A 56,741-nucleotide genomic window follows, 5' to 3' on the forward strand; every position below is an offset into this window, starting at 1 on the left:
AAAAAAAGGACGTGAATATGAATTGACCATTTATTTTTCCGGACACCCCAGAGAAGCACGCAATGCACCGTGGGACGGTGGTTTTTCATGGAGAAAGGACAGCAACGGAAAACACTTTATCGCTACATCAAATCAAGGGATCGGGGCCAGTATTTGGTGGCCTAATAAAGACCACGCTTACGATGAACCTGAGAATGGAACCCACCTTGCCATAACTGCTCCAAAAGACCTGATAGCTGTTGGTAACGGAAGGCTAAAAAGTAAAGAAGACCATGGTACTACCAGAACCTGGCATTGGGAAGTAGTAAACCCCATTAATAATTATGGAATAAATATAAATATTGGTGATTACGTACATTTTGGAGAAAAATATGAAGGACTGAAGGGTGAATTGGATATGGACTATTGGGTGCTTAGAGAAAATGAAAAAAAAGCAAAAAAACAATTTACTCAGGTGCCTATGATGATGCGCGCTTTTGAACATTGGTTTGGCCCGTACCCATTTTATGAAGATAGTTTTAAGCTTGTTGAAGTTCCTTATTTAGGAATGGAACACCAAAGTAGTGTTACCTACGGTAATGCATACGAAAATGGATATTTAGGAAGAGATTTATCTGGTTCGGGCTGGGGTTTAAAATTTGATTTTATTATAATTCATGAAGCCGGACATGAGTGGTTTGCCAATAACATTACATATATAGATGTGGCAGATATGTGGATTCATGAAGGTTTTACAGCCTATTCGGAAAATTTGTATTTGGATTATCATTTTGGCAGCGAGGCTTCGTCAGATTATGTATTGGGTACTCGCAGGTTGATACAAAATGACCGCCCTTTAATTGGCGTCTACAATGTTCATAATGAAGGTAGTAGTGATATGTATTACAAAGGAGCAAATATTTTGCACACCTTGCGACAGTTGGTAGAAGATGATGAAAAATGGAGAGCAATGCTTCAGGGGTTAAACAAAGAATTTTACCATAAAACTGTTTCAAGTAAACAAGTTGAAGACTATTTGAGTGAACAGAAAGGTATAGATCTAAGTCAGTTCTGGGATCAATATTTACGTACTACAATGGTTCCTTTAGTAGAATATAAAGTAGAGGGTAATCAATTACAGTTTCGGTATAAAAATATCATCGAAAACTTTGATATGCCAGTAATAGCTATTGTAAATGGAAAAGAGGAATGGATTTTTCCTTCTTCAGAATGGAAAACAAAAGAATTTCCTTCTACCATTGAAAGTGTAGACGTTAAAAAAGATTTCTATGTAGAGTCGAAAGAAATACGTAGTTAAATGAACACGGAAAAGCCGGAACTTTTTTTTCCTCGCGATATAGAATGGCGTGAATGGCTGCATATAAATCACCAAAGTCATCCACAGGGTGTTTATCTCATTTTTTACAAACTCGAATTAAAAACCCCCACGATGCGTTGGGAAGAGGCGGTAAAAGTGGCACTTTGTTATGGTTGGATCGATAGTACCGTGAAAAGTTTAGGTAACGGTAAACGAAAACAATACTTTTGCCCCCGTAGTCCTAAAAGTACCTGGAGTGCGCTCAACAAATCTTATATCAAGGAGTTAGAACCAGAAGGGTTTATTCATGAAAGTGGATGGAAAATCATTGAGCTTGCTAAAGAAACAGGGACATGGTCTGCTATGGATGATGTGGAAAATTTGGTTATTCCACCTGAATTGAAAAAAGCATTTAAAGCAAATCCTAAGGCGTATAAAAACTATCAAAGTTTTGCGCCCGGGTATCGTAAAGGGTTCTTGAGTTGGCTATATCAAGCAAAACGGAAGGAAACCCGTGAAAAAAGAATTATAGAGATTATCAGACTTTGTAAGGCAAATATAAAAATGCGTCAATAATATCTTTTCTAAAAGTGCTATATTTAAACCTCTAAAAAAACCGATCAAAATGCGAATCCTCTTATCATTGCTAGTAATAGCCTGTACGTTATCGTTACAAGCACAAAAAAAGAAGAATAAAAAAGATAAAAAAGAAGACACCAAATGGAGCGTTGCTGCTCCCGGGGATGATTTTAACTACAAGACCCACAGTTTTACCACTAATGAAGGTACATGGATGAATCTTGATGTGAGTCCGGACGGACAAACAATTGTATTTGATATGTTAGGGGATATTTATACAGTACCCGTATCCGGTGGAAAAGCAAAAGCCATTCGTACCGGGATTCCGTTTGAGATCCAACCGCGTTTTAGTCCGGATGGTACAAAAATATCCTTTACAAGTGATGCAGGAGGAGGTGATAATATTTGGGTGATGAATGCAGATGGAAGTGATGTAAAACAAATTACCAAAGAGGATTTCAGATTACTCAACAATGCTGTTTGGATGCCGGATGGAAATTACCTAGTGGCCCGAAAACACTTTTCTTCCAGAAGAAGTTTAGGTGCCGGAGAAATGTGGCAATACCATATAACTGGTGGTAGTGGTTTGCAACTAACAAAGCGTAAAAACGATCAACAGGATGTAAATGAACCTTTCGTTTCGCGAGATGGGAAATATTTGTATTACAGCGAAGACATGTATCCCGGTGGATTTTTTCAATACAATAAGGATCCCAACAAACAAATTTATGCAATCAAAAGATATGATTTGGAAACCGGTGAAACCAAAACCATAACCGGTGGCCCGGGAGGTGCTGCACGACCTGTAGTTTCTCCTGACGGTAAAAAATTAGCTTTTGTAAAACGTGTCCGCACCAAAACCGTATTGTATATCCACGATCTGGAAACAGGAGAAGAACGCCCAATATTTGATCAATTGAATAAAGACCAACAGGAAGCCTGGGCAATTTTTGGGGTATATCCAAATTTTAACTGGATGCCCAATAGCACAGAACTTATTTTTTGGAGCGGTGGGAAAATCAATAAAATAAATACAAATTCTCTGGAAGTGAGTGACATACCATTTACTGCTGATGTAAAAATTGATCTTGCAAAAACCGTACATTTTAATACCCCGATCGAAACCGATAGTTTTTCTCCAAAAATGATCAGGCAAACAGTTACATCTCCTAACGGAAAAATTATTATCTTTCAGGCGCTTGGGTATCTTTGGAAAAAAGAGTTACCAAACGGAAAGCCAACAAGACTAACTAACGGCACCGATTTTGAGTTTGAACCGGAATTCTCCCCGAATGGAAACGATATTGTTTTCGTTACCTGGAACGATCTTGAGAAAGGTGCCATCTTTAAAGTACCTGTTTCAGGCGGAACTCCTGTAAAACTTACTTCAGCAAAAGGAATTTATCGTACTCCTTCTTTTTCTCCAAATGGAAATGCTATTGTTTTCAGAAAAGAAGACGGAAATACTGATCAGGGTTTTACACATACCAAAAATGCAGGAATATATACTATGAATGCATCCGGAGGTAATGAAGAAAAAGTTACCGATGATGGTCAATACCCTATCTTCAGTAATGATGGAAAAAGAATTTTCCTACAAACCGGAGGAGTTTATTTTGGAGACCTGACAAAAAAATTGATCAGCGTCAATTTAAAAGGAAATGATGAAAAGGAACACGTCTCTTCAAAATATGCAAATCGCTTAGTCCCCAGTCCTGACAATAAATGGATCGCTTTCTCCAACTTACACAAAGCGTTTGTAGCGCCGTTGGTGATGAGTGGTAAAGCTATCGATCTGGATAATAAATCTAACTACGTTCCGGTTTCACAGATCGCAAAGGATGCAGGAATAAGCCTACATTGGTCTCCGGACAGTAAAAAGGTGATGTGGACCTTGGGTGATGAATATTTTAGCAATGAGCTTAAAAATCGCTTCACCTTTTTGCCAGGTTCTCCTACTGAAGTCCCTGATATGACTACCGAAGGAATAAAAATAGGGCTTACAGCAACTGTCGATAAGCCTTCAGGAAGAATTGCCTTTACCAATGCCAGAATCATCACCATGGATGGGAATACTGTTTTTGAAGATGGGAACATTGTTATTAACGGCAACAAAATTGAAAGTATTGGGGAAGCTTCAAAAACACCCGTTCCGTCTGATGCTAAAGTATATCCAGCTAATGGAAAAACGATCATTCCCGGCTTAGTAGATGCACATGCTCATATAGGTGCATTTAGAAGCGGCCTGACTGTTCAGCAGAACTGGCAATTTCTTGCAAATCTGGCATTTGGAGTAACTACGGCGCACGATCCATCTGCAAATACAGAAACAGTGTTTTCACTTTCAGAATTACAAAAAAGTGGTGGTTTAACAGGGCCACGCCTCTACTCTACCGGGTTCATACTGTATGGAGCCGATGGTGATTTTAAAGCATTGATTAATAGTCTTGATGATGCAAGAAGTAATATTAGGCGTACCAAGGCCTTTGGTGCTCTAAGTGTAAAAAGTTACAATCAACCACGTCGTGAACAGCGGCAACAAGTATTACAGGCAGCACGTGAGTTAGGTATCAATGTTGTGCCGGAAGGTGGCTCAACATTCTATCACAATATCACTATGGTGATCGATGGACATACCGGGATAGAACATAACATTCCTGTCGCTCCGGTCTACAAAGATATACTGGAGATTTGGGGAAAAAGCGGAACCGGTTACACCCCTACTTTAGTTGTAAATTATGGAGGTTTAAGTGGAGAGTACTATTACTACCAACGGGACAATGTCTGGGAAAATGAAAAGCTACTGAGGTTCACTCCCCGGTCAATTATCGACAGTCGTTCACGTCACCGTACCATGGTTCCGGTAGAAGAATATGATAATGGTCACGTAAAGGTTTCCCGTGCTGTAAAAAGTCTGGCTGATGCAGGTGTAAAAGTGAATATGGGAGCGCATGGACAGCTACAAGGTTTAGGTGCACATTGGGAAACTTGGATGCTGGCTGCGGGTGGAATGACAAATATGGAAGCTTTAAAAGCAGCTACTATCAATGCAGCTAACTATATAGGTGCCGGAAATGATATAGGTTCCCTAAAAAAAGGAAAGCTGGCAGATCTGGTGGTTCTTTCTGAAAATCCTTTGGAGAGTATTGAAAACACACAAGCTATAGATATGGTAATGGCAAACGGACGCTTATATGATGCTGCCACCATGAATGAAATAGGAAATTATTCCGAAGAACGCAAACCATTTTACTGGGAGCAAAATAATTACAATCAGGCATTTCCATGGCATGAAGAAACACAGAGCTTCATGTACGGTGGTTGTGGTTGTCACATAGGACATAATTAATGTGATATGCATCTTGCACAGTTTAACATTGCAGAAGCTATTGCCCCCATTGACAGCCCTGTCATGGCAGATTTCGTTAACAATACGGAACGTATTAATGCTTTAGCAGATAAGAGCCCGGGGTTTGTTTGGCGTTTTACGGCTAATGAAAGTGATAATCCCTATTCGGTACAGGCCTTCGATTCAGAATTCATTTTAGTGAATATGAGTATTTGGAAAAGCTGGGAAAGCTTGTTCGATTTTGTTTACAAGTCGGACCACGCAGAGATCTTTAAACGGAAAAAGGAATGGTTCCACAAAATGCCAAAAATGTATATGGTTTTGTGGTATGTGGAAGAAGGTCACATTCCAACACTGGAAGAAGCTAAAGAACGCTTGGAATACCTTCAGAAAAAAGGAGAAAGTGCGTATGCCTTTACTTTCAAGAGTAAATACCAATGGAATGGCGTTTTATGACCTACCGAAAGAAGAACGTGTAAAAAAAGTTGCAGAGATACAGTTTCAACTTCAGGAAGCTGTTAAAAATACTGATGAAGATACATTCCTTGATCATTTTTCAGATGAAGATCTCTACATCCGGAAAGCTGCATATTTAGGGGTTGGAAGGGTTTACAATAGTGAAGTAACCCTACGAGAACCTATACTTTTACTACTTCAGAAATTAGTATCGGAAAAGGATGAACACGTTCGTCAGACGGTTGTGAATACTGCCGGTGAAATAGGCATGTTCCAATTTCAAAAAGTTTCAAAGATATTTGATAAGGCATTATTTGATGTGCATCACAAAGTGAGGAATGCCGTTATTGGATCACTCAAAAAAATGAGTCAAAAAAACCCGGGACCTTCCCTTGAATGGGCAAAGCAATTCTTAACACATCCCGATAAAGAGATCCGCAGACAGGTATGCCACGGAATTGAGCTAAGAGGGCGCACGCATCCGGAAGAGATCCTGCCTCTGCTAAAAGTGCTTCAGTATGAAGAAACCAAACGGGTTCGAAATACCCTTATCCACGTTTTGGGGCAAATAAGCTATAAAAAAGGATGCCTTCCTAAAGTGGTCGCTGCATTAAAGACCTGGGAAAATAAGATGCTGGTAAATGATGCAATTGATGAAATAGTAGATGTTCACAGTGAAAAAAGATATGTGAATTTCTCTGCCTTATCCCAACAGCAGGTAATTAATTATATTTCAGAACATTTGAATTCTAGTAAATGAAATCCATCTATTTATTTTTCTCATCAACTATTTCATTTAATTTCTGCAATACTGTTTAACTAAAAATACATGTCACATAACGAAAAACAATATTTATTGACATTAAAAACCCTTTTAATTTAGTGGCAAAATCACAAAATTTGTATCTTTAAGATTATAAACATAAAATTTACAAAAATGGTTAGAGCAAAATATCAAAGTGTTTTGGATTTAGGAGAAAAATTGAACATCCAAAATGGTGATGTTAAAGAAGAAAACGGACAATTAAAAGTGTGGGGGGTTGCTGCCACGCCTTACGATAAAAATATTCTTTGGGATGAGATCAAACGTGTAGGTGGTGATAATCCTAGTGATATCATGGCAGATATTACAGTTGCAGATGAATCTATTTATGCACGTCATACAGTTGCAAGTGGTGAATCTTTAAGTAAAATTGCCAAGCATTATTACAAAGATCCTATGAAATACAATTCAATTTTTGAAGCGAATAGAAATATCCTGAACAATCCGGATATGATCCATCCCGGACAGGAATTGGTTATTCCTAATCTATAGTTCAAAATAAAATAGTAATTTAAAACTGCCTTTCAAGGCAGTTTTTTTATGGCTGAAATTTTTTCTGAAATATCGATCTGGTTATTACTAACACTCTTTGTTCTGGGAGCTGCAGCATTTACTCTTTCTACAATTAGTGGTGGTGGTGGCGCTTTAATACAAATTCCTGTATTGAATTTTTTAATTGGAACCTCACAAACTGCTCCGGTAATTAACTTAGGAACAATGATTAGCCGTCCATCACGTATCATTTTGTTTTGGAAACATATTGTCTGGAAAGTCTTTTGGTATTATGTTCCTGCTGCTATATTGGGCGCAGTTCTGGCTGGCTGGCTCTTTACTGAAGTTAAGATACTGTGGATACAAATTCTGGTAGGACTCTTCTTAATAAGTACATTCTTTCAATATCGCTTTGGAAAAAAAGAGCGTTCTTTTCCGGTGAAGTTCTGGTATTTTATTCCTTTAGGATTTATTATTTCAGTCATTGGAACCTTTACCGGTGGAATGGGACCTATCCTAAATCCATTTTTATTAAATGCCGGAATTGAAAAAGAAGAGCTCATAGGGACCAAAGCAGCACAAGCATTCTTTCTTGGAATTGCTCAAGTAGGCAGCTATACATTCTTTGGATTACTTACCAAAGAACTCTGGGTATATGGAATTGCTATTGGCCTGGGTGCCACTTTGGGAAACATTATTGGCAGACAACTGCTTAAACTAATGAGCAAACGCTCTTTCAGGCAGTGGGTAATTGCAATAATGGTAATAAGCGGATTCGTTCTGTTAGTTAAAGCGCTTCTTTCTTAACATTTTATAAGTATATCTTCTACTAACATTTTAGTAACTTTAAAAATTCAAATGATTTTTTTCAAAAAACCAATCAATCAATAAAACGATGAAAAAAACAATACTCTTTGCATTGCTATGCATTGCAACAACACTTTCCGCACAACAATTTTCAATGGACATGCTTAAAGATATGAAGCCCCGGAATATAGGCCCCGGAGGAATGTCCGGACGGGTTACAGCCATTGATGTTGTGATCAACAACCCAGATATAATGTATGTGGGGACTGCTTCCGGTGGGCTCTGGAAATCAACCAGTGGTGGAGTTAAATGGAAGCCTATTTTCGATAACGAAGCAACTGCTTCAATTGGTGCAGTTGCTGTTCAGCAATCAAATCCATCCGTACTATGGGTAGGCACCGGAGAAGGTAATCCAAGAAATAGCTTAAATGGAGGCTATGGAATCTATAGATCCTTAGATGCCGGGAAAACCTGGACTTTAATGGGTCTGGAGAAAACTCGCCATATTCACCGCGTAATTATTGATCCTACTGACCCAAATACCATATATGTAGGTGCTATTGGTTCACCTTGGGGTGAACATCCTGAGCGTGGTGTTTATAAAACTACTGACGGCGGTAAAACCTGGAATAAGATTCTGTTCGCAAATAATAAGACCGGCGCTGCAGATATCGTAATGGACCCAAGCAATCCAAATAAGTTGATCGTTGCATTATGGGAACATAAAAGGGATCCATGGTTCTTTACCTCTGGAGGAGAAGGTTCAGGAATTTTCATCACACATGACGGAGGAGTAACTTGGGAAGAAAGGACCGATAAAGATGGCCTGCCTAAAGGCGAACTAGGAAGGATAGGAATTGCCATTGCAAGAAACAAACCAAATATTGTGTATGCATTGGTAGAAGCTAAAAAGAATGCTTTGTATAAAAGTGAAGACGGTGGGTTTACATGGAAAAAGATCAACGATAAGAATGATATTGGCAATCGCCCATTTTACTATTCTGAAATTTACGTAGACCCCGAAAATGAGAACAGAGTGTATTCAATTTATACATATGTAAATGTTTCTGAAGATGGTGGAAAGAATTTCCATCTATTAATGCCTGCTTATGGTGTTACCAATGGAGTACATCCGGACCATCATGCCTGGTGGATGCACCCAACGGACGGTAGCTTTATGATCGATGGAAACGACGGCGGCTTGAATATTACTCATGACGGTGGTAAAAGCTGGCGTTTTGTTGGTAATCTCCCGGTGGCTCAATTCTATCATATTAACGTAGACAATGAATTTCCATACAATGTGTATGGCGGGATGCAGGACAATGGTAGCTGGAGGGGGCCTGCCTATGTTTGGAAAGCACAGGGTATTCGTAATGATTACTGGCAGGAAATTTCTTTTGGAGATGGCTTTGATGTTGTCCCGGATAAAGACGACAGCCGTTATGGATGGAGTATGAGCCAGCAAGGCTATGTAAGCCGATACGATTGGATAACCGGAAATAATTATACCGTAAGACCTACGCACCCTGACCCAGAAGTAAGGCTTCGTTTTAACTGGAATTCTGCCATCAATATTGACCCATTCAATAACAATATTATTTACTTTGGAAGTCAGTTTGTACATAAGAGTACAGACAAAGGGCTGACATGGAATGTGATCTCTCCGGACCTTACTTCTAACGACCCTGAAAAGCAAAAGCAAAGTGAAAGTGGTGGTTTGACAATGGATGCTACAGGTGCTGAAAATTACACTACTATACTTGTGATCGAACCTTCTCCTTTAGAGCAAAATATGTTGTGGGTAGCCACAGATGACGGAAGAGTACATTATACTCAAAATGGTGGGCAAAACTGGAATGATGTTACAAAGAATCTTGTTGGATTACCCTCGGGTAGCTGGATCACTCAGGTAAAAGCTTCCAATAAAAATAAAGGTGAGGCTTTACTGGTTGCCAACGATTACCGAAGATTTAATTATACTCCTTACGCCTATAGGACCATCGACTATGGAAAAACCTGGAAACGTATTGTAGACAGCAATGATGCTATTAGTTATGCCTTAAGTATTGTAGAGGACCCTATAGAAAAGAATCTACTGTTTTTAGGTACGGATGACGGGCTGTATATTTCTATTGATGCCGGAAATTCATGGACGAAATGGACCAATGGTTTTCCTACCGTTTCGGTAAAAGACCTGGTGATCCAGCCACGTGAACATGATCTGGTGATTGGCACCTTTGGACGGGCTGCATGGGTATTGGATGATATTCGTCCACTACGGGAAATAGCAAAGAACCGGTCCGTTTTAGCTTCAGAATTAGCAGTTTTCAACCCTCCAACGGTTTATCAGGCTGCTTACCAGCAACCAACCGGAAGCCGTTTTGGAGGAGATGCCCTGTATAACGGTGAGAATAGAGACTACGGTGCGCATATTACCTATTATTTTCAGAAAAAGGAAACTGAAGAAGAAAGTGATACTGATGAAGAAAAAGAAGATACGGATACTTCCGAAGAAAAAGGAAAACCCAGTAAAGATTCCATTTATATGAAAGTCTATAATGGTAATCAATTGATACGTACACTTAAAGAAAAGCTTCCGGACAGTACCGGGATCTACAGATGGACCTGGTCTCTGGACGAAGCCGGAGTGGACAGACCTTCACGTGAAATCCGTAAACGTGAAGAGGAACCGGGCGGTACAGATGTAAAGCCGGGAACCTATAAAGTTGAACTACAGTATATGGATAAAACAGCTACTACCAGTGTTACGGTAGAAAGTGACCCAAGGTTGCAAATTTCACAAAAGGCCATTGATGAAAGTTATACTACTTCCAAAAAGCTGGAAACACTTACCCAACTTGCTGCCGATGCAGTAAAACAACTGGTAGAGAGTAAAAATACCGCTGAAGATTTCAGTAAGAAAATGAAAAAGAAAGATGATGAAAAATACAAAGAGGAGATAAAAATAAGCAAAGAAATTGTAAAGAAAGTAGATTCGCTTGTTGCTTTATATCTGGGTAAAGAAGACAAACGGCAAGGTATTACACGCAACCCTGAAGTGAATGTCATGCAACGCATAGGTACAGCAAACTGGTATAGTGGCAGCCGTCCTAACGGAATGACAAAGACCGAAGAAACTTTGGTACAACATGCTCAAGACCAACTGGATGATGCCTTAGAGCAAACCAATGAATTCTTTACTACCCAATGGAGTGAATATCGGTCTAATATGGAAGAAGTGGACCTCTCTCCTTTTAAAGAAATAAAGACGTTTAAGACAAATTAAAGTAGCAGGATCAATTGGTGCAAGTTTTTAAACTTTTGGCGACTTAACCAAAGCTAATGATACAATAGCTCTTATGAATATTCAAAAAATCTCTTTTAAGAACAATGACGGGCAAAATCTCTCCGGAAGGTTAGAATTGCCTGTAAACCGCCATCCTCATAATTTTGCGCTCTTCGCCCATTGCTTTACATGTAATAAAAATCTGTCGGCAGTCAGAAACATCAGCAGGGCATTAACCTCAGCCGGGATAGGTGTTTTACGTTTTGATTTTACCGGCCTTGGTGAAAGTGAAGGTGATTTTGAAGACACTAATTTTTCGGGAAATGTTGAAGACCTTATTGCTGCTTCCAATTACCTGAAAGAAAACTATGAATCCCCTTCCCTGCTCATTGGGCATTCTTTAGGAGGTGCCGCAGTGATCTTTGCTGCTTCAGAAATTGCTTCGGTCAAAGCAATTGCAACCATAGGTGCTCCCAGTAATCCGGAGCACGTACAGCATTTGTTAAAGAGCAATCTATCTGAAATTCAGGAAAAGGGATTAGCGGAAGTCAATCTGGGCGGAAGAAATTTCACGATCAAAAAACAGTTCTTAGAGGACCTGGAAAAGAAATCCCTGCCTGAGGTTGCTAAAAATCTTCGGAAATCATTACTGATCCTACATTCGCCTCAAGATGCTACCGTAGGAATTAAAAATGCCGAAGAGATCTACATTGCAGCACACCATCCCAAAAGTTTTGTATCATTGGATGGTGCAGACCATTTACTTAGTCAAAAAAAGGATTCGCTCTATACCGGAAAAGTAATTGCCGAATGGGCCTCCCGCTACCTGGATATTCCTGAAAGCTCTAAAATTCGAAGTAATCACGAGGTGGCAGCGAGCCTGGATGAAGAGAACGGATTTACAACCCAGATGAAATTGGGAAATCACTATATGATGGCTGATGAGCCGGAACATGTTGGTGGTAATGACTTTGGCCCCAATCCGTATGAGTTTGTTTCGGCGGGTCTGGCAGCCTGTACTGCCATGACCATTCAAATGTATGTAAGGAGAAAGCAATGGGACCTTAAAAATGTGGAAGTACATATCGATTATGGTAAGGATTATGCTCAGGATTGTGAAAATTGTGAGCAGGATTCGGCTAAGATCGACACGTTTACTCGGGAAATAAAACTGGAAGGTGACCTGGACGAAAAACAGATCGCACGTATCCTGCAAATAGCTGACAAGTGCCCGGTACACAAAACACTGCATACGGAGACACAGGTGATCACAAAGCTTGTTTAAAAAAGCCGGATTCTTTTTTTGGATTACGACGGAATCGCATTACCTTTAATAACCTCTAATATCTAATCACTAAAAAGAGTACTATGAAAAAATTAGCAGTATGTATTGCAACAATAGCGCTTGTAGCTTTTGTAAGTTGTAAAGACACTAAAAAAGAGACACAAACAGAAAAAATAACCGAAGTAGAAACCACTGAAGAAACGACCGAAAAGGTTACCCCAACCGTAAAAGAGGTCCATTTCGAGCTGGAATCTAAAAGTGAAAGTACTGCTGTTGGTAAAGTCACTTTTAAAGAAGTTGATGGAATGGTCACTTTAGAAGCCCACATGACTGGCCTGACCCCGGGTATACACGCAATCCACATCCATGAAAAAGCAGATTGTTCTTCACCGGATGGTAAATCTACCGGAGGGCACTGGAATCCTACCTTTACACAACATGGCAAATGGGGCGCTGCTGAAGGTTACCACAAGGGAGATATTGGAAATTTTGAAGCTGATGAAGCAGGTAACGGGACCATCACTATGCAAACAGATGAATGGTGTATAGGTTGTGGCGATCCCAATAAAGACATTTTGGAGAAAGCCATTATTGTACATGAAGGTGCGGACGATTTTGTAACCCAACCTACTGGTGCTGCCGGTGGAAGAGTAAGCTGTGGTGGGATTATAGAATAAGAGTTCTAAGAATTAGTAATTATTGCTAATGTACATAGACAGCAAATAAAAATTGTAATCATGAATATGGGTTTAGAAAAAAATAAAAAAATTGCTGTCGCATTTTACAAAATGGCATACGAAGGAAACCCTGCCAAGGCAGTAGCGCTATATGTTGGAAATGAATACATTCAACACAACCCTTTGGTGGGTGATGGAAAACAACCATTTATTGATTATTTTGAAAGAATGGCAAGGGAATATACTGATAAAAGTATTGAGTTTGTAAGAGCGGTGGCAGAAGGCAATCTGGTTGCTCTTCATACCCATCAAAAATGGCCTGGAAATGAGGAATATGTTACTATGGATTTCTTCAGGTTTGATGAAAATGGAAAAATCGTAGAACACTGGGATGCCATGCAACAAATTCCTGAAGAATCTGCAAATGGCAATACAATGTACTAATGCCAAAGTATCTGTTCCTTTTTATTACATTCGTTCAGTCTTAAAATAATTCTTCATATAGGTTAACGGCACTAAAAATATCTAAGCAAAATGAAAGAACAGATCAGAATGTATTTCAGTAGATATGTAGATTTTAGTGATACTGAAATAGATGAGATCTACTCTAAGCTAGCAGTAAGAACTTTTCTGAAAAAGGAATTTCTCTTAAAAGAAAACGCCATTTGTAAATGCAATTATTTCATTTTAAAGGGGGTAATCCGTTCTTTTTATATCGATGACAAAGGGAATGAGAAGATTACACAGTTTGCAATTGATAATTGGTGGGTAACAAATATGGAAAGTTTTGTCAAAGAAACACCTTCTACTCAGTATTTACAGGCTATTGAAGAAACAACTGTTCTTTACATATCCAAAGAAGCACTAGAAAGACTTTATGCAGAACATCCAAAACTCGAACGATCATTCAGGATTATTACCGAGAATATGTTAATTGCCAATCTTCGTAAGAGTGATGTTTTTCTTCAAATGAAAAGTAAAGAACGATACACACATTTTGTTGAAAATCAGCCGGATTTCGTTCAAAGAGTGCCACAATATATGATCGCTTCTTACCTCGAGATCACTCCGGAATATCTAAGTGAATTGAGGAAAGGCATCAGATAATCTGCTTTCTTAAGATATCTTAATTTTTGATTTGTTCACAGGCTATACATTTGTTACATATTTAAAAACTAAACTATGGAGCGAATTACAAATAAAGATATTCCCGGAGGAATGTTTGAAAATTTAAGGGTCATTGAAGATACTATAGTCAATTCTTCTTTAGAACGAAAATTGGTAGAAATGATTAGGTTGAGAACTGCTCAAAAAAATGGTTGCGCCTATTGTGTAGATATGCACTATAAAGAATTAAAGCATATAGGAGAGACTGAATTACGTTTATCTTCTTTATGTGTATGGGAAGAAACGCCATATTTTTCTGAAAAAGAAAGAACTGTACTCTATTTTACCGATACACTTACCAGATTGGATCGTGGACCAGTTCCTAATCAGATGTATACGTCTTTATTAGAATTCTTTTCTAAAGAAGAAATTTGTTATTTAACATTGACCATCTCTCAAAGCAACACCTGGAATAGGTTGATGAAAGTTTTTGGATTCACTCCGGGAAATTATGAAGTACAACATTAACACTATTACTCATCATGTATAAAAAAATAATAAAACTCTTTTTAAGGCTTGCAATTTCTGTCGGTTTTTTGTCAGCAGTCGCTGATAGGTTTGGAATGTGGAGTCCGGAAGTTTCTGTTTGGGGAAACTGGGCCCGTTTTCTGGAATCTACCAAACTAATAAACCCCTGGTTTCCAGATTCTATAATAGTTCCAATCGGAGTAATTGTAACAGCCGCTGAAATAATTTTCGCATTGTGTTTGATTGTTGGATTTAAAACAGAATTCTTTGCAAAGTTAAGCGGATATCTTGTGTTAGTTTTTGCTTTGTCTATGACGTTTTCAACAGGAATAAAGGGTGTTTTTGATTTTTCGGTATTAAGTGTAGCTGCCGGAGCATTCGCATTAAGTTTAATGAAAGAAAAGTATTGGGAACTGGATAGTTTGTTTTCTACTAAAGAGAGTTAGAAGAGTCACCAAGCGTTAATTCTATATTTCTGTTCTTTTCTACTATATTTGTTTTTCATTGAAAATAAATCTGTATATCTACTACTTTATTATCTACAAGATCGTGAGAGGTAATTAAAAAAGGTTACGAACATCTTATATATGGAAAATTCATATCAAATTGCAAATCGTTTCAGAGAAGTGCTTTTAAATGGTACATGGATAGCCAATACTAATTATAAACATCAATTATCCGGTGTTAGTTGGAAACAGGCAATACATAAAGTTGGGGAGTTGAACACTATTGCTGCCCTTACCTATCATATTAATTATTACTTAGCCGGTATTTTGAATGTTTTTGATGGAGGCCCTCTTGAAATTAGGGATGCATATAGTTTTAATGCCCCGGAGATTCGGTCAAAAGAAGATTGGGAAAGTTTACTGAACGAGATGTGGGCCAATGCTAAAAAATTCGCGGACCATGTTGAACATATGCCGGATCAAAAATTGGATGATTTTTTTGTAGATGAGAAATACGGGAATTACCGGAGAAACATCGAAGGAGTTATTGAACACAGCTATTATCATTTGGGGCAGATATCCTTAATCAAAAAAATGATAGGAAAATAGGGAAAAGACAATGCAAGATTATATTGATCTAGCCAAAAGGAATGGAGTTACTCTTTTAGATAAGGGTAAATGTCAATTCTGTGGCGCAGATACGAAAAGAGGTATTCACGAATGCTTAGAAATTTTTAATATTGGGTTTCAGAATATTAACTTTTCTGATAGTGCAAATCATATATATAGATTTCTGATTGTTGACGCTCATACATTACAACACCCTGAAATACATGGTAGATGGAGTAATCATTTTCATCTATCCAGACTGCATTTAGTTTTTAATTACGATGTTAACTGGACCTATGAACTATCTCCAAAACTAAGTAATCACCTAAATAAGTATAAAACTAATAAACAAGAAGAGTATCTAACTCCTCCAAAAGTTCTTGAAAGAGGTGAAATTACAACAACAGACATTATAGAACTATCCGGTAGTGAAACAGAATGTAAGAAATTGATTGAAGATTGGGCACTGGAAGTTTATAAAACATGGAACCATCATCATTCTGTAGTAGATAAAATAGCTAAGGGTTTTTAAATATTTAATCCTTCGAAGCCTTCCGTTGCGAGATTTTACAAAAGGTCTTTTACTGTAATGCTATTTGTTTAAATTTCAAACTAAATGAACAACGGGTTCCCCTCTTTTTGCTAACTTCGTGTCAGCGTAATGAAGTAATACACAAGTTCGTCATTGATAAGCTAAAAAGCATCTCAGTATCATAAAATCTTCAAAAATGAATGTACACCCATGGCATAATGTGAGTATTGGAAAAAATGCTCCGGAAACAGTAACAGGAATCATAGAGATCCCAAAAAACTGCAGGGCAAAATATGAGTTGGATAAGGATTCGGGAATGTTGATCCTGGACAGAGTTTTATACTCTTCCATAAATTATCCTGCGAACTACGGCTTCATTCCTCAAACATTCTGTGATGACGGAGACCCACTCGATATTTTAGTGGTGTCACAAATAGATATTGTACCTATGTGTTTGGTAGAAGCTAAGGTCATTGGCGTGATGCGAATGCTTGACGGTGGGGAGATGGACGATAAGATCATAGCAGTTGCCGCTAATGATATGAGTGTAAATCATATTAGTGATATTTCTGAATTACCTCCTCATTCCGTAAAAGAGTTACGGAGTTTTTTTGAGGATTATAAGAAATTGGAAAACAAATCTGTTGTCGTTGAAGAATTTCAAGGAAAGCAGGTTGCTATGGAAGTGATTCAACAAAGTATCATTGACTATACTAATAAATTCAGAAATGAATAAAAAAATAGGCCTAAAGGAAGCAATGTCCATTGGGATCGGAGGAATGGTTGGAGGTGGTATCTTTGCCGTTCTGGGTCTGGCAGTGTCATTAGCTCAGGGAGGTACTCCTATTGCCTTTTTATTTGCCGGAATTGTAGCATTGATCACCTCATACAGCTATGTAAAATTATCTCTTGCTTATCCGGACAGAGGAGGCACCGTGAAGTTTATCAATCAAGGCTTTGGAAAGGGTGTATTTAGTGGCAGTATGAATAATCTCCTATGGATAAGCTATATTATCATGCTGGCATTATACGCTTCGGCTTTTGGGTCATATGCTCCCAACCTTTATGAAGTTACAGGAAATAGAACAATAGATTTTCATATATATGCCAGTGCTATTATTGTTTTGGCAACTGCTATTAATTATTACAGTATTAAAGTGGTTGGCGCAATAGAATCCTATGCGGTCATCATTAAACTACTGATATTACTGTCCTTTATCGTCCTTGGTCTGTATGGACTTTCCGGAAATGAAAACTTAAGCCAGTTAGCCATTGAAAATTGGGAGTCTCCTTTAAGTTTATTAACCGGTGGGATGGTCATTTTTGTAGCCTATGAAGGTTTTGAGTTAATTGCAAATGCTACTCCGGATATTGAACAACCAAAAAAGAATATACCAAAGGCATACTATTATTCGGTACTGTTCGTAATCTTTTTGTATGTTATTATTGCTATTATAACTGTAGGCTCTTTACCTTTCAAAGTGATTGCGACAGCACAAGACTACGTCTTGGCAGAAGCTGCTAAACCGTTATTAGGAAAAATTGGTTTTTCAATTATTACCGTTGCTGCTTTAATTTCTACCTTTTCAGCGATCAATGCTTCTTTGTATGGAGGCAGTAAGGTGAGTTATGAGATATCTGAAGATGATGAACTTCCACACGAATTAACAAGCAAGCTTTGGAATCAGCCGATAGGTTTATTGATTACAGCAATTGCAACATTGGTATTGGCAAATACACTTAATCTTGAAAGTATATCGACTTCAGGGAGTGTAGGTTTTCTACTCCTATTTGCTGTCGTGAATTTTACAGGGTATCGATTATCAAAAACTATCAATGGAAACAGATTAATTCCATTAGCCGGGTTTATTTTATGTTCGATAGCTTTGGTAGCACTATTGGTTCAGCAATATTCTTCCAACAAAATGGGGGTTGTTATTGCTGTTTCAATTGTACTGGGCTGTTTTATAATGGAAGCTGTATACAAGCGTACCCGAAAAACATAATGATTTAGTTAAAAGAAACTATTGAAAGCTATAGTAGTTACAAAATATGGGACTCTAAAAGGTCTTCAACTAAAAGAGATAACAAAGCCCAAGATCTTATTCAAGATAATTACTTTTTACTAACTTAGTACCCAACACTACAATCAAAATGATAGTTGATGTCTACAAAATGCTTACAAAGGACCCGAAGTTCAATAAGGTCATTGGGAACGACTGTGTATTTCTGGAGTTTAACTGTCCGTTGGATGTTGAGAACTTTCAACTTTTTACAGAATCTCACTTGATCACCTATGTGATTAGTGGGAAGAAAGATTGGATCGCCCCTGATAAAAAATGTCAACTGACTGCCGGCGATGCCATATTTGCCCGAAAAGGGGTATACACCACAAAACAATACTTTGAAGTAGACTATTGTGTTCTGCTGTTCTTTTTAAACGATGCCTTTATTCAGAATTTTGTTCAGGAGAACCAATTCTCTGGAAGTTTAAAAACGTCCACAGGTGATTTTGAAAGCCTGTATGAGATCCATACAGACGAATCCTTTGTAACATTAACGCAAAGTATTTTCCATTATCTGAGCCAGTCTCAGAAGATTCCTCAAAACCTGGTAGAAATAAAGTTCAAGGAATTGCTCTATACTATTGTACTGAACCCAAGAAATCGGCAGTTACTTGAATTCTTTCAATCCATACACCTATCTGCCAAAAGTGATATTGAAGATACTATGCTGAAAAATTTTCAATTCGACCTGAAACTTGAAGAATTTGCCAAATTATGTGGTAGAAGCTTGTCCAGCTTTAAGAGGGATTTCAAAAATCATTTTAGCAGTACTCCTTCCAAGTGGCTTTTAAAAAAAAGGCTGGAGTATGCAAAAACCCTTCTTTTAGGTTCCGACCTGTCTATAAACGAGGTATGTTATGAAAGTGGCTTTAAGAATCCGTCACATTTTATAAGGGCATTCAAAAGTGAATATACGCTTCCTCCTAACCGGTTTAAGGCTTCCCAACTTAATGCTTAGCTTTTCTTATTCTGAAATGTAATACTCATGGACTGCTGAGTCTATTTTTTGGACTTTTAAGTAAACTCCTACCCTTCTCTTTATCAGATATTTGCATCGTATAATCATAAAACCAATAGCAATGATACTCAATAAAGTAACTACTGCCAATAGAAAAATTGTTTCTGAAAATCTATTCTCCGGAAAACAAATTTGGACGCATAAGTCCTTTTTTAGTGCAACTAAGCAATTCTTCTTGCAAAATTTATTCTTTTCAAAAGAAGATTTTTCACTCACCAATAATGACATTAAAATTGATGCTTTCGAATTAGACGAATTTCTTTATACCAACGGGAACTGCCTGGATTAAAAACAACTAAAAAATGGAAACTACAACTATAAAACAAGATCACAAGGTGATCATAGAATCCCTGAAGCGATCATTTAAAGAACGTGCCGTACAAAGTGACGAGCAAGGAACTTTTGTAAAGGAAAACTACAATGACCTGAAAGAGCACCGACTTTTCTCAGCTCTGATCCCTGAAGAACTGGGAGGATCAGGGATGGACTATAAGGAGATGTGCCAACTATTAAAGACCATTGCACAATACTGTGGTTCAACCGCTCTGGCCTTTTCCATGCATCAGCATTTGGTTGCAGCAGCTGTCTGGAAGTACAAACACAAGAAGATTGGTGAGGCCACACTACGGAAAATAGCCGAAAAGCAACTGGTCCTTGTAAGCACAGGCGCAAGGGACTGGCTGGGTTCTAATGGAGAGATGACACGTACGGAAAGTGGTTATCTGCTTTCGGCCAGAAAACATTTTGCAAGCCAATCAATAGCAGGAGATATTGCTATTACAAGTGCTCCCTTTTTAAATGAAAATAACGAATGGAAAGTGCTGCACTTCCCTGTACCATTAAACGCAGAGGGAGTCTCTATTATGGATGATTGGAATGTTATGGGAATGCGGGGAACCGGTTCTCACGGAATTGCCTTTGACAATGTCTTTGTACCGGAAAGTACCATTGCACTGGAACGAGACAGAGATGAGTTCCATCCTGTCTGGAATGTGGTCTTAACAGTTGCTATGCCCCTTATCATGTCTGTTTATGTAGGTATTGCCGAACGTGCTATGGAGATCGCAATAGCCAAAGGGAAAAATTACGGGCGCAATCAGGAACACATGAAATATAGTATTGGTAAGCTGAATAATAAATTGGTTGCTGCCCAATCACAATGGAAAGCTATGTATACATTGACCAACAACTTTAATTTTTCAATAGATAAAGACAATACAATACTTATGCTAAGCCTTAAGACTAACGTGGCTGAAGCTTGTAAGCAAACGGTTAGTGATGCAATGGAAACTATAGGCGGGCAGAGTTTCTATAAAAAGAACGAGCTTGAACGATTATTCAGAGACGTGCAGGCTGCTTCCTTCCACCCACTCCCCAGATGGAATCAATATGCATTTACCGGAGAGCGGTTGTTGAGTGAGTAACTCTATATACAAAATATAAATACTTACGGTTCAAGTTTTTTACTTGAACCGTAGTCTTTGTATACTATTGTTAAAGTAAATATGAAAACATTGTTTTGTCATTTTTTACAAATAATTAAGATTCCTTTTTACTACCTTAGTTCCTATACTGCTAACCATCTACAATAACCTTACTAAAGATAAAAACTATATATGAAATTAATCACATTAGGAATATTAGCTCTCTTTTTGGTTAGTTGTGGTAAAGAAAAACCACTTAATGGGGAAGAAGTTCTCAATCTGTCTATACAAAAACACGATCCTGCCAGTTCCTGGGATAAGGCTATACTTAGGATACACATTCAGGAACCAAGGCTCTCTAACCCCTATCGGTATTCAATTTTAAATTTAGACAACTCAAATAATTCTTTTGAGCTATCCAGAAATCGGGACCAATACATTTCTAAACATATTGTTGAAAGCAATGGGAATAGTTTTGTACTCTTAAACAAAGAAAAAGATATTGATACAGCTCTAATCAGAAAATACAGATTGGACCCCAAAAGAAACAGTGACTATAAAAAGTTCTATCAACAAATGTATGGCTTGCCCATGTCCCTGGCCAATTCTGTAGAAAAGATAAGCAATCCGGTTCACACAGTCTTCAATGAAGAAGAATGTTATAAAGTTGAAGTTGAACTAAAAGAAGATGTCATTTCAAAATATTGGAACATATTTATCTCAAGATCAAACAATACATTAAAAGGTATTGAAATAGTCTTTCCTGATGATCCGGATAAAGGTGAAAGGTTGTACTTTGAAGGAAGCATACTAATTAACGAAATAGAAATTCCAAGAATCAGACATTGGCATGAATTTAAAGATGATAGTTATTCCGGGACAGATATCATTGTAAAAGAATTAACCCAATAAATATCAAAGTAAGTAATATGAATACCACGAACACAATTGCCAAAATATCCCTTTTCTTTTTATTCCTTTTTTCATTTGCATCTTGTGATAATACTCAAGAGGTGGAAATTTCCAAAGCAGAAGAGAAAGCTAAAATCCTTGAGCTACATAATCTTCAAAGAGAGTATCATTTCAATAAAATGGCTGAAGAATTTGTTTCTATGCTCTCTTCAGAACATATCTCCGTTAACAGAGGAGAAATAAAGAACCTCACAAAAGAAAGTAATATCAAACGATTAAACGGGTATTTCAACGCTGTAGAGTTTGAAAAGTGGGATGATATCGACCCTCCTGTCATTAGATTTTCAGATGACCTCACAATGGCATATACCATTGTTCACAAAGATGTGACAGTAACCTATTTAAATGAAAATGAAGAAATGGTAAGGGAAAAAACAGATTTTTCATGGGTAGCCATTTATAGAAAGCATGAAGCCGAATGGAAAATTGACTGTGTAGCTTCGACAAACAAACCCAGTATTGCAACTGTCATTGATAAATAAGTCGAATCATAAAGTGAACATTCAAGAGTTAAAAAAGAATGATGTTGGCCAATTGACCGATCTGCAACCGGAAGGCTGGCGTGATATAGTACCTATATTTGACTTCTACACTAAAGCTACTTTCTGTTTTCCTTTAAAGGCGATCATAGACCATAAGATCGTAGGGATTGGAGCAGCAATTGTGCATAATGATGTTGGTTGGCTGGCACACATCATTGTACATACCAATTATAGAAATCTGGGTGTTGGGAGATTGATCACGCAAACGTTAGTGGATATTCTAAAAAATAAAACAGATACTATTCACCTAATAACAACTGAACTGGGAGAACCGGTCTATAAGAAAATTGGTTTTCAAACAGAAGCAGAGTATTTGTTCTTTAAGGAAATAAAAATAGGTTCTACAGAAGCAGTATCCAATGCTATTTATTTATACACCAGTAGTTTAAAAGAACAAATAACAGAATTGGATAAACTGGTTTCAAAAGAAGACAGATTTTTTCGTATAGAAGAGTATCTGGAAAGAAGTTATGTGTATCTGAAAGGCAATAAGGTTAAAGGCCTTTACGTACCCCTATTTGGAGAAGGTTTGATTATTGCAACTACAGATTCAGCAGGAATAGAACTTATGAAATTAAGACTGATGACACATGAAAATGCCGCTTTTCCTTCAGATAATTTAACAGCCATAGCCTTTATGCAAAAGCATCATTACAAAGCATTCAAAACTGCTAAACGAATGCGATTAGGAAAGAAAAGAGTTGTATTGACTTCAAATATCTATAACCGAATTGGTGGGGATATAGGTTAACTATCTCATTGATGAAAAATTGCAATTGAATCTATAAAAAAAGTATGTTTTATTTTTTTAGTTAGGATTCCTTACTATATTTGTATTGCAATAATGCATTAACTTAAATTTTATCAAATGAGTAAATCAGTTTTTTATCACGCCGGGTGCCCTGTATGTGTAAGTGCAGAGCACGACATCGTAAATTTAGCAGGAGCAGAAAATGTCGAAATTGTAAATATTGGAGAAGACAGATCTCGTATATCAGAAGCAGAGCATGCAGGTGTAAAATCCGTGCCTGCTATGGTAACTCCTAATGGCAATGTACTTCATATCAATTTTGGAGCTTCTATGGAAGATGTAAAAGGTTAAATTTTTAATTTATTTAATTAGGATTACTAACTTTGCCTGTCGGGTAAATTTCGGCAGGCATTTTTAATTATGAGTAAAAGTATTTTTGATCCAGGTCACCAAGAAGATGATATTTCAAGTAAGATCATTGTAGGCCTTGAGCGTATTTCGGAAGCTTTTAAAGCTTTACTTTGGGAAAAAGCTACATCATTAGGGCTAAGCCCTATTCAAATTCAAATACTAATTTTCATTGCGTATCACAAGAATGAATATTGTAATGTCAGTCATCTGGCCAAAGAATTCAATATAACAAAACCAACCATAAGTGATGCCGTTCGGGCACTGGATAAAAAAGGACACATAAAAAAAGACTTCTCTTCTACCGATAGCCGTAGTTACTCTATTCTTTTATCTAATTCAGGTAAAAAGATCGTTGCCGAAACCGAGAATTTTGCCGATCCTTTAAAAAACCAGATCGAGAATATTGAGCAAACAGATCTGGAAAGTATGTTTGGCACGTTGAGTAAATTGATCTATCAATTAAACCGCAATGGTATTTTAACGATCCAACGAACCTGCTACGGTTGTAAGTTTTACGATCAAAACGAGAACACAGACTATTGCAACCTGCTTAAAAAAGAACTGTTGAATTCTGATATACGGTTGGATTGTCCAGAATTTGAAGAGAAACCGGCTGTAAACAATTTATGATCTTAGTAAAAAGTGAAAAGACTTGAAAGACTTACTGCACTCCTAACCTTTTTGCAATCAAAAAGATTTACTGGCATTAAAGAGATCAAAGAGAAGTTTCAAATTAGTGAGCGTACCATCTATAGAGATATTAAATCGTTAGATGAAGCAGGAGTTCCTGTTTCTTTTGAAAAAGACAAAGGGTATTTTATATTGGACAGGCACTACCTACCTCCTATGGCTTTTACACTGGAAGAAGCGAAATCATTCATTTTTGTTGAGCAATTGGCCAGGAAATATATTGACGAAGAAATATTTCAGGATTTTTCGAGTGCCTTAGAAAAAATAAGAAACAAATTAAAGAACTATCAATTGGAAGGTTTGGAAACCATAGAACCTAATGTTAAAGCATATATTGATCCCCGTTATACTCCAAAATACTTAAAACTGATTGAACAGGCTTGTAGTGCCGGAAGAGTATTGGTTATAAAGTATAAAGACATAAGGGGCAACCTAACCAAAAGAACCATTGAACCCATTGGAATAACATTTTACAGTCAGGTATGGCACATTATTGCTTTTTGCAGGTTGAGAAATGATTACAGGGACTTTTCCCTTTCCAGGATCATTGAAGCTGAAATCACTTCTGAATGTATTCAGGAAAAAAGATTGAGTTTGTCCGAGTATATTCAAAAATTGCAAAAAGAAGAAATTGACTGACATAGGGCTGTCAGTAGCTCCCATTAATTTTGTATCTACAAAACCGGTACAAAATGAAAAAGTATAAAAATTGTCAAAGCTGCGGAATGCCCTTAAAAAAAGACCCTAAAGGAGGAGCAACCAATAGCGATGGAACTATTAGTACGATGTATTGCAGCCATTGTTATGAAGATGGAAAATTCAAACAACCCAATATAGCTGTTAAACAGATGCAGGATTTTGTAAAATGGAAAATGAAAGAATTAGGGTTTCCCGGGTTTCTTAGTGGTTTTTTCACAAAACGAATTCCGAAACTAGAAAGATGGAAAAATCAATGAGTATACTAGAGAGGTTAGCATCTGCTCTGGAAAGGAAAGATGAAATTCCCAATCTGGAACTGGCAAGAGAAATTGTCGAATCCTCCAACAAAAAAGCAGCTAAAGAATTGGTAAACAATTTGAGTGCTAAAAATAGAGCTATCCAAAATGATTGTATAAAAGTATTGTATGAGGTTGGACATCTTAAACCTAATCTTATAGCCGGATATTCATCTGTTTTTTTGACACTGTTAACTCATAAGAACAATCGGCTACAATGGGGTGCTATGACAGCCCTTAACTATATATCAACCGCAAAACCAAACGAAATTTATAATGCACTACCACAAATTCTGGATGCAGTTGACAAAGGCTCTGTTATTACTAGAGATAATGCTGTAAACATTTTAATAAACCTTGCTGCCATACCTCAATTTTCAAAAGATGTTTTCAATTTATTGATCGAGTTGTTATTAAAGAGCCCAGTTAATCAATTACCCATGTACGCAGAGAGAATAGCACCAACTGTAACTACTCAAAATGAAAAACTCTTTATATCTACACTGCAATTAAAGCTTAATGATATTGAAAAAGAAAGCTCACGAAAGCGCATTGAAAAAGTGATCAAAAAGCTGGTAACTAAAAGCAAGTCCAAATAATGGCCGAATTATTAAAAAACATTTACAGTAAAGAATTCTTTGCAAAATTCATTCGATCCCTTCAAAAAATTGAACCTAACTTCAATGATCTATCATTTTTAGAGCACATATATGATGCTGAGTGGGAAGACAAAGAACTAAAACAAAGAATGAGGCACATATCAATTACGCTGAAAGCCCACTTGTCTGAAGATTTTGAGAAAAATACCGAAACAATCTTACGCCTCATTCCTCAATTATTAAAAGAAGGCTTTAAGCCAGACAATCTTGAATTTATTTTTTTACCTGATTTCATAGAGCTATTTGGCATTGCACACTACAAAACTGCTATCAAAGCTTTCGAAGAAATCACAAAATTTGTGAGTTGCGAGTTTGCTGTTCGTCCTTTCATTATCGCATATGAAAAAGAAATGATCGCACAAATGCTACTGTGGTCAAAACACGAACATTCGGGAGTCAGGAGGCTTTCAACAGAAGGCTGCAGACCAAGACTGCCCTGGGCAATGGCTTTACCGGCTTTAAAGAAAGACCCTTCTCCAATAATACCTATTCTTGAAAATTTAAAAAAAGATCCTTCAGAATCTGTTCGAAGAAGTGTTGCAAATAACTTAAATGACATTTCTAAAGACAATCCGGCTATTGTTATTGGTTTGGTAAAAAAATGGAAAGGTGTAACTCAGGAAACCGACTGGCTCATAAAACACGGAGGTAGAACTCTTTTAAAAGAAGGAAATCCGGAAGTAATGCAATTGTTTGGCTTTGGCTCCGTTGATAAAATTAAAATTGATGGATTTAAGATCCTTACGCCTTCTGTTAAAATAGGTGATCCGCTAGAATTTACATTTAAAATTATAAACACAGCAGATTCAAAATCAAAAATACGTCTGGAGTATGGACTTTATTATCAAAAAGCTAATGGTACTTTATCCAGGAAAGTATTTAAGATAAGTGAAAAAGTATATGCTGAGAACTCTACAACAACGATTAACCGAAAGCAGCCTTTTAAAATTATAACTACACGGAAACTTCATGTTGGCAAACACCAATTATCTATTATAATGAACGGAAATGAGTTTAAAAAAATAGATTTCGTGCTTGTTGAGTGATGAAAAATATTTGGCAGGCCTGAAAATTTGTTATTGATAATGGTAAAATAATCAAGTATCTTGCTTGTGTTATACAAAAAACTGCCAATCAAATTTAGCTAATGAACCAAATTGAAAAAATAGTCAAAGAACTGGACCTGAAACCTCATCCGGAAGGAGGGTATTTTAAAGAAACCTATAGAAGTAAAGGTGAAATTAAGGAAGATAGCCTTCATTCAGGTTATGGTGGAAAGAGAAATTATTCGACCTGCATTTATTTTTTATTGACTTCGGAAACTTTTTCTGCTTTTCACAAGATCAAACAGGATGAAATCTGGCATTTTTATGCAGGCTCCCCTATTCAACTTCATACCATTTCTGAAACTGGAAATCACTATGAATTTATCATTGGTACTGATTTTACTTCCGGGCAAACTCCGCAATTAGTTGTACCCGGTGATCATTGGTTTGCTGCAACGGTCGTCAATGACAATAATTACGCTTTAGTAGGTTGTACTGTAGCTCCCGGTTTTGATTTTAGCGATTTTATACTTGCAGACAGAGAAGAATTAATTCATAAATTCCCTCAGCATCAACAAATAATAACCCAATTGACCCGCCTTTAAAAAGTTACTGTCAAAAATAATAGAAAAATGGGTAGAATACATTTATTCGAACTTGAAGACCAAAAATGGTTTCCGGCATTCTTAAGAAATTATGGAACAGATTTCCTGCAATTCCTCTCCAATAAAGCAAAAATATACAAACCCGTTGTTTCTCTTATTGAAGAAGGGCTGAAAAAAAGTAGAACAAACCAAATTATTGATCTGGGCTCTGGTGGCGGTGGTGGATTAATATGGTTAAACTCTGAACTAAAAAAGAACAATCCAGATCTAAGAATACTTTTGACAGATTATTTCCCTAATATTCCGGCATTTGAATACACAAAAATGAAATCTGATAATTTCGAATTCATAGAAAGGTCAATTGACGCAAAAGATGTTCCTAAGAATTTAATCGGGTTTAGAACCATGTTTTTGTCCTTTCATCATTTTAGACCTGTAGATGCAAAGCAGATTTTGCAGAATGCAGTAAATTCTGGTGCTCCCATAGGCATTTTTGAAGCTCAGGAAAGAAGTATTCCAAGTTTAATTGCTATGTTCTTTTCGCCATTAACCGTTCTCTTTACAACTCCTTTTATTCGACCTTTTAAAATTGGAAGAATTATTTTCACATACCTGATCCCAATAGTTCCGTTATTTGTTTGGTGGGATGGAATGGTCTCCTCTCTTAGGACCTATTCGGTTAAAGAAATGAATACACTTATTGAGAGTCTGGAGCATACAAAAGATTTTAATTGGGAAACAGGTAAAATAAAATCAGGACCAGGCGTTATATTATACTTGATCGGAATTAAAAAACAATAAAAGTATGAGTGGTAAGTATTATAAAACAAAAGAATCGGTTGAAGAATATATCAATTTAGCAAAAGATGTTAACGGCAGGGAATTAATTGAGAAGCTCAAGAAGTTCTTACCTTCCAATGCACTATTACTTGAAATTGGTTCGGGGCCCGGGACAGATTGGAATATCCTGAATGATACTTACACAGTTGTAGGTTCAGATAATTCTACTGAGTTTCTGGACCATTTGACCACCAACAATCCTGATGGAGATTTTTTTGAATTGGATGCCACTACATTAGATACTGATAAAAGGTTTGATGGAATTTATTCAAATAAGGTGTTACACCACCTAAAGGATGAAGAACTGGAAGCTTCAGTGAAAAGGCAATATGATATTTTGAATTCAAATGGCATTATTTGCCATTCTTTTTGGAAGGGTGAAGGTTCGGAAATATTCAAAGGCCTGTTTGTTAATTATCATTCTGAAACTGCCCTAAATGACATCTTTAAAAACTATTTTGAAATCCTGATGATTGAACTTTATAAAGAATTTGAGGAAGGAGATTCTCTTTTATTGATCGGGAAGAAGAAATAAGAAAGCAAAAAGCCCGCCCCCAAGAAGTTCCCGGAGACAGACTTTTGAATTAGGTGTACATTTAGTGTTTCTTTTTAGGGACATTAAAGAGTATTATTAATGTTTACTTTATGTTTCACTAAAACAACATCTATAAAGTATACAGATACATAGACAAAAACCCTACCAAAATAATCCTAAAAGTCTATTAAATTTTAAAAATCCTGTTTTTCCTAATAAACACGGGGGTTTTAAAAAGAGAAAAAAATGGAAGAACTATAGTTTTTCTATTTTCTTTATTAAGACAGGGCCTAATTCAAATGAAGCATTCAATAGTTCAGTCTTAAGGGGTGTTACTTTCTTATCCATTCCATTTGCTTTATATACAAGTGCTGTATGGTATTGTGCCATAGGCTCAAATGTTTTCCCTACTACATAGGTTTCAATGGTCTTTAATGCTTCTTTCTCCTTTCCGGCCTTTAATTGTGCATATGCAAGCAAATGATACGTTTCAGGAGTTGCACGATTCGTTACTTCTTTTTCAGCCAGGAGAAGTGCTTTTTCAGGGTTGGTTTCGGCATAGATCTCAATAAGATAGGTATTGTACATATCTCCATAGGCTGAAGCTTCCGTAGCAGCTATAAATTTATTAATATACAATTCAGCTTGCGAAGGTTCTTCATTGTAATCAGCCATTTCCGCTTTCAGTAAATAGTAATCGGGTACTGTATGATGGACCATCACAGAGTCCAGAATTCTGTTCGCTTCGGCTGTATTTTTTTCAGCAGCATAAACGATCCACGCAATTCCCTTTTTGGCATAGGAATTATCGGATTCTATTTGCAATGTTCTTAGATATTGTTGATACGCATTATTGATGTTGCCTGCATGCCCGTAAAAGTCTCCTAAGTTACTATAGGTCCAAACTTTTAATGCTTTATTACCGCTTGATTCTGCTATTGTCTTAGCTTTTTCCATATATTTTATTGCCGAATCAAGATCTCCCTTGTGGTCACTCCACTTTGCCAAACGAATCAAATAATTATAGTCGCTGTTATTCTTTATTTTTCCAAGAAAGATATCGGCTTTTTGATAATCTCCAAGTTCCATATAAACATCAAATAGCATCATTTCTGTTGCACGTTTATTAGAAATTCCGCCGTAACTCTCTTCCAGAATAACTTTTGCTTCCTTAAAACGATGCTGTGCTATATAGGTTCTTGCCAAAGCTCGTGCATAACTATCTTTATTGTTTGCAGAGATCTGCATTGCTTTTTGGTAAAATCTCCCGGCTTTTTTAAGATTTTCTACATCTCCTGTAGTTTCAAAAATAGTAGTGTAGGCAGCTGCTAAAGGACCTAGCTCTCCTACTCCGGAAGTATCGGGTTTTATACGGCGATTCCAAAAGTCTATTTCTGAAAGTGCGGTTGTATAGCTTTCCCTGTTTGAAGTATGTAAAAAACTATTGTAATCCCGGACATTTGTTATCTGTTCGTAAGCCTGTTCTTTGCAGGAAAAACAAACCAGAATCACCAAATATAAAAACAACAACCTCATACGTATTCATTATAAAAAAGAAAAGGGCAATAAATTGCCCTTTTCAACTAAATTATTGGATGGGTGGATTAGGTGTTTCCAAATATGGAAATGGCAATGTAAAGTCACGGTCACCGGAATCTACCCCATCACTGGTTAATTGTGGCGTACCATTATTCCCGTCAAAACGGGTTCCGGTGGTTCCTCCAAACATAAGTGTTAGTGAAATATCAATTACATCGTCTGCCAGATTTCTACCGGTTAATATATTAGTACCATCATAATAAGTAGTTGTCCCGTCCGGAGCTACCTGCAAAGCATCAAATTGTGCTAATACTGTTGTAAAGGTAGCAGCATCCAGCCCTAAGATATTGGTTTCATAATCGAGAGTTGCGGGATCTATTCCTAAAGCTACAGCATATACATCGTGATAGGTTTCCAAAGTTGTTTCAAAGGTAGCCTGGAAAGAAGCCCGGTCTGAAACGATACTTGTATTAAAGTTGTTTTTTACATTATCACTTCCACTAAACACAGTATTTATGCCTGGTCTGCCCGTAATATCCTCCTGAACATAAGTTCCTCTGAAATCAATATCCGAAAGGCACGGGTCACAAGCAGTACCTCCACAATCTACACCATCTTCATCTCCATTCTGTATTCCATCATCGCAAGCTATCTGTTCGATTACATTTCCGTTATCATCATCATCAACACACTGTACAAACAAAAGTGAAGTACAGATAGTGATGAATAAAATTCTTAATTTATATGTTGTCATTTTTTTCATTTTTTAGAGATTGATTATTGCTTTCTTTTTGCTGAAACCCATACATTATATGCCGGAGGCAGTCCATTGATTCCTACGGTGCCACCCACGTGCGGAGGTGCAGTTCCCAACATAGAATTTGGAACTTCAACCACAATAGCCAGTACATTAAGGTCTACGAAGAAATCTTGTGCTTCTCCAGAAGATAAAAAACCTTCCGGTGCCACAGTACCCGATGCTACCTGATTAAAGCGGTTAAAGTCAAAATAGAAAGCATCTCTTCGAGGGCCTGCAAAAAAGACCATTCCGTCGTTACTGCTTGTTTGTACATCTTCACTTGTAGATATTTTCACGCTATTACGCCCTATAGAAGTTTCTACTACACTACTTAAACCGGTCTCTGTAGGAGCAACAGGCCCAAAAAAGTACATAGAATCTCCTCTTTTAATAGCTTGTATTACTAAATCTTCAACAAAATCCCCTGTATTATCAATATTGAATTCTACCAAAACGTCTTCGTCAAATTGAGCATTATCGGTAACAGTACCCGGTGTTAAAAGGCCCTGCATGGTTGCAATGAATACGGTTTTATTGGGGTCATCACCTTCAAACGCATAGAAATCAGCAATATCGGTGGTAGTACCGACAATGTCCGGCGCATCAATGTGATCTGCAGCAATTAAAAATACAGAGAGCATAGCTAACCCTATGCCTCCAATTGCTACAAAAAGTTTTGTTTTTTTCATAATTGAAGTTCTTTTAATTAATTAATTTTACTTGTTCATATTCATTAATGACGAAAATACTAGGTTGATTTTTTAAAAACAGCTAATTTTTTGTTAATACAAATTTACAATTAAAAAACTGATACAAAGTTACCAAAACTAATGAACCCGTCTGCTACCGATTGGATACCAAAATTTTTAAATGGTTTTGAGAAAACTAAACTCATTGACCATTTTAAAGATGATACTCATTTTTATAAAGCCTTAAAAAAAACCGGCTTTATATATGGTGTTTCTGTAGACGCTGTTTTAGATGAATCTATTAGCACCTTAAAGCTTACTAAAGAAGAATATACAAAGATCAATCTTTTTCATGCACTACTTTACAGTTATTTTAAGTATAACAGTTCAGCAGATTTTGAAGATGCCATTAGATCCATAAACGAGTTCTACAAAAAAATAGAGAAAGGAAAAACTACCTTTATAAAAAAGTTATCTCTTTCACATAATTCAACTCAAGAACTGGAAAATATATTGTCTGCACGATTACAGGAGACCAACTCCAGCCTCAAAAAAAATAATGCTTCACTACTTACCTATGCTCTTCTTTACATTGATGTACTCGTTTTTACCAGGTGGTTGTCTATTCGCAAAAACATAAAAAAATATGCAAAAGACATGGAAAGTATTGTTATTACTTCCTGTTTTCTGGCATTAAAAGCAAAAAAGAAGAAAAATAAATACGACAACCTGCTTATTGAATTGTTTGAATCTTCTTCAGAATATTTAATTGAGTCTTCTTCTGAAAACAAAACGATTACTTTAGAAAGTTTAACATTGCTTCATAGTCAAAGTCACCTGGGGAAAAAATACATACTGGACATTTGTACCATAGCGGTATGGGATGACCATCAAATGGATATAGCAGAATTTCGGTTTTTGCAACAATTAACCCGTTTTCTCCCTTTATCTGAAAATGAACTTACCGAAAGCTTGACCAGCCTAAGTAAGTTTTCTGAAAAACACACGGAAACCATTAAACTTTTTGAATATTCCAATCCTGTAAAACTGTTTTATAAGCAATCTTCAGCTACCGTGAAGCTTCTGGTTTTACGCAATAAGAACCGGTTGATAAAAGAACTTGAAGAAAGTGGAGAATTATTGGTATTGTTGTCACAATCTACGCTTCGAGACTTGAGTAAAGATGAAAAGAACAAGGTAAAACAACAGCTGTTGGATATTTGTAAAACAATACCTTCCCTTACTATTTTCTTACTTCCGGGAGGAACTATTTTGTTACCTTTATTGGTAAAATTTATTCCAAAACTACTACCTTCAGCTTTTAATGAAAATAAAATAGAAAAAGGTAAATAAGTGCTATTCCAACCAAACTTTAAAGTTCCTAACGCGTTCACGCGCTACAATTACTTCCTGTTCTTTATAGCTTTTTAGTTTTAGTTGTAAACGTGAATTGGTATAAGAGATGATATCCTTTATGGCATTGATGTTCACATAAAATTTCCGGTTAATACGAAAAAAGGTTTGTGGCTCCAATTCTTCTTCAAGTTGTTCCAAAGTAGTATCCAACAAATAGTCCCTTCCATCTACGGTATGAGCGTACGTTCCTTTGTTCTCTGAATAAAAACACTCAATCTCGTCTATCGGGATCATTTTAATATGCTGGCCTATCCTTGTCGTGAAACGTTTTTTGTATTCGCGTTCTACAGGATTAACAAGTAGTTTTCTTATATCATCAAAATTTAGTTGCAGATTTTGTGACTGTGGCTTTAATTCGCAATATTTCTTTACGGCAATTCCTAATTCCTCTTCATCAATAGGTTTCAGTAAATAATCAATGCTGTTTAGTTTAAAAGCCTGAAGCGCATACTCGTCGAAAGCAGTTGTAAAAATGATGGAACTTTTTACTTCTATGGTATCAAATATTTCGAAAGAAAGCCCATCACTCAATTGAATGTCTAAAAAGATAAGGTCGGGATGCTCATTATTTGAGAACCAATCTATTGCTTCACTAACGCTATGAAGCATCTGGTTTGCAGGTACATCTAATTTTTCCAACATTCGTTGTAGCCTTCTTGCAGACGGCTTCTCATCTTCAATAATGAGTACATTCATGTCGTTGTTCTTCATGACCATCTGTTGTTTCTTTTTATCTCTTCCTCCTCCTTTTCCATATATTCATTGATTTTGCGTTCTTCCCAGTTCTTAAAGAAACCAAACTTATATTGAAAAACATACAAGCCATGAAAAGTTAATCCAATTCCCCAAAAGAAAGGAGTAATAAATAGTGACCAAGTCGGGTCTTTCATGCCAAAAATTCCATTTTGAAATAACCCAATACGCAATAATATCAATAGCGTGTTTATTATCAGATAAACTGTTAAATGTGAATAAAACCCTTTAATTTCTTTTATTCTCTTCTTTGCACGTTCGTATTTTCTTTTTTCCAGATCTTCCATAATAAATTGTTTAACTCCAACGATTCCCTGAAGGCTGATCGTTGTCTTTTTCCATAAACTCTTTGATCTTTCGCTCTTCCCAATCCTTATTCATATAAGGTAGCCACCTGAAGGCTTTAAATGCATGAATGACTATTCCTATTCCCCAACCAAAGGCGGCCCATAAAAACCATGGGTAACGCAATTCATTGGTATAATAGTTTAAAGCAGCCAGAAAGCCGATAAAAATGATGTAGAACATCAGACTAGTGTAAAACTTTTTGATACAAATTACACGCTCTTTGGCTCGCAAATACTTGTTTTCTTTATTGAAATCTTTCATCACTAAATATCTTTAAATTCGTCCTTTTCCATTATTTCTTTTAGTTTTCTTTCTTCCCAGTTTTTACCTAAAAAGGGATTGTAATTGAAAACTTCCATAGCATGCCCAATAACACCAAACCCCCATCCGGCGATAGGAAAAATAGCCCAGGGAAAACTTGTTGACCTATAGTTTAAATAGATAAATACCGGGATCATAATCAAGTAAATGGCGAAATGGATATAAAAGCCTTTTAGCTCTTCTACCTGCTTTTTAGCACGTTCGTATTTTTTTTCTGATATATAAGTTTCTTGTGTTTGCATGACTCTTGTTTCTTTTGTGAGCATTGGTATGGCAATGCTAAATTCTTTTTCATTTTGTTGAATTGTTACCGGCCTGTCTGTTAGCAGGTGGTACCGTTGTCTAATGTTCAATAGCCCTACTCCACTACTCTCTTTTACTACTTGTTTAGGTTGGATATTGTTCTTTATAACCAGGTTTCCTTCTTCTTCAAAAATAGTGATGTGTAACTTTTTTGAAGGAGTAACCTGATTGTGTTTTACCGCGTTTTCCAACAATAACTGAAGTGCCAACGGGACTACTTTAGCCTCGGTATTGGAAATGTTTTCAGAAATGGTAAAAACAATACTGTCCTCAAAGCGCATTTTTATAAGTGACATATATAGTTGAGCAAACTTTAACTCTTCAGCAACGGTCACTAATTCCTTATTCTTCTGTTCCAAAACATACCTATACACCTTTGAGAGTGTCGTGGTAAATTTTGTAGCGGCATCCGGATTTTCTTCAATCAGGCTGGTGAGCACATTTAAGCTGTTAAACAAAAAATGTGGGTCCAATTGGTTCTTTAGTGCATCGAACTTTGCAGATGCGGTACCTGCTATGATCTTCTGCTCTTTTACTTTGCGTTCCTGAGTATACCTGTAATAATAGAATGCGTAAAAAATGGTTGTTATTACTGCCGAAATAATAAAGGAAACATAATAATACTGTAATTTTTCTCCTGAAATAAATTCTGAAAAAGTTTCTCCGGCTATCACAACCTGCGTGATAAAACGAAGGAAAAACAAACAGGTTATTGTAATTATAATGGCGCCAAAGACTCCTTTAGAAAGGTTATTGATCTTAAAAAGTTTTCCTTTATAGCGTCTTAAAAGATATATTATATAGAGAGCATTGGCCATGTACAGAACAACCGAATATAACTGGTTGTAAACAAAAATTATGAGTAGCTCTTTCCCGTCGGTGTATCTTACCCCGTTAAGGTATTGGATAATCCCAATTACAATGAAGATAAGTATACCTACAAAAAAAGCTTTGCCAACTTCTCTAATGAATAATCTCATTTCTTATTTACATGTTTTTTCTGATAGTGCTTTTGCACGACTCTCTCCATAACTAGGATGAAATTCGCTCTCTGGTTTAAAGGTACTAAAAAGTTCAATCGCTCTTTGTATGTCTTTACAATATGGATCTAACGGTTGCCCAAAGAATTTTGCTGAACCCATATCCCATTCCGCCTTTCCAAACACAACATGTGGGTTGTCCGGTGCTAACTGAAGTGCCTGTTGGTATAACTGAGCTACCTTAGGAGAATACTTCATTCCGTATTGCTGGCCATCGTATGCTACCCATGCTGTATGCCATAATGCATCCAAAACCAGAATTTCCGCATTATCTTTTGAGATTCCCTTAGCATTATTAATATACTCTTTTGCTTTGCCAAGCTGGGCTGTAAGTTTAGTTTCATCCTTTTCTCCAAAACTGTAAACTACATTGATCTGAGCAATGTAATATGGAGGCAACCAGTTTTCGGGGTCTGCAGTGGCGATTCGTTCAAATAGATTAGCTGCTTCCCAATGTTTCTCTGCTTCCCATAGCTCAAAAGCTTTTTGCATTCCTTCTTCGTATTTAGTTTGGCTAAACCCGGTAAAAGATACAAGCGCAACGATAAGTAGTATTAAATTTTTCATAATTTCTAAATTAATTATTTGTGATTAATATTGATTAAAGGTTGATTTCAAAACTTGCTTTTTCTCCTTGTTTCACTTCAAATTTGGCATCTTCCCATTTGGGAGGGCCAAAATTAGACGGAGCATTGTTTGAAGTCCCATAAGGCTCTCTGGGTATCATTCCCATGAACATATTCAGTTTACCATTGCTGTCTTCATCATGGTAACATGAAATGGCGTATACGCCATCCGGAACTCCAGTAAAAGTAACAGTAGCGGTTCCTTCTTCAATTTTTGAAGCTATTGTTTTATATTCCTTATCCAGAAAATTGCTTTCTTCATCATAAAGCCCTACTTGCACAGAGCCTTTGTTGTGGTCAAAGCCTGTCATAGTTACTTCAATGGTATTCTGTGCATGTAAAAAGACAGTTGTAAAAAGTAGTGTTAAATAAGTAAGTACAGTTTGCATGATTGTTTGTTTTAAATTACAGGACAAATATCTTTTAGAACTGGCGCTAATTAAAAAGTGAGTTACCCAATTGTAGATTTTTAAGGATGAGTTGTTGTTTAATATTAAAAGTTAGAGATTGGAGGTATTGACATGGAAGCTAAACGCATAAACTACTTCTGTCTTCTGTCTTCTGGCCTCTATCTTCTAACTTCTAACCTCCAGCTACTACAATTTATCCAATTGATTGTCGGTACCATCATCGCTAATAGTCCAAAAGAATCCAATAAAAAAGAACTGGTCTGCAGCGGGCCTTAGTGGCCTACGACTAAAGTTTCCGCCGGCATCCGGTACACTTGCATATTGATATCCATTAATATTCTTAAAGGCAAATGCATTATTTACCGAAAAGTATAAGATCTTCTGCTGTGAAATCAGATATGCCCAATTAAAACTGGTACTATTATAGTTTTTTGTTTTTTCCTGAAGAAATCCGGGTTCGTTAGGATTGGTATATGTACGTCCACTACCATATTGATGGCTAAAGCCTATCTGACTCTTCCAATCTTCGATCCAGAACTTTCCAACAACCGAAATATTATGGGTACTGGCAAAAGAAGGTGTTGCAGCTACAGGAAAATTTTGGTATTTGCGTTCTGTATCCAGAAATGAATAACTCACCCAGTAATCAACATTTTTAATACTTTCATTGTCTCTCCAAAAAATATCTATTCCTTGCGCATATCCGTTCCCATCATTACTAAAGTTGCTGTCAATGCTTGCAAACTCTGTATCAAATAGCAACAAGTCATTGTATTCTTTTCGGTAAGCTTCAGCTCTGAAAATACGGTTGTTTGCAGTGTACTGGTAGTTTAAAATATAATGCTGTGTGTTTTGTGCCTTTAAATCATTGTCGAATTTCAAAGCGTCGCTATTGGGTTGCTGAAAGAAATCTCCATACGCCAGTGACAACTGACTATTCTTTCCAGTTTTATAAGCAACCGAAACTCTAGGTGAAACAGTTACCTCATCGAACAATTCACTATACTCACCTCGAAGCCCTAATTTTACAGCAAATTTTTTCGAAAAAATCACATCGGTTTCCGCAAAGACAGCCGTAATATTATTCTGAAAACCATAGGTTTCAGAAATAGATTCATTATTAAAATCCTCATTGAAATCGGTTATAAATTGTTCTGCTCCAAAGCTTAATTTTACACGGTTACTAAAGCGTTTGCGAAACTTCAATTTAAAATGTGCCGAGTTCTCCGTATTATCAATATTGCTTTCTTCAATTCCAAGGTCTGTCTTTGAAATAGTAAGACTCCCTCCTCCAAATAGTTTCCAACTGTCTCCCAAAGTACCACTGTAGCTGGCATTGGTGTAGAAGTTATTATTTTTCAGTTTAAAATCTAATCCTTCGGGAAGATCAATATCTTCTTGCGTTAATTCAAAATCTGTTGCATCAAAAGCAGCATACATTTTAAACAATCCATTTTCAAGTTTGTGCCTGTAAACAGCTTCTCCTGCATAGGCTTCAAAAGGTTTTTCCCAATCATTTCTATCCGGAAATACAGCAATATACGGTGCTAAGTTGATGTATGTAGCGTTTACACTTAAAGAACCTTTTTCCCACTTTTGGGTATTTCCTAATGCTCCACCAACACTCATGATGCCTATATCTGTTTTTTCCTGGTCTGGTTCATCAATGGTGTTGAGCAGTAAAACCGATGATAATGCCTGTCCGTATTCTGCAGAATAACCCCCGGTCGAAAATGTAATTCCGTCAAACAAAAAAGGGCTGTAGCGCCCTCGTGTTGGTATATTATTGGTAGAAGGTGTGTAAGGGGAAAAAACGCGTATTCCATCAATAAATATCTGTGTTTCTCCTGCATCACCTCCGCGTACAAAAAGTCGCCCGTCCTCAGATACAGTCGTTGTTCCGGGAAGAGTTTGTAAAGCCCCTACAAAATCTCCCAACGCACTTGCAGTAGTAACCACATCCAGAGGTTTTAGTACCGAAACCTTACTATTGTCACTGGCTTCAAAGGTTCCGGCAGAGATCACTACCGTATCCAATGAGTTTACATCCTCTCGTAATTTTATAGTGAGATCACGCATTTGGGACACATCTGTTGTCATCATATAGGTTTCAAAGGAGAGAAATGAAACTACAAGGGTTTGTGTTCCTGTTTCGGTAGTTTCAAAAGAAAAATTTCCATCGCTACCTGTAGAAACTCCATCATAAGTACCTTCCAAATACACATTGGCCCCAAGAATAGGTGTCCCGTTATTTTCTGTTACTTTTCCTGAAATAACTGTTTGACAAAAAGCAACAGAAGACAACATACTTCCTAAAATTGTCATTACTGTAATTATAACTAATTGTGTTTTTGATGTTTTCATAAGTACCATTGGTTTAGTTTTTACCATGCAAAAGTGCTGCTACTTAATTTTTTTTCAGAAAAAATAAAACCGAATTGTAACTTTAAAGGGGTGAATTGTCAAAAATGCACAAACAAATAAAATAAGGTATCTTTAATGCAATAATTTATCTAATGAAAAGAATACCTACTCTTCAATTATATAAAATCAATAAAAATGACTGACTCTCAGAAAATTGACGCATATATTGAGAAGCATTCTCAATGGAAATCACAACTTGAAATACTACGGGATATCTTTCAAAGAACTGAATTAAAAGAAGAGGTAAAATGGGGTGCTCCTTCTTATACCCTAAACGGAAAACTGATCATCGGGATGGCAGGTTTCAAAAATCATTATGCCATTTGGTTCCACCAGGGTGTGTTTTTAAAAGATACTCACAAAAAACTAACGAATGCACAGGAAGGTGTCACCAAAGCTTTAAGGCAATGGCGTTTTGAAAAAACTGATACCATTGACCCGGAGATTGTTTTACAATACGTTCAGGAAGCCATAGAAAACTGTATTGCCGGAAAAGAAATAAAACCCGTTCGAAAAAAAGGACTTGCAATTCCTCCTTTGCTTAAAGAATCCCTAAGTAAAAATGTGAAATTTGCTGAAGCTTTTAATGGTTTAACACCCGGTAAACAACGGGAATATGCAGACTATATTTCTGAAGCCAAAAGAGAAGCTACCAAAACATCCAGATTAGAAAAAATAATACCAATGATACTGAATGGCAGTGGTTTATATGATAAATATAAAAACTGCTAACGCTACATGAAATTTGTAAAAGATAGGCGATTTTTATTTTATGCAAGGCGAGCTCTTTGGATATTTATTGCTTGGGGAGTAATTTCCAATTTTATATTTTTTTACGATTATATTACACTAATAAGCCACAATGCCCTTACTACAGATTACGATTTTAAATCTTCCTTTACAGCATACCTAATTGTAAATATCTGTGCCTCTTTGATTGGGGGGCTCTTTACCGTTAACCTTATGGAATATTGGTTGCGTACTTATGCCATCTGGAAGGCACTACTACTAATTATCGTTGTTTATACTATAGTAGCACTATTTGTAGGCTCTATTGGGAGCTTGTACATAAATGGCCAGGAAATGGAACTGCCTATGTTTCATCCGGAAGTATTTGAAGAGTTATTCTTTTTCTTCGGAAAGGCAATTTTCTTAAAAAATTATATTGTTTGGCTCATTATTGTACTTGCAACGCTTATAGTATTAATGGTAAATGATAAATATGGGCCCGGTGTTTTTCCCGATTACCTTAGAGGAAAGTATTTCAGGCCAAAAAAGGAACGTCGTATTTTCATGTTTGCAGATATTAAAAACGCTACAGGAATTGCCGAAGCTCTTGGAGAAGAGAAGTATTTTAATTTCCTGAAGGATTTCTTTAAATACATTGCACCTGCTATTTCGCAAACCAGAGGAGAAGTATATCAATATGTAGGTGATGAAGTTGTAGTCTCCTGGAAAGTTAAAAAAGGATTGGACAATGGAAATGCAATTCATTGTTTTTATGAAATGAAAGAACTCCTTAAAAAAAAACATCTCTATTTTTTAAATACGTACAATGCTGTACCGGATTTTAAAGTAGGTTATCATTTTGGCTCAGTCATGGTTGGTGAGTTAGGACAAATAAAAAGAGAAATTGCATTTTCCGGGGATGTATTGAATACTACCTCCCGTATTCAAGCCAAATGTAACGAAATGGGTGTGGAAATTTTAGCTTCAAAAGAATTTGCAACTGCTGCATATAAGCTTCCAAAAGGGGTTACAATACAGGATGTTGGCAAAGAAAAATTGAGAGGAAAGGCAAACGAAATTGAATTAGTTACTTACAATAGGAATGGTATTTGATAGTTTTACCAAAGAAAACATTAATACTATTCTTATGAAAACAGATCGCTACACCAAAACCATCCTTACGATTATTGCCGTTTGCCTTACAATCAATCTCGTTAAAGAATTAAATATTGTTCCGTCCGTTTATGCTTCAGAAACTAAAAATACTATTGAAACCTCAACAGAATACAGATTGGTTCCTCTAAATGAAAATAATACTATGGATGTTCGTATTGTGGATATTAACACCTACGATGAGCTTAACGTAAATCTAAAAAGTGTTGATACGTACGATGAGGTAAAAGTTAACATTAAGAGTATAGATACCAGTGACGAACTTGATATCAATATTGATGAGATAGGTGGCAGTTGGGTAACCAATGGAGGCCCTTTACGTGTGAAAATTGAATAATTTATTTTCGGTTATTCTTAAAAGGCCTTATGATAAGTCTTGCAGCCCGGTCGTAATTTATATAGTTATAGGTCCAGTTAAAAAAAGTGACCACTCTATTTCTAAAACCCACTAAAAACCAAAGATGCACAAACATCCAAAGGAACCAGGCAAAAGCACCTCCAAAGCGCCATTTTTTCAAGTCTACAACCGCTTTATTTCTACCAATAGTCGCCATCGTTCCTTTATCATAATATTTGAAAGGTAACATCTCTTTTCCTGAAAACATTCGTTTCAGGTTTTTACCCAAACGTTTTCCTTGTTGAATAGCCGGTTGTGCTACTTGTGGATGGCCTTTCGGGTAATCTACGGTTTCCATTAATGCAATATCTCCCAAAGCGAAAATGTTTTCAAGGCCTTCAATTCTATTGAAGTGATTCACTTTATAGCGATTGACTTTTTCCAACAAGCCTTTACCTTCTATTCCCCTTACAGGAGCCCCGGTAACACCTGCTGTCCAGATAAAGGTAGCTGCTTTAAATTCTTTTTGGTCAGAAGTTCTTACTGTTACACCATCATAATCGGTTACCAAAGTATTTAAATGCACTTTTACTCCAAGTTTTTGTAAAGACTTCAATGCTTTTTTTGAAGATTGATAGCTCATAGGCCCTAAAACTCTATCACCTCCTTCTATTAGGTGAACACACATATCCTCTTCTCCTAAATTAGGATAGTCATTCTCGAGAATACCTTTTCTAAACTCTGCCAAAGCTCCGGCCAATTCAACTCCAGTGGGGCCTGCCCCTGCAATAACAAAGTTAAGCAACTGTTTCTGCTCATCCGCTTCATCAGTAATATCTGCAGCTTCAATATTTTGAAGGACAAGACTTCGGATATTCAACGCCTGCGGAACAGTTTTCATAGGCATACTATTTGCTTGAATAGCAGCATTTCCAAAAAAATTGGTGCGTGTTCCGGTAGCAATCACCAAATAATCAAAAGACAAGCTTCCAATTGAGGTTTCAATCTTTTTTTCTTCTGTATTGATATAGTTTACTTCAGCTAACCGGAAATGAAAGTTTTTATTTTTTCTGAATATTTTCCGAAGCGGATAAGCAATAGAATCCGGCTCTAGCCCTGCCGTTGAAACTTGGTACAATAAAGGTTGAAATGTATGGTAATTATGTCTATCGAAGAGTACAATTTGTACCTTTACTTTTTTAAGTTGCCTGATAAGTGAAATACCTGCAAAACCACCACCAATAATAACAATACGAGGTAACCGGGTTTCGGGAATGTTCATGAAGTTTTTATTATAATACAAAGGTACTATTTGTACCAATAATCATCTATAAATTCTTTAAATTTTAAGAATTTTGTAACAAAGAAGATCGTCGTAACACTAATGCAGTAACCAACAAAGGACCATTGACCAAAGAACTGGAACATAGTTTTGTAACCCAACTGGAAGAGAATCAAAACATTGTGCACAAAATTTGCAGATTGTACACTAATGATAGTGACGCGCACAATGATTTATTTCAGGAAATTACCATCCAATTATGGCGGGCATTTCCAAAATTCAGAGGGGATTCAAAATTTAGTACCTGGATGTATCGAGTTGCTTTAAATACTGCGATCACCTTGTATAGAAAATCTAAGCGTTCTATAAAAACACAGGATTTTGAAGGTGTCAGTTTTAAAATTACAGCAGAAGATTATGATGATACGGTTGAAGAGCAACTAAAGTTAATGTACAGCGCTGTAAAGAATTTAAATGACATCGACAAAGCATTGGTCTTCTTGTATCTGGAAGATAAAAACTATAAAGAAATTTCGCAAACACTTGGTATTACTGAAGTGAATGCGCGTGTAAAGATGAATAGAATTAAAGAAAAATTACGAACAATATTAAATCCGTAATCCCTATGGATGAGCTAGAATTATTAAAAAAACAATGGCAAGAGAGGGAACAGGATCTCCCCAAGTTGTCGTATCAGGAAATATACAGCATGCTACTTAAAAAATCATCTTCTATTGTGAAGTGGATCTTTTTTATAAGCATTGCCGAGATTGTTTTTTGGACCATTTTGGCTTTCCTGGTACCCGAATCCAGTAAAGAAATTAACAACGGTATTGGTTTAAAAACAACTTTTATAATTGTCAATATTATAAACTATATTGTTTTTGCAGTATTCATATTTCTTTTTTATAAAAATTACCGCACTATTAAAGTAACTGATTCCATAAAAGGACTCATGGGTAATATTTTAAAAACTCGTAGAACAGTTAAATACTTTGTAATATATAATGTTGGTGCCTCTATATTATTGCTTATTGGAGTTAACTTGTATTACTATACCAAGAAAGAACAATTGTATTTATTAATGCAGAAAAATTTTGAAGGGTATGCATCGATACCTCCTGAAAGTTTTACTTCTATCTTTTTTGTAAGTCAACTCATTGGAGGTGTTATAATGATAGGTTTGTTACTTATTTTCTATCGTTTGATATACGGGATTTTATTGAGAAGGCTAAAAAGGAATTACAAAGAATTAAAGAAGATCGAAGTATGATCAATAGCGCCATTGGCGTTGTTTGTTTAATTCTTCTTCACTTAAAATCTCCTCTTTAGGAATTACTTTTAAAAATGAAGGGTGTTGTTCAATGGCGTATTCAAGTTTTTTTACAATATCCTCGACCTTTTCATTTTCATAATCAATTTCTAAAGGTTTTTTAATTTCCATAGATTGCAGAATTCCCCTTTTCTTAATTCGCAACCCCTTCTTATCAAAAGACCTTCGAAATCCATCTATAACAATAGGAACTACAATAGGTTTATTTTTTTTGATGATATGTGCTGTCCCACGCCTTATAGGTTTCCAAGGCTTGGTGGTACCTTGTGGAAAGGTAATTAACCAGCCATCATCTAAGGCTTTCGAAATACTACTTACATCGCTCATTTTTACTTGCCTGTTTACTTCTTTTCCTTCGGCACGCCATGTTCTGTCAATACTAACAGAACCTGCATACGCCAAAATTTTTGGCAATAATCCGGATTGCATGGTTTCCCGTGCAGCTACAAAATAAACATTGAGTTTGGGGTTCCAGAGGTATCCTATGTTTTTAATGTTGTCTTCCCTGCCACTTAAACTGGCATTGAACACATGAAACATGGCAACTACATCTGCGAAATATGTTTGATGATTTGAAACAAAGAGCACGTTGGTGTCCGGTAGTGCTTTTAAGATTTCACTGCCCTCAATTTCAAGTTTGTTAAAGCCTTTAAATCGGCGGTGTGTTAACGCTCCTAAAATTCTGATCAACCAACGTTTTAAAAATAATATATGCCCAAATGGATTCTTTTTAAAAAGCCCCATAAATTGTCTTCTAAATATAAAATAGACAGTTACTCAAAAATAACCGAGCTGCAAAGATACTAAAAATACACCTTTAGAGTAGTTGTTTGAGCAATTCCCGTACTTCACTTAACATCATTGCTGTAGCACCCCAAACAACATGGCCGTTCAACATAAAAGCAGGTACATCAATGTCTGTGGCATAAGAAGTTGTCAACTTTTTTGAAATCAATATTTTATCATCCATAAAATGGGTGAGTGGCACTTCGATCAATGCTTCGACCTCATCTTCCTGTGGGATAAATTGTGGCGTTTTTGAAGTAACTCCCAAATAGGGTTGTACAAAAAAGTTACTCGGTGGGATGTAAATTTCGGTAAGTTCTTTTAATACAGAAATCGTTTGTGAAGGGACTCCTACTTCTTCTTCTGTTTCTCGCAAAGCGGCCTCTTGTAACGAAGTATCTCCCGGCTCCAGCTTTCCACCAGGGAAACCAACTTGGGCAGAATGTACTCCTTTATATGTCTTGCGAAGTATTAATATTAAGTGGGTTTCAAAATTTTGGGAGGGATAAAATAGCGCCATTACTCCGGCTTTTTTTGCCGTTTGCTTTTCTTTAGCAATTTTTTTCAATTCTAATAAACGTTCAATGGGAGCCATTTTTAGTTGTGTGGCTTCGCCCGGAAGTTCCAATTTTGTTACTTTTACAATCTGTTTTTCAAAATATTGAAATTGCATTTATGAAGTATTTACTATGGTTCGGGTTTGCTTTTGTAGGGTTATTAATTAGTTGTGAAGATACTAAAAAGGGTTCCGAAGTAAAAACCGAGGCCGTTACTAAGCAAGAAAAAGATTCAATTATCGTTAAAAACACTTCCGAAGTAAAGAAAGCTGAAACTACAGACAACAGCTATCCGAAGATCACTAACAAAAATGTGGTTGCGTTTTTAACCGAATATGGTATCAATAACCCTGAAACCAAAGTACAAATTACGACCAATCACGGAAAGATTACTATTGAGCTTTATAAAGATACTCCTTTACACCGCGCTAATTTCGTGTATTTGGTAAAACAGCACTATTTTGATGACACCTATTTTCACAGAGTAGTCAAAAACTTTATTATCCAAGGAGGAAACAGTGATGATGTGTCTACGCCTAGAAAACGCAATAAAATAGGTAAAAGCTATCTGCTTCCTGCCGAGATCATTCCGGGGCGAAACCATACTTATGGTACAGTAAGCGGTGCAAAAGAATATCGTGAAAACCCGGATAAGAAGTCGGCTCCCTTTGAGTTTTTTATCTTTTTAGGGCCGCAAACTTCCACCCGGCATCTTAATGGCAATTATACTATTTTTGGAAGGGTGACCAAAGGAATGGATATTGTGGAAAAGATCGCTAATCTTCCGGCAGATGAAGGTGACTGGCCATTACAGAATGTATATATTACTGAGGTTACTCTTCTGTAAGCTCCTTTTTATTATATATAGAAGGAAGTGACAATTTAAAATATACTGCCAACAATCTGATCGTGATTACAATAGACCCGGAAATGATAACGACAAAATCTTCTGTCAAAGAGGTCTTCAGCAATAAAAAGTAGGCAAATCCACCTACAATACAGGCAGTTGCATAGATCTCCTTTCTAAAGATAATAGGAATTTCATTACACAATATATCCCGGATCACCCCTCCAAAACAAGCAGACATTGTCCCTAAAGCAACGCAAATAAGTGGCGGAAAACCTGCTGCAATGCCTTTCTCTACCCCTACAATGGTGTATAGAGCGATTCCAATAGTATCAAATAGAAATAATGATTTACGGATATAACCCAACTTCTTTCTGAAAATGATCGCGAATATAGCTGCACCAATAATCACATATACAAAAGTGAGGTTTCGCATCCACGTTATATCTGCATCAATTAAAACATCTCTAAGTGTTCCCCCTCCTACTGCAGTCACAAAAGCAATAATAAAAATACCGAACGGGTCCATACGTTTTTTTAACGCTGTAAGCACCCCCGAAATGGAAAACGAAATAGTTCCTAAAATATCTATAATTAAAAAAAGGCTCACATGTTTTGAGTATAATAGTTATAGTCTTTAATTACCTTATCAACAAATTTGATAGGAGTTTCTTCTATGGTAATGTCCATTACTTTTGAAATTCTCTCAGAAAGTTTCAAAATAACATTGTGGTTTCCATTGTATTTTGCTTCCGTAAAAACATTTTTAATCGTCTGCATTTCATGGTCGGTAAAAACTGTTACCTGTGGATATTTTGGTTTATAGTCCTCCGGAATATCCATTAATAGTGTTTGTGCAAAGCTAACAGTTTTCTTTTCGGTAATAACTGTAGTGGTCGCGGCAATATCACCCAATCTTTGCCCTTTTCCATTAAATAGAATAGTAACCAAAGCTAAGGCTCCACTGGTGAAACTAATATCTATGAGACGTAGCAGCCATCGTATAAAAAAGTTTGAAAAAGCTGGCTTGGAGCCATCTAATTTTACCACCCGAAGCTTCATAACAGCTTTTCCAGGGCTGCGGCCATCCCAAAAAGTTTCCCATAATAAATGGTATAAGAATATTGGGAGGCTAATCGTCATCACTATTATAAAAAGAATATCATCCTCTAAATATTCAAACACACCTATCATAAAAATCAGAACAATAATGTAAATAGCAATAATTATCGAATCAATAAGGTAAGCGAGAATACGGTCACCCACTCCAGCTACATTTTGAGCAATGTTTACATTTTGAGCAGTTTCTATTTGAAAATTATCCATTAAATCTGTTACTTTGAGGCTAAACAATTGCTGTACGATGCGCGAAGCTGCCTTTGCGAAACAAAATAAAGATAAATGGTTAAGATTTGAAAATGTTCTAAGGAATAATGTTCAAATACACCCCGATGAGCTTAGTGCATTATATGTTGAGATCACAGACCATTTAAGTTATGCCCAGACCTTTTACCCTAAAAGCAATACATTGCGCTATCTAAATGGGCTCTCTGTACTGGCGCATCAAAAAATTTACAAGACCAAAAGAGAATCCCGTTCCCGTTTTATTACGTTTTACAGCCGGGAGTTTCCTTTATTTTTTTCTCAATACCATAAGCAGTTGTTAATAGCTTTTATCACATTTGTGCTATTTTCTGCAATTGGAGCATATTCGGCTGCAACAGACGGTAACTTTGTTCGCCTAATTTTAGGAGATGGTTATGTGAACATGACATTGGACAATATTGAGAAAGGAGATCCCATGGCAGTATACAAGGAAATGGGGGAAATGAATATGTTTTTAGGAATTACCATCAATAACATAAGAGTTGCCCTTTTCGCTTTCTCTTTTGGAATATTTTTAAGCTTAGGTACCTTGTTTATCTTAATGCGAAACGCCATTATGGTAGGTTCTTTTCAATATTTCTTCTATGACCAGGGATTGTTGTGGGAATCTGCACGGACGATCTGGATTCATGGAACTATCGAAATATCCGTAATTATTATTGCAGGATGTGCCGGATTGGTTTTGGGAAATAGTATTTTGTTTCCTGGAACTTACACGCGCTTGCAATCTTTTGTAAAAGGAGCCAAAGACGGAGTCAAAATTCTGTTGAGTACCATTCCTTTCTTTATCATTGCCGGATTTCTGGAAGGTTTTGTGACCCGGCATACCGAAATGCCGGACTGGTTAGCCATCCTCATCATTGGCGGTTCTCTTTATTTAATACTATTTTACTACGTTATCTATCCTATAAAACTAAAAAAGAAACATGAACGAAAAAGTACAATTTAAGCAGCAGCGCGAATTAGGAGGTATTTTAACTGATACCTTTAAATTTTTAAGACTGAACGGAAAGCAACTCTTTGGACTCATCTTTAGAATTGCCGGCCCGGCATTACTGATATTGGTATTTGCTTATGTGTATTATATGCAAACTGTATTTGGAAGCATGGGTGGTTTTGGAGTTACCAATACCGTAGAAGATTTTACAGGCGGATTCTTTTTAGCAATGTTAGTCCTTATAATTTCGGCTATGGCATATTACGCATTACTATACGGCACCGTGCTGCATTCCATAAGATCTTATGTAAAAAATAACGGAAATATCATCAAAGAAGAAGTCACTGCCGGTGTAAGGCAAAGCTTCTGGAGCCTCTTAGGGTTAAGTATTCTGGTAGGATTGATGGTAGGTTTCGGGATTGTTTTTTGTGTTATTCCGGGAATCTATTTAGCCGTTCCTTTAGCACTCACCTATTCCATACATATTTTTGAAAAACGAGATGTCACAGATAGTATTAGTTATAGTTTTAAGCTAATCAAAAATGAATGGTGGATCACCTTTGCCACCTTTTTAGTGATAGTAATACTATATTACATTATTTTGATGATTTTCCAGGTACCCCAGTATATCTACTTCTTTATTAAAGGGTTCGCCATAGCCGAAACCCTTTCGGCAGATCCTGCCGAAATGTTTGACTGGGTATATATGGCACTAAGTTCCATTGGTATCATTGCACAATATCTTTTACAAACTATTCTTGTAATTACTACAGCGCTTATTTATTACAACTTAAACGAAAAGAAAAACTTTACCGGAACTATGGAAACCATAGAATCCATAGGTGACCGGGAACAGTAAACATATGTACAAAGGAATCTTTTTAATGATACTTATTTTCTGTTTTTCTGAAGGAAAAGCACAGGATTCCCTTACCGTTTCCGAAGAAAAAATAATACAGTACGATACCAATAGTGAAATAGTTCCTTTGGAGCTTAATAAAGAAAAAATTGAAAATTTTAAAAAAGAGGATGCTTTTGATTATACCGAAATTGAACCCGATGAAGATAATTGGTGGGAACAATTTAAAAGATGGCTAAGCGGACTATGGTATAAATTCTGGGAATGGCTGCTTCCCGACTATGCAAGTAGCCCATTTTGGCTATTTATAGTAAAAGCAATGCCTTACCTCATTATAATAGGAATCATAATATTTGTTATTTGGCTGTTCTATCGTCTAAACCCGGGAGCGAAAATCCTGAAGTCTCAGGAAACACCGGATGTGTTCTTCACCGAAGAAGAAGAGATCATCAAAACCAAAGACATCAAAAAGCTCATTCAAAAAGCATTGGAGAACAAAGATTATCGTCTGGCTGTCCGGTATTATTATTTATTGATCCTGAAAAAATTAAGTAATGCCCATATCATCGAATACGAATTTGATAAAACCAATACCGATTATATTGCTGAAATTACTTCAGAAAAAATTAATGGCGAATTCAGAAAAGCAACAACGCTCTATGACTATATCTGGTACGGAAGCTTTGCAGTTACCGAAACCGATTACAACATAGCACAAAACACTTTTAATAGGCTGGAACATCAAATCCCTGAAGTAATTGACTAAATTTCAAAAAATAGCACTGTTTGGATTACTACTCATGGTAGCTGCTTTAGTGTATCTGGAAGCAACCAAGCCTCAACCCGTAAATTGGTTTCCGAGTTATAACAGTGACGATAAAATTCCCTTGGGTACTTACGTCTTACACAACCTTCTGGAAGATAACTTTAAAGAAAAGCTTATAAATATCTCGCAACCACCTTTCGAAGAATTACGAGATACACTCCTAAGCGGCACCTACCTTTTTATCAATAATAAACTTGTCTTTGACGAATCTGAGTTTGATCACTTATATAAATGGGTAGAAAGAGGAAATACTGTTTTTGTTTCGGCAAACCATCACAGTGAAGCTTTATTAGATACATTTCACCTAAAAATGGGAAGTGCATGGCTTCCTAACAGAATAGGAACAGAACCTATGCTGAATCTCAAAAATAAAAGATTGACTGCAAAAGAACCTTATCATATAAAAAGAGATTTTTTAGTACGTTATTTCAGTGAGATTGACACACTTTCTCAAACTGTTTTAGGAGTTTCTCAAGCCTATAATGATACGCTAAAAATTACAGAGCCATTAATCAATTTTATAAAAGCTCCCATAGGAAGTGGTGCTTTTTATATACACAACCAACCCGAAATTTTTTCAAATTACTTTTTGCTTTCAGAAGAAAATATAAACCATACTCAAAATGTATTATCATATATAAACAATGGAAGTGAAATATTCTGGGATAAACATTACAAAGCCGGAAAACGTGTTAACATATCTCCTTTGTACATTCTTTTTAATAATAAGTACCTCAAATGGGCCTATTATTTTGTACTAACAGGTATTCTATTGTTTGTTTTATTTGAAGGCAAACGAAAACAGCGAAGTATTCCTGTTATAAAACCCCTTACCAATAAAACCTACGAATACACACGTACCATTTCCGGAATGTATCTCGATAAAAGGGATAGCCATGAAATTGCTAAAAAACAGATTGTCTTGTTCTTTGAATTTATCCGTACTCGTTTACGTATCCCAACGGAGCATAGCAACAGTCGCTTTTTTACTGCCGTAGCCGCCAGAAGTGGAAATACACTTGAAGACACTAAAAAACTGTTTACTTTTATAGAAAAAGTACAACATCAACATACTACAAGCCAAGAAGAATTATTAAAACTGAATAGAGAAATTACAACCTATAAAAAGAAACTCGATGGAAAATCCTGAAGCTCAAAACGAAGAATTACATTTTAATAATCGCATTCCATTAGACGAATTAAAAACTGCTATTGAAGCGATCAAGGCGCAATTAGGTAAAATAATTATTGGTCAGAATGATTTTATAGAACTATTAATTGTAAGTCTTTTAGCAAGAGGGCATGTATTAATTGAAGGTGTTCCCGGTATTGCAAAAACCATTACTGCAAAGTTATTTGCCAAAACTTTAAAAACCGATTTTAACCGAATTCAATTTACACCAGACCTAATGCCAAGTGATGTGTTGGGAACTTCTGTGTTGAATATGAAAACTTCAGAATTCGAATTCAAAAAAGGGCCTATTTTCTCAAACATTGTGTTGATAGATGAGATCAATCGTGCCCCGGCAAAAACTCAAGCAGCTCTATTTGAAGTGATGGAAGAGCGCCAGATTACTATGGATGGTCACAAATATACCATGGAATATCCTTTTATGGTACTCGCCACGCAAAACCCTATCGAACAGGAAGGAACCTATGCTCTACCTGAAGCACAACTGGACCGCTTCCTTTTTAAAATTAAAGTGGGATACCCAACCTTGGAAAACGAAGTGACCATCTTAAAGACACATCACGACCGCAAGTCAGACATACCACAAGATCAAATAGAAGGAGTGCTTACACCCGATGCCTTAAAAAAGTTTCGGGCACAGGTGCAAGACATTCTCATTGAAGATAAAATCTTCAGTTACATAGCACAAATTGTAGATAAAACCAGAAATCATCAGCACTTATATTTAGGAGGTTCACCACGAGCATCCTTATCTATTATGAACGCTTCAAAAGCTTTTGCTGCCATTAACGGCCGTGATTTTGTAACTCCGGACGATGTAAAACGGTCTTTAGCTCCGGTATTGCGTCACCGCATCATTCTGTCTCCGGAACGTGAAATGGAGGGAATGACACCGGAAACTGTTATTGATATTATTGCTCAATCCATAGAAATTCCCCGATAAGTGATCAAATTCATCAAATCCTTATACTTCACACCGCGTTTTTTCTATGTGTTGGCGGCCTTTTCGGTACTATTGTTAGTATCGTATTGGTTTACTTTCTTATACGGAATTATATGGGTTTTGGTTTTGGGATTTGCCCTTTTTATACTTTTTGAATTGAGCATGCTCTACAGCACCAATAGTGTAAAAGGAGAGCGTATTTTACCCGAAAAATTTTCTAATAGCGATGAAAATGAAGTATTGGTACAGTTTACCAATACCTACGCCTTTAAAACCGAAATAGCTATTATAGATGAGTTACCTGTACAATTTCAGAAAAGGGATTTCTTCAGAAAAATTAGTATTCCCGGAAAAAACCGAAATACGTTTCAATATGTTGTCCGCCCTGTAGAACGTGGTGAATATGTATTTGGAAATCTTAATTGTTATGCTTCAACAATCATAGGCATGACACGAAGGCGTTATACTTTTAATAATGAGCAAATGGTGAAAGTGTATCCATCGTTCATTCAAATGAAAAAGTATGACTTTCTAGCTATTGATAACCGATTGTCTTATATAGGCCTGAAAAAAATACGCCGTATAGGGCACACAATGGAGTTTGAGCAAATCAAAGAATATGTAATGGGAGATGATGTACGAACTATTAACTGGAAATCTACAGCAAAACACGCACAGTTAATGGTTAATCAATATCAGGATGAGAAAATGCAGCCGGTATTCTCTATTATTGATACGAGTCGCGTGATGAAAATGCCTTTCAATGGTTTGAAATTGGTAGATTTTGCCATTAACAGTTCATTGGCCTTTTCTAATATTGCTTTAAAGAAAGGCGACAAAGTTGGCCTTGTAGATTTCTCGAATAAAATAGGGAGTTTTCTTCCTCCACAATCCAAAAAAGCATACCTCAATACTATTCTTGATACATTGTATAATGTCGATACAAAGTTTTTAGATTCTGATTTTGGGGCTTTACAATCTTTAGTGAAAAGAAGAATTACGCATAGAAGTCTACTATTGTTATATACTAATTTTGAGCATATTTCGTCCCTACATCGCCAAATGCCGTATTTGCAGGCTATCGCAAAAAAGCATGTATTGGTGGTAATCTTTTTTGAAAATACCGAGCTAAAAAGTTTAAGTGAAACTGAAGCCACAACTATCCCTGAGATCTTCGACAAAACCATTGCGCAGCAATTTGAGTTTGACAAAAAACTAATGGTACGCGAGCTTCAACAACGTGGAATACAAACTGTACTTACCGCTCCTGAAGACCTTACGGTAAATACTATCAACAAATATCTTGAAATAAAGGCAAAAGGTCTTTTATAGTCAAAAACTTAATTTTATATAAAAACAATAAGTTTTATCGATGATAAATTGTATTTTTGTAGTAAACCCTACAAGATGACAATTACACAATTAAAGTACGTAATGGCGGTGGCTGAGCATCAAAACTTCACAAAAGCTGCCAAAAAAACTTTTGTAACCCAGCCTACCCTGAGCATGCAAATACAAAAGCTGGAAGAAGAGTTGGATATACAGATATTTGACAGAAGCAAAAAACCAATTGAACTTACATCCGTGGGTAAAAAAATTGTAAGTCAGGCGCGTAATATTGTCAATGAAGCAGAACGTATGCAAGATGTGGTAGACCAGGAGAAAGGATTTGTGGGCGGTGAATTTAAACTTGGGATCATTCCAACAATTATGCCTACACTGCTGCCTATGTTCTTAAAAGCATTTACCAACAAATACCCTAAAATTCAATTAAAGATTGAAGAATTAACCACAGACGAGATCATTAACAAAATAAACGACGGGCATTTGGATGCTGCTATCGCTGCTACTCCGCTTAGTCATGATAAAATCAAGGAGCGTGTTTTATATTATGAGCCCTTTGTAGGTTATATTCCTGAAAGCCATCGTCTTTTTTCAAAGAACAAAATAGATAGTAAGGATCTGGATCTGGACGATATCCTTTTACTTGAAGACGGACATTGTTTTAGAGATGGAGTTATTAATCTATGTAAAGCTTCCAAACAAAATGGTGGAGAGACATTTCAATTGGAAAGCGGAAGTTTCGAAACATTGATCAAATTGTCTAACGAAGGCCTTGGAATGACACTACTACCCTATTTACATACGTTGGACATCTCTGAGGAGCAAAACAAGTTTTTACATTATTTTAATGAGCCTTCTCCTGCCCGTGAAGTAAGTATTATTTATAGCAAAAGTGAATTAAAAATGCAGATCATTAATGCATTATTTAACGTAATTTCCGGAGTAATAAGAGGAGCTATTGCCTTTCAGGATGTAAAAATTATAAGCCCAGTTAAATAAGAAATCTGAAAATCCCTTCATTTTAACTAAAAGCAATTTCAATATCACGATTTGTGCTTTGTTTTCCGGATTATGGGCTTAGGAGAAACTGGCCTTTTATTCTTTGCCGGACGTGGCCCTAGTTCGGAAAGTGGCTTTTCCTGATCTTTTGGTTTTACTTGCTTTTTCATAATTATACTGTAGTTATTATAATTTTAAATTCAAATAAAAGGGTATTTATTATTTCAGTAAATACCCTTTCGTTCAAACTAAACTACAAAACTATATTTAATCCAGCGCATCTTCAACGTCATCTGCTACATCTTCTACAGCATCTTCAACTTTCTCTCCGGTAGATTTTTCCCGGCAACTTGATACGGAAGTTAAAAATGCGACTAGTAATACTGATAAAATTATTTTTTTCATTTTAAAGAGTTTAAAAAGTTAAAGTTTCTTCTTTCCAAATATGAGCGATATGACTAATAGCACCAGAAAAATAAAGAATAAAATTTTGGCGATACTTGCGGCACCTTCAGCGATTCCTCCAAATCCAAAGATTGCTGCAATTATCGCAAGAATAATAAATATAACAGTCCAACGTAACATACTATAGATTTTAAATGTTCATACTAAACTTGATCTCACAAAGATGGTATTTCTAATGTTAAAATCTTAACGGTAAAGAAAAGAATATTAACTCAATTGCTATTCTCTCAACTATTTTTTCTAAATCTATTTATAATTCAACATATTATAAGACATTCAGGTATAAAACATTATATACATAGAATTCCTAGATTACAGAATATATTCTTCAAGCAGGGTATGATTAAAATCTATTTTTTATTTTTAAGAGAACAGAATTCAATCAAAGAAAACAGTATCTTTGATATTAATTTTTATGGATACTCCTATTAAAATCTCACCAACGCTAATTTGCATTCCTGATATTAGTGGATTTACTGAGTTCATGAGTAAAACTGAAATTGAACTGAGTGCTAAAGTTATATCGTCTCTCTTAAATAAGGTAATCTATTCCAACAAAATTGGTCTAAAAGTTTCTGAAATTGAAGGTGATGCCATTTTGTTTTACAGAACGGGCCCGTTACCACCTTTCAAAGTACTTGTTGACCAATGCAGGTTTTTTTATACTGAATTTTACAAACAACTTAAAAAGCTTTATACAAACCTTAAACATGAGGAAGATGGAGACAATATACCTGAAATTCTGGGTCTTAAAATCATCCTTCATTATGGAACGGAGGTGAGTTCAGTTCCTATAGGCAAGAATATAAAATTAATGGGAGGAGACATTATTTTAGCACACCGGCTTTTAAAAAACAAAGTTCCTTACGAAGAATATATTTTACTATCTGAAAACCTTCTGGCTGAATACAAGGACACTGAGATTGAGCATAATTTTGGGTGGGGAACTCTCTATGAAAAAGATACTGCATACAAGCATATTGGGGAAATGAGTTATAGCTACATTAATCTTAAGCCATTAGTAAATTAAAACATCTGTTCTTTATCGCTACAATTATACCACCTACTTTTCAACTGTGTTTTGGGCTTACTACAAAAGTTGGACAGTTTTTTAAGGATTATACTATATGATTAATTTATTGATAAAATTCTTGTCTTTAATTCATATTGCTTTTCAGGATGTAAAAATTATAAGTTCTGACAAATAACAAAAAAACTGATTACCTGAAATGTAAATATGGTAATAAA

66 protein-coding genes (1 of these 66 cut by a window edge) are annotated in these 56,741 nt (G+C 36.3%); 48 read left to right on the plus strand and 18 right to left on the minus strand.

The window, feature by feature from the left end:
- From ACY2RT_RS02260 to ACY2RT_RS02420, 33 genes are all read left to right on the plus strand, one after another.
- A protein-coding gene (locus tag ACY2RT_RS02260; RefSeq protein ID WP_490154246.1) for a M1 family metallopeptidase crosses the window boundary here: on the plus strand, nt 1-1,297 show its 3' portion. 332 nt of this gene lie to the left of the window's left edge; 1,297 of the gene's 1,629 nt are visible here — the last part of the coding sequence; its start codon lies beyond the left edge, outside the window; the stop codon is at nt 1,295-1,297.
- Entirely contained in the window at nt 1,298-1,873 is a 576-nt protein-coding gene (locus ACY2RT_RS02265) for a YdeI/OmpD-associated family protein (RefSeq protein ID WP_490154247.1), read from the plus strand.
- Nucleotides 1,874-1,922: 49 nt separating this feature from the next.
- On the plus strand, nt 1,923-5,225 hold the full coding sequence (locus tag ACY2RT_RS02270) for an amidohydrolase family protein (RefSeq protein ID WP_490154248.1): 3,303 nt from the start codon (nt 1,923-1,925) through the stop codon (nt 5,223-5,225).
- A gap of 6 nt (nt 5,226-5,231) precedes the next feature.
- Nucleotides 5,232-5,681: a DUF3291 domain-containing protein gene (locus ACY2RT_RS02275; RefSeq protein WP_490154249.1), complete on the plus strand. Its 450-nt coding sequence runs from the start codon at nt 5,232-5,234 to the stop codon at nt 5,679-5,681.
- Nucleotides 5,635-6,441, plus strand: a complete 807-nt coding sequence (locus tag ACY2RT_RS02280) for a HEAT repeat domain-containing protein (RefSeq protein WP_490154250.1) — start codon at nt 5,635-5,637, stop codon at nt 6,439-6,441. The genes ACY2RT_RS02275 and ACY2RT_RS02280 overlap by 47 nt, the downstream gene beginning before the upstream one ends.
- Before the next feature lie 177 nt (nt 6,442-6,618).
- Nucleotides 6,619-6,996 (plus strand): LysM peptidoglycan-binding domain-containing protein, encoded by a 378-nt coding sequence (locus tag ACY2RT_RS02285; protein WP_490154251.1) that lies wholly within the window; start codon nt 6,619-6,621, stop codon nt 6,994-6,996.
- A 48-nt stretch (nt 6,997-7,044) separates the two neighbouring features.
- Entirely contained in the window at nt 7,045-7,803 is a 759-nt protein-coding gene (locus tag ACY2RT_RS02290; protein ID WP_490154252.1) for a sulfite exporter TauE/SafE family protein, read from the plus strand.
- Nucleotides 7,804-7,891: 88 nt separating this feature from the next.
- Nucleotides 7,892-11,092: a WD40/YVTN/BNR-like repeat-containing protein gene (locus tag ACY2RT_RS02295; RefSeq protein ID WP_490154253.1), complete on the plus strand. Its 3,201-nt coding sequence runs from the start codon at nt 7,892-7,894 to the stop codon at nt 11,090-11,092.
- A gap of 73 nt (nt 11,093-11,165) precedes the next feature.
- Nucleotides 11,166-12,377: a bifunctional alpha/beta hydrolase/OsmC family protein gene (locus ACY2RT_RS02300; RefSeq protein WP_490154254.1), complete on the plus strand. Its 1,212-nt coding sequence runs from the start codon at nt 11,166-11,168 to the stop codon at nt 12,375-12,377.
- Between the two features lie 83 nt (nt 12,378-12,460).
- Complete coding sequence (locus ACY2RT_RS02305; protein WP_490154255.1) at nt 12,461-13,054, plus strand: superoxide dismutase family protein; 594 nt, start codon at nt 12,461-12,463, stop codon at nt 13,052-13,054.
- A gap of 66 nt (nt 13,055-13,120) precedes the next feature.
- The gene (locus ACY2RT_RS02310) at nt 13,121-13,498 is read left to right on the plus strand and encodes a nuclear transport factor 2 family protein (protein ID WP_490154256.1); all 378 of its coding nucleotides are present in this window, start codon (nt 13,121-13,123) and stop codon (nt 13,496-13,498) included.
- A gap of 90 nt (nt 13,499-13,588) precedes the next feature.
- Nucleotides 13,589-14,161: a Crp/Fnr family transcriptional regulator gene (locus ACY2RT_RS02315; RefSeq protein ID WP_490154257.1), complete on the plus strand. Its 573-nt coding sequence runs from the start codon at nt 13,589-13,591 to the stop codon at nt 14,159-14,161.
- Between the two features lie 75 nt (nt 14,162-14,236).
- Nucleotides 14,237-14,689 carry a carboxymuconolactone decarboxylase family protein gene (locus ACY2RT_RS02320; RefSeq protein WP_490154258.1) on the plus strand — a complete coding sequence of 151 codons (453 nt, stop codon included), beginning with the start codon at nt 14,237-14,239 and terminating at the stop codon, nt 14,687-14,689.
- Nucleotides 14,690-14,703: 14 nt separating this feature from the next.
- Entirely contained in the window at nt 14,704-15,135 is a 432-nt protein-coding gene (locus ACY2RT_RS02325; RefSeq protein WP_490154259.1) for a DoxX family protein, read from the plus strand.
- A 141-nt stretch (nt 15,136-15,276) separates the two neighbouring features.
- The gene (locus tag ACY2RT_RS02330) at nt 15,277-15,744 is read left to right on the plus strand and encodes a DUF1572 domain-containing protein (protein WP_490154260.1); all 468 of its coding nucleotides are present in this window, start codon (nt 15,277-15,279) and stop codon (nt 15,742-15,744) included.
- 10 nt (nt 15,745-15,754) lie between these two features.
- Nucleotides 15,755-16,276 carry a DUF5946 family protein gene (locus ACY2RT_RS02335; protein ID WP_490154261.1) on the plus strand — a complete coding sequence of 174 codons (522 nt, stop codon included), beginning with the start codon at nt 15,755-15,757 and terminating at the stop codon, nt 16,274-16,276.
- Nucleotides 16,277-16,472: 196 nt separating this feature from the next.
- Nucleotides 16,473-17,012: an inorganic diphosphatase gene (locus ACY2RT_RS02340; RefSeq protein WP_490154262.1), complete on the plus strand. Its 540-nt coding sequence runs from the start codon at nt 16,473-16,475 to the stop codon at nt 17,010-17,012.
- On the plus strand, nt 17,005-18,282 hold the full coding sequence (locus ACY2RT_RS02345; protein WP_490154263.1) for an APC family permease: 1,278 nt from the start codon (nt 17,005-17,007) through the stop codon (nt 18,280-18,282). Before ACY2RT_RS02340 ends, ACY2RT_RS02345 begins: the two co-directional genes overlap by 8 nt.
- A gap of 148 nt (nt 18,283-18,430) precedes the next feature.
- Entirely contained in the window at nt 18,431-19,300 is an 870-nt protein-coding gene (locus tag ACY2RT_RS02350) for a helix-turn-helix domain-containing protein (protein ID WP_490154264.1), read from the plus strand.
- Between the two features lie 121 nt (nt 19,301-19,421).
- Nucleotides 19,422-19,649 (plus strand): hypothetical protein, encoded by a 228-nt coding sequence (locus tag ACY2RT_RS02355; protein WP_490154265.1) that lies wholly within the window; start codon nt 19,422-19,424, stop codon nt 19,647-19,649.
- Between the two features lie 13 nt (nt 19,650-19,662).
- The gene (locus tag ACY2RT_RS02360; protein WP_490154266.1) at nt 19,663-20,784 is read left to right on the plus strand and encodes an acyl-CoA dehydrogenase family protein; all 1,122 of its coding nucleotides are present in this window, start codon (nt 19,663-19,665) and stop codon (nt 20,782-20,784) included.
- Between the two features lie 192 nt (nt 20,785-20,976).
- Complete coding sequence (locus ACY2RT_RS02365) at nt 20,977-21,696, plus strand: DUF6503 family protein (protein WP_490154267.1); 720 nt, start codon at nt 20,977-20,979, stop codon at nt 21,694-21,696.
- Between the two features lie 17 nt (nt 21,697-21,713).
- Nucleotides 21,714-22,238 (plus strand): hypothetical protein, encoded by a 525-nt coding sequence (locus tag ACY2RT_RS02370; RefSeq protein ID WP_490154268.1) that lies wholly within the window; start codon nt 21,714-21,716, stop codon nt 22,236-22,238.
- A gap of 13 nt (nt 22,239-22,251) precedes the next feature.
- Nucleotides 22,252-23,049, plus strand: coding sequence for a GNAT family N-acetyltransferase (locus ACY2RT_RS02375; protein WP_490154269.1), 798 nt, complete (start codon nt 22,252-22,254; stop codon nt 23,047-23,049).
- A gap of 117 nt (nt 23,050-23,166) precedes the next feature.
- Nucleotides 23,167-23,400 carry a thioredoxin family protein gene (locus ACY2RT_RS02380; RefSeq protein WP_490154270.1) on the plus strand — a complete coding sequence of 78 codons (234 nt, stop codon included), beginning with the start codon at nt 23,167-23,169 and terminating at the stop codon, nt 23,398-23,400.
- Between the two features lie 69 nt (nt 23,401-23,469).
- Complete coding sequence (locus tag ACY2RT_RS02385) at nt 23,470-24,090, plus strand: MarR family winged helix-turn-helix transcriptional regulator (protein WP_490154271.1); 621 nt, start codon at nt 23,470-23,472, stop codon at nt 24,088-24,090.
- Between the two features lie 12 nt (nt 24,091-24,102).
- On the plus strand, nt 24,103-24,789 hold the full coding sequence (locus ACY2RT_RS02390; protein ID WP_490154272.1) for a helix-turn-helix transcriptional regulator: 687 nt from the start codon (nt 24,103-24,105) through the stop codon (nt 24,787-24,789).
- A gap of 53 nt (nt 24,790-24,842) precedes the next feature.
- Nucleotides 24,843-25,106 carry a zinc ribbon domain-containing protein gene (locus ACY2RT_RS02395; protein ID WP_490154273.1) on the plus strand — a complete coding sequence of 88 codons (264 nt, stop codon included), beginning with the start codon at nt 24,843-24,845 and terminating at the stop codon, nt 25,104-25,106.
- Nucleotides 25,103-25,744 carry a hypothetical protein gene (locus ACY2RT_RS02400; protein WP_490154274.1) on the plus strand — a complete coding sequence of 214 codons (642 nt, stop codon included), beginning with the start codon at nt 25,103-25,105 and terminating at the stop codon, nt 25,742-25,744. The genes ACY2RT_RS02395 and ACY2RT_RS02400 overlap by 4 nt, the downstream gene beginning before the upstream one ends.
- The gene (locus tag ACY2RT_RS02405) at nt 25,744-26,850 is read left to right on the plus strand and encodes a DNA alkylation repair protein (protein ID WP_490154275.1); all 1,107 of its coding nucleotides are present in this window, start codon (nt 25,744-25,746) and stop codon (nt 26,848-26,850) included. Before ACY2RT_RS02400 ends, ACY2RT_RS02405 begins: the two co-directional genes overlap by 1 nt.
- 101 nt (nt 26,851-26,951) lie before the next feature.
- A complete protein-coding gene (locus ACY2RT_RS02410; protein ID WP_490154276.1) occupies nt 26,952-27,455 on the plus strand; it encodes a cupin domain-containing protein in 504 nt (167 codons plus the stop codon).
- A gap of 27 nt (nt 27,456-27,482) precedes the next feature.
- A complete protein-coding gene (locus tag ACY2RT_RS02415) occupies nt 27,483-28,256 on the plus strand; it encodes a hypothetical protein (protein WP_490154277.1) in 774 nt (257 codons plus the stop codon).
- Between the two features lie 4 nt (nt 28,257-28,260).
- On the plus strand, nt 28,261-28,830 hold the full coding sequence (locus ACY2RT_RS02420; protein ID WP_490154278.1) for a class I SAM-dependent methyltransferase: 570 nt from the start codon (nt 28,261-28,263) through the stop codon (nt 28,828-28,830).
- A 255-nt stretch (nt 28,831-29,085) separates the two neighbouring features.
- Here the strand turns inward: ACY2RT_RS02420 and ACY2RT_RS02425 are convergent, their stop codons facing one another.
- From ACY2RT_RS02425 to ACY2RT_RS02435, 3 genes are read right to left on the minus strand one after another with little or no spacing between them, the layout of a single operon-like run.
- A complete protein-coding gene (locus ACY2RT_RS02425) occupies nt 29,086-30,366 on the minus strand; it encodes a tetratricopeptide repeat protein (RefSeq protein WP_490154279.1) in 1,281 nt (426 codons plus the stop codon).
- A gap of 52 nt (nt 30,367-30,418) precedes the next feature.
- Nucleotides 30,419-31,123, minus strand: a complete 705-nt coding sequence (locus ACY2RT_RS02430; RefSeq protein ID WP_490154280.1) for a DUF4331 family protein — start codon at nt 31,121-31,123, stop codon at nt 30,419-30,421.
- A gap of 23 nt (nt 31,124-31,146) precedes the next feature.
- On the minus strand, nt 31,147-31,857 hold the full coding sequence (locus tag ACY2RT_RS02435) for a DUF4331 family protein (protein ID WP_490154281.1): 711 nt from the start codon (nt 31,855-31,857) through the stop codon (nt 31,147-31,149).
- Between the two features lie 141 nt (nt 31,858-31,998).
- Here ACY2RT_RS02435 and ACY2RT_RS02440 point away from each other — a divergent pair, with 141 nt between their 5' ends.
- Nucleotides 31,999-33,210: an LETM1-related biofilm-associated protein gene (locus tag ACY2RT_RS02440; protein WP_490154282.1), complete on the plus strand. Its 1,212-nt coding sequence runs from the start codon at nt 31,999-32,001 to the stop codon at nt 33,208-33,210.
- Nucleotides 33,211-33,213: 3 nt separating this feature from the next.
- Here the strand turns inward: ACY2RT_RS02440 and ACY2RT_RS02445 are convergent, their stop codons facing one another.
- The 7 genes from ACY2RT_RS02445 to ACY2RT_RS02475 all read right to left on the minus strand — a co-directional run bounded on the left by ACY2RT_RS02445 (nt 33,214) and on the right by ACY2RT_RS02475 (nt 39,438).
- The gene (locus ACY2RT_RS02445) at nt 33,214-33,969 is read right to left on the minus strand and encodes a LytR/AlgR family response regulator transcription factor (protein ID WP_490154925.1); all 756 of its coding nucleotides are present in this window, start codon (nt 33,967-33,969) and stop codon (nt 33,214-33,216) included.
- Between the two features lie 11 nt (nt 33,970-33,980).
- Nucleotides 33,981-34,313, minus strand: a complete 333-nt coding sequence (locus ACY2RT_RS02450; protein ID WP_490154283.1) for a 2TM domain-containing protein — start codon at nt 34,311-34,313, stop codon at nt 33,981-33,983.
- A 10-nt stretch (nt 34,314-34,323) separates the two neighbouring features.
- Nucleotides 34,324-34,635, minus strand: coding sequence for a 2TM domain-containing protein (locus tag ACY2RT_RS02455; protein WP_490154284.1), 312 nt, complete (start codon nt 34,633-34,635; stop codon nt 34,324-34,326).
- A gap of 2 nt (nt 34,636-34,637) precedes the next feature.
- Nucleotides 34,638-35,978: a 2TM domain-containing protein gene (locus ACY2RT_RS02460; RefSeq protein ID WP_490154285.1), complete on the minus strand. Its 1,341-nt coding sequence runs from the start codon at nt 35,976-35,978 to the stop codon at nt 34,638-34,640.
- Nucleotides 35,979-35,981: 3 nt separating this feature from the next.
- Nucleotides 35,982-36,605, minus strand: coding sequence for a hypothetical protein (locus ACY2RT_RS02465; RefSeq protein ID WP_490154286.1), 624 nt, complete (start codon nt 36,603-36,605; stop codon nt 35,982-35,984).
- 34 nt (nt 36,606-36,639) lie between these two features.
- Nucleotides 36,640-37,053: a DUF2141 domain-containing protein gene (locus ACY2RT_RS02470; RefSeq protein WP_490154287.1), complete on the minus strand. Its 414-nt coding sequence runs from the start codon at nt 37,051-37,053 to the stop codon at nt 36,640-36,642.
- 207 nt (nt 37,054-37,260) lie between these two features.
- The gene (locus ACY2RT_RS02475; RefSeq protein WP_490154288.1) at nt 37,261-39,438 is read right to left on the minus strand and encodes a TonB-dependent receptor; all 2,178 of its coding nucleotides are present in this window, start codon (nt 39,436-39,438) and stop codon (nt 37,261-37,263) included.
- Between the two features lie 195 nt (nt 39,439-39,633).
- On the opposite strand from ACY2RT_RS02475, the gene ACY2RT_RS02480 reads away from it, so the two are divergent.
- Genes ACY2RT_RS02480 through ACY2RT_RS02490 form a run of 3 tightly spaced genes read left to right on the plus strand, consistent with a single transcriptional unit; the run spans nt 39,634 to nt 41,737 of the window.
- Entirely contained in the window at nt 39,634-40,230 is a 597-nt protein-coding gene (locus ACY2RT_RS02480; protein ID WP_490154289.1) for a YdeI/OmpD-associated family protein, read from the plus strand.
- A 6-nt stretch (nt 40,231-40,236) separates the two neighbouring features.
- Nucleotides 40,237-41,340, plus strand: a complete 1,104-nt coding sequence (locus tag ACY2RT_RS02485; RefSeq protein WP_490154290.1) for an adenylate/guanylate cyclase domain-containing protein — start codon at nt 40,237-40,239, stop codon at nt 41,338-41,340.
- Between the two features lie 34 nt (nt 41,341-41,374).
- Entirely contained in the window at nt 41,375-41,737 is a 363-nt protein-coding gene (locus ACY2RT_RS02490) for a hypothetical protein (protein ID WP_490154291.1), read from the plus strand.
- Between the two features lies 1 nt (nt 41,738).
- Here the strand turns inward: ACY2RT_RS02490 and ACY2RT_RS02495 are convergent, their stop codons facing one another.
- Nucleotides 41,739-43,019, minus strand: coding sequence for an NAD(P)/FAD-dependent oxidoreductase (locus ACY2RT_RS02495; protein ID WP_490154292.1), 1,281 nt, complete (start codon nt 43,017-43,019; stop codon nt 41,739-41,741).
- Nucleotides 43,020-43,144: 125 nt separating this feature from the next.
- Here ACY2RT_RS02495 and ACY2RT_RS02500 point away from each other — a divergent pair, with 125 nt between their 5' ends.
- Both ACY2RT_RS02500 and ACY2RT_RS02505 read left to right on the plus strand, forming a co-directional pair.
- A complete protein-coding gene (locus ACY2RT_RS02500) occupies nt 43,145-43,639 on the plus strand; it encodes an RNA polymerase sigma factor (RefSeq protein WP_490154293.1) in 495 nt (164 codons plus the stop codon).
- Between the two features lie 5 nt (nt 43,640-43,644).
- Nucleotides 43,645-44,292, plus strand: a complete 648-nt coding sequence (locus tag ACY2RT_RS02505) for a DUF8845 family protein (RefSeq protein ID WP_490154294.1) — start codon at nt 43,645-43,647, stop codon at nt 44,290-44,292.
- Here the strand turns inward: ACY2RT_RS02505 and ACY2RT_RS02510 are convergent, their stop codons facing one another.
- Together ACY2RT_RS02510 and ACY2RT_RS02515 are read right to left on the minus strand one after the other, a co-directional pair.
- The gene (locus ACY2RT_RS02510; RefSeq protein ID WP_490154295.1) at nt 44,293-45,096 is read right to left on the minus strand and encodes a lysophospholipid acyltransferase family protein; all 804 of its coding nucleotides are present in this window, start codon (nt 45,094-45,096) and stop codon (nt 44,293-44,295) included. It abuts the gene before it with no gap.
- A 73-nt stretch (nt 45,097-45,169) separates the two neighbouring features.
- Nucleotides 45,170-45,811: an NUDIX hydrolase gene (locus tag ACY2RT_RS02515; protein ID WP_490154296.1), complete on the minus strand. Its 642-nt coding sequence runs from the start codon at nt 45,809-45,811 to the stop codon at nt 45,170-45,172.
- Nucleotides 45,812-45,813: 2 nt separating this feature from the next.
- On the opposite strand from ACY2RT_RS02515, the gene ACY2RT_RS02520 reads away from it, so the two are divergent.
- On the plus strand, nt 45,814-46,542 hold the full coding sequence (locus tag ACY2RT_RS02520; RefSeq protein WP_490154297.1) for a peptidylprolyl isomerase: 729 nt from the start codon (nt 45,814-45,816) through the stop codon (nt 46,540-46,542).
- On the opposite strand, the gene ACY2RT_RS02525 is transcribed toward ACY2RT_RS02520, so the two are convergent.
- Complete coding sequence (locus ACY2RT_RS02525) at nt 46,529-47,152, minus strand: trimeric intracellular cation channel family protein (protein WP_490154298.1); 624 nt, start codon at nt 47,150-47,152, stop codon at nt 46,529-46,531. The genes ACY2RT_RS02520 and ACY2RT_RS02525 overlap by 14 nt on opposite strands.
- Nucleotides 47,149-47,868, minus strand: coding sequence for an RDD family protein (locus tag ACY2RT_RS02530; RefSeq protein WP_490154299.1), 720 nt, complete (start codon nt 47,866-47,868; stop codon nt 47,149-47,151). The genes ACY2RT_RS02525 and ACY2RT_RS02530 overlap by 4 nt, the downstream gene beginning before the upstream one ends.
- A gap of 37 nt (nt 47,869-47,905) precedes the next feature.
- On the opposite strand from ACY2RT_RS02530, the gene ACY2RT_RS02535 reads away from it, so the two are divergent.
- From ACY2RT_RS02535 to ACY2RT_RS02565, 7 genes are all read left to right on the plus strand, one after another.
- A complete protein-coding gene (locus ACY2RT_RS02535) occupies nt 47,906-48,877 on the plus strand; it encodes a stage II sporulation protein M (RefSeq protein WP_490154300.1) in 972 nt (323 codons plus the stop codon).
- Nucleotides 48,855-49,724: a hypothetical protein gene (locus ACY2RT_RS02540; protein WP_490154301.1), complete on the plus strand. Its 870-nt coding sequence runs from the start codon at nt 48,855-48,857 to the stop codon at nt 49,722-49,724. The genes ACY2RT_RS02535 and ACY2RT_RS02540 overlap by 23 nt, the downstream gene beginning before the upstream one ends.
- A 4-nt stretch (nt 49,725-49,728) precedes the next feature.
- Entirely contained in the window at nt 49,729-50,490 is a 762-nt protein-coding gene (locus tag ACY2RT_RS02545; RefSeq protein ID WP_490154302.1) for a DUF4129 domain-containing protein, read from the plus strand.
- Complete coding sequence (locus tag ACY2RT_RS02550; protein ID WP_490154303.1) at nt 50,483-51,700, plus strand: DUF4350 domain-containing protein; 1,218 nt, start codon at nt 50,483-50,485, stop codon at nt 51,698-51,700. Before ACY2RT_RS02545 ends, ACY2RT_RS02550 begins: the two co-directional genes overlap by 8 nt.
- The gene (locus tag ACY2RT_RS02555) at nt 51,687-52,685 is read left to right on the plus strand and encodes an AAA family ATPase (protein ID WP_490154304.1); all 999 of its coding nucleotides are present in this window, start codon (nt 51,687-51,689) and stop codon (nt 52,683-52,685) included. Before ACY2RT_RS02550 ends, ACY2RT_RS02555 begins: the two co-directional genes overlap by 14 nt.
- A gap of 3 nt (nt 52,686-52,688) precedes the next feature.
- Nucleotides 52,689-54,017 carry a DUF58 domain-containing protein gene (locus ACY2RT_RS02560; RefSeq protein ID WP_490154926.1) on the plus strand — a complete coding sequence of 443 codons (1,329 nt, stop codon included), beginning with the start codon at nt 52,689-52,691 and terminating at the stop codon, nt 54,015-54,017.
- A 75-nt stretch (nt 54,018-54,092) separates the two neighbouring features.
- A complete protein-coding gene (locus ACY2RT_RS02565) occupies nt 54,093-55,028 on the plus strand; it encodes a LysR family transcriptional regulator (RefSeq protein WP_490154305.1) in 936 nt (311 codons plus the stop codon).
- A gap of 44 nt (nt 55,029-55,072) precedes the next feature.
- Here ACY2RT_RS02565 and ACY2RT_RS02570 read toward each other — a convergent pair whose 3' ends face one another.
- The 3 genes from ACY2RT_RS02570 to ACY2RT_RS02580 all read right to left on the minus strand — a co-directional run bounded on the left by ACY2RT_RS02570 (nt 55,073) and on the right by ACY2RT_RS02580 (nt 55,613).
- Entirely contained in the window at nt 55,073-55,198 is a 126-nt protein-coding gene (locus tag ACY2RT_RS02570; RefSeq protein WP_490154306.1) for a hypothetical protein, read from the minus strand.
- Between the two features lie 97 nt (nt 55,199-55,295).
- The gene (locus ACY2RT_RS02575) at nt 55,296-55,433 is read right to left on the minus strand and encodes a hypothetical protein (RefSeq protein ID WP_490154307.1); all 138 of its coding nucleotides are present in this window, start codon (nt 55,431-55,433) and stop codon (nt 55,296-55,298) included.
- 18 nt (nt 55,434-55,451) lie between these two features.
- Nucleotides 55,452-55,613, minus strand: a complete 162-nt coding sequence (locus ACY2RT_RS02580) for a DUF1328 domain-containing protein (protein ID WP_490154308.1) — start codon at nt 55,611-55,613, stop codon at nt 55,452-55,454.
- A gap of 280 nt (nt 55,614-55,893) precedes the next feature.
- On the opposite strand from ACY2RT_RS02580, the gene ACY2RT_RS02585 reads away from it, so the two are divergent.
- Nucleotides 55,894-56,523, plus strand: a complete 630-nt coding sequence (locus ACY2RT_RS02585; RefSeq protein WP_490154309.1) for a DUF2652 domain-containing protein — start codon at nt 55,894-55,896, stop codon at nt 56,521-56,523.
- Nucleotides 56,524-56,741 lie beyond the last annotated feature (218 nt).

The organism is Ulvibacter sp. 2210JD10-4 (assembly GCF_058148525.1).

Excerpts from the sequence above, each read along its gene's own strand:
- ACY2RT_RS02360 (WP_490154266.1), top strand. The coding sequence starts at position 19,663 with ATGGAAACTACAACTATAAAACAAGATCACAAGGTGATCATAGAATCC.
- ACY2RT_RS02420 (WP_490154278.1), top strand. The coding sequence starts at position 28,261 with ATGAGTGGTAAGTATTATAAAACAAAAGAATCGGTTGAAGAATATATC.
- ACY2RT_RS02465 (WP_490154286.1), bottom strand. The coding sequence starts at position 36,605 with ATGAAAAATTTAATACTACTTATCGTTGCGCTTGTATCTTTTACCGGG.
- ACY2RT_RS02470 (WP_490154287.1), bottom strand. The coding sequence starts at position 37,053 with ATGCAAACTGTACTTACTTATTTAACACTACTTTTTACAACTGTCTTT.
- ACY2RT_RS02505 (WP_490154294.1), top strand. The coding sequence starts at position 43,645 with ATGGATGAGCTAGAATTATTAAAAAAACAATGGCAAGAGAGGGAACAG.
- ACY2RT_RS02365 (WP_490154267.1), top strand. The coding sequence starts at position 20,977 with ATGAAATTAATCACATTAGGAATATTAGCTCTCTTTTTGGTTAGTTGT.
- ACY2RT_RS02535 (WP_490154300.1), top strand. The coding sequence starts at position 47,906 with ATGCGCGAAGCTGCCTTTGCGAAACAAAATAAAGATAAATGGTTAAGA.
- ACY2RT_RS02510 (WP_490154295.1), bottom strand. The coding sequence starts at position 45,096 with ATGGGGCTTTTTAAAAAGAATCCATTTGGGCATATATTATTTTTAAAA.
- ACY2RT_RS02515 (WP_490154296.1), bottom strand. The coding sequence starts at position 45,811 with ATGCAATTTCAATATTTTGAAAAACAGATTGTAAAAGTAACAAAATTG.
- ACY2RT_RS02385 (WP_490154271.1), top strand. The coding sequence starts at position 23,470 with ATGAGTAAAAGTATTTTTGATCCAGGTCACCAAGAAGATGATATTTCA.
- ACY2RT_RS02335 (WP_490154261.1), top strand. The coding sequence starts at position 15,755 with ATGCAAGATTATATTGATCTAGCCAAAAGGAATGGAGTTACTCTTTTA.
- ACY2RT_RS02295 (WP_490154253.1), top strand. The coding sequence starts at position 7,892 with ATGAAAAAAACAATACTCTTTGCATTGCTATGCATTGCAACAACACTT.
- ACY2RT_RS02450 (WP_490154283.1), bottom strand. The coding sequence starts at position 34,313 with ATGGAAGATCTGGAAAAAAGAAAATACGAACGTGCAAAGAAGAGAATA.
- ACY2RT_RS02480 (WP_490154289.1), top strand. The coding sequence starts at position 39,634 with ATGACTGACTCTCAGAAAATTGACGCATATATTGAGAAGCATTCTCAA.
- ACY2RT_RS02430 (WP_490154280.1), bottom strand. The coding sequence starts at position 31,123 with ATGACAACATATAAATTAAGAATTTTATTCATCACTATCTGTACTTCA.
- ACY2RT_RS02290 (WP_490154252.1), top strand. The coding sequence starts at position 7,045 with ATGGCTGAAATTTTTTCTGAAATATCGATCTGGTTATTACTAACACTC.
- ACY2RT_RS02415 (WP_490154277.1), top strand. The coding sequence starts at position 27,483 with ATGGGTAGAATACATTTATTCGAACTTGAAGACCAAAAATGGTTTCCG.
- ACY2RT_RS02320 (WP_490154258.1), top strand. The coding sequence starts at position 14,237 with ATGGAGCGAATTACAAATAAAGATATTCCCGGAGGAATGTTTGAAAAT.
- ACY2RT_RS02555 (WP_490154304.1), top strand. The coding sequence starts at position 51,687 with ATGGAAAATCCTGAAGCTCAAAACGAAGAATTACATTTTAATAATCGC.
- ACY2RT_RS02540 (WP_490154301.1), top strand. The coding sequence starts at position 48,855 with ATGAACGAAAAAGTACAATTTAAGCAGCAGCGCGAATTAGGAGGTATT.
- ACY2RT_RS02310 (WP_490154256.1), top strand. The coding sequence starts at position 13,121 with ATGGGTTTAGAAAAAAATAAAAAAATTGCTGTCGCATTTTACAAAATG.
- ACY2RT_RS02300 (WP_490154254.1), top strand. The coding sequence starts at position 11,166 with ATGAATATTCAAAAAATCTCTTTTAAGAACAATGACGGGCAAAATCTC.
- ACY2RT_RS02570 (WP_490154306.1), bottom strand. The coding sequence starts at position 55,198 with ATGAAAAAGCAAGTAAAACCAAAAGATCAGGAAAAGCCACTTTCCGAA.
- ACY2RT_RS02485 (WP_490154290.1), top strand. The coding sequence starts at position 40,237 with ATGAAATTTGTAAAAGATAGGCGATTTTTATTTTATGCAAGGCGAGCT.
- ACY2RT_RS02380 (WP_490154270.1), top strand. The coding sequence starts at position 23,167 with ATGAGTAAATCAGTTTTTTATCACGCCGGGTGCCCTGTATGTGTAAGT.
- ACY2RT_RS02370 (WP_490154268.1), top strand. The coding sequence starts at position 21,714 with ATGAATACCACGAACACAATTGCCAAAATATCCCTTTTCTTTTTATTC.
- ACY2RT_RS02305 (WP_490154255.1), top strand. The coding sequence starts at position 12,461 with ATGAAAAAATTAGCAGTATGTATTGCAACAATAGCGCTTGTAGCTTTT.
- ACY2RT_RS02280 (WP_490154250.1), top strand. The coding sequence starts at position 5,635 with ATGCCTTTACTTTCAAGAGTAAATACCAATGGAATGGCGTTTTATGAC.
- ACY2RT_RS02340 (WP_490154262.1), top strand. The coding sequence starts at position 16,473 with ATGAATGTACACCCATGGCATAATGTGAGTATTGGAAAAAATGCTCCG.
- ACY2RT_RS02315 (WP_490154257.1), top strand. The coding sequence starts at position 13,589 with ATGAAAGAACAGATCAGAATGTATTTCAGTAGATATGTAGATTTTAGT.
- ACY2RT_RS02350 (WP_490154264.1), top strand. The coding sequence starts at position 18,431 with ATGATAGTTGATGTCTACAAAATGCTTACAAAGGACCCGAAGTTCAAT.
- ACY2RT_RS02520 (WP_490154297.1), top strand. The coding sequence starts at position 45,814 with ATGAAGTATTTACTATGGTTCGGGTTTGCTTTTGTAGGGTTATTAATT.
- ACY2RT_RS02435 (WP_490154281.1), bottom strand. The coding sequence starts at position 31,857 with ATGAAAAAAACAAAACTTTTTGTAGCAATTGGAGGCATAGGGTTAGCT.
- ACY2RT_RS02495 (WP_490154292.1), bottom strand. The coding sequence starts at position 43,019 with ATGAACATTCCCGAAACCCGGTTACCTCGTATTGTTATTATTGGTGGT.
- ACY2RT_RS02565 (WP_490154305.1), top strand. The coding sequence starts at position 54,093 with ATGACAATTACACAATTAAAGTACGTAATGGCGGTGGCTGAGCATCAA.
- ACY2RT_RS02545 (WP_490154302.1), top strand. The coding sequence starts at position 49,729 with ATGTACAAAGGAATCTTTTTAATGATACTTATTTTCTGTTTTTCTGAA.
- ACY2RT_RS02355 (WP_490154265.1), top strand. The coding sequence starts at position 19,422 with ATGATACTCAATAAAGTAACTACTGCCAATAGAAAAATTGTTTCTGAA.
- ACY2RT_RS02490 (WP_490154291.1), top strand. The coding sequence starts at position 41,375 with ATGAAAACAGATCGCTACACCAAAACCATCCTTACGATTATTGCCGTT.
- ACY2RT_RS02530 (WP_490154299.1), bottom strand. The coding sequence starts at position 47,868 with ATGGATAATTTTCAAATAGAAACTGCTCAAAATGTAAACATTGCTCAA.
- ACY2RT_RS02460 (WP_490154285.1), bottom strand. The coding sequence starts at position 35,978 with ATGAGATTATTCATTAGAGAAGTTGGCAAAGCTTTTTTTGTAGGTATA.
- ACY2RT_RS02410 (WP_490154276.1), top strand. The coding sequence starts at position 26,952 with ATGAACCAAATTGAAAAAATAGTCAAAGAACTGGACCTGAAACCTCAT.
- ACY2RT_RS02330 (WP_490154260.1), top strand. The coding sequence starts at position 15,277 with ATGGAAAATTCATATCAAATTGCAAATCGTTTCAGAGAAGTGCTTTTA.
- ACY2RT_RS02325 (WP_490154259.1), top strand. The coding sequence starts at position 14,704 with ATGTATAAAAAAATAATAAAACTCTTTTTAAGGCTTGCAATTTCTGTC.
- ACY2RT_RS02440 (WP_490154282.1), top strand. The coding sequence starts at position 31,999 with ATGAACCCGTCTGCTACCGATTGGATACCAAAATTTTTAAATGGTTTT.
- ACY2RT_RS02265 (WP_490154247.1), top strand. The coding sequence starts at position 1,298 with ATGAACACGGAAAAGCCGGAACTTTTTTTTCCTCGCGATATAGAATGG.
- ACY2RT_RS02575 (WP_490154307.1), bottom strand. The coding sequence starts at position 55,433 with ATGAAAAAAATAATTTTATCAGTATTACTAGTCGCATTTTTAACTTCC.
- ACY2RT_RS02580 (WP_490154308.1), bottom strand. The coding sequence starts at position 55,613 with ATGTTACGTTGGACTGTTATATTTATTATTCTTGCGATAATTGCAGCA.
- ACY2RT_RS02270 (WP_490154248.1), top strand. The coding sequence starts at position 1,923 with ATGCGAATCCTCTTATCATTGCTAGTAATAGCCTGTACGTTATCGTTA.
- ACY2RT_RS02425 (WP_490154279.1), bottom strand. The coding sequence starts at position 30,366 with ATGAGGTTGTTGTTTTTATATTTGGTGATTCTGGTTTGTTTTTCCTGC.
- ACY2RT_RS02445 (WP_490154925.1), bottom strand. The coding sequence starts at position 33,969 with ATGAATGTACTCATTATTGAAGATGAGAAGCCGTCTGCAAGAAGGCTA.
- ACY2RT_RS02405 (WP_490154275.1), top strand. The coding sequence starts at position 25,744 with ATGGCCGAATTATTAAAAAACATTTACAGTAAAGAATTCTTTGCAAAA.
- ACY2RT_RS02400 (WP_490154274.1), top strand. The coding sequence starts at position 25,103 with ATGAGTATACTAGAGAGGTTAGCATCTGCTCTGGAAAGGAAAGATGAA.
- ACY2RT_RS02275 (WP_490154249.1), top strand. The coding sequence starts at position 5,232 with ATGCATCTTGCACAGTTTAACATTGCAGAAGCTATTGCCCCCATTGAC.
- ACY2RT_RS02395 (WP_490154273.1), top strand. The coding sequence starts at position 24,843 with ATGAAAAAGTATAAAAATTGTCAAAGCTGCGGAATGCCCTTAAAAAAA.
- ACY2RT_RS02475 (WP_490154288.1), bottom strand. The coding sequence starts at position 39,438 with ATGAAAACATCAAAAACACAATTAGTTATAATTACAGTAATGACAATT.
- ACY2RT_RS02455 (WP_490154284.1), bottom strand. The coding sequence starts at position 34,635 with ATGAAAGATTTCAATAAAGAAAACAAGTATTTGCGAGCCAAAGAGCGT.
- ACY2RT_RS02285 (WP_490154251.1), top strand. The coding sequence starts at position 6,619 with ATGGTTAGAGCAAAATATCAAAGTGTTTTGGATTTAGGAGAAAAATTG.
- ACY2RT_RS02345 (WP_490154263.1), top strand. The coding sequence starts at position 17,005 with ATGAATAAAAAAATAGGCCTAAAGGAAGCAATGTCCATTGGGATCGGA.